Genomic DNA, 57175 nt, shown 5'->3' on the forward strand with positions numbered 1-57175 from the left:
GCGTCGATCGCCGCGCGCAGCGAGCCGAGCCGCTGCCGCGCTTCAGTCAGCAGCGCGAACACGTCGACCTCCATGCTGGAGAAGCGCAGCTGCATCTCCTCGGTGATGATCTGCCGCAGCGGCAGCACCTCGCGCTGGTAGTGGCTCGCGATGTCGTAGGTCGAGCGGTAGACGCGGTAGGCGTCGCGCGCCTCGGAGCGGACGTTGATCGCCTTCTCGGTCAGTCGGTTGATCGTCTGCCGGTAGGTCTCCGCCGCTTGCCGCACCCTCACCGCGCCGCCGTCGAAGATCGGAATCTGGAACTGGACGTCGAAGCCGCGCTCCTTGAAGGGCGGGCCTTCCGGATCGCGCGTCCGCCTGTCGATGCCGGCGACGTCGAGCAGCGTGACGAAGCGCGTGGCCTCGGTGAGATCGAGCGCCTTGGCAAGCGCTGTGATCTCCATCCGCGCAATCTGCAGATCGACGCGGTGGCCGACCGCGGCGACCTCGATCGACGGCTGTTCCAGCGGTCGCTTTGGCAGCAATGGCAATTTGCTGGGGAGTCGGAAGCCGAGATCGCCGTCCCACAATCCCAAGAGACGCGCCAGCCGCTCGCGCGAGCTCGCCGCGTTCTGCCGCGCGCTGGCGAGGTCGGCGGTGATCTCGGCGTAGAACACCTGCTCGCGGGCCTGATCGAGCTTGTTCATGCCGCCGGTCTCGCCGAGTTTCTTGGCGAGTTGGGCCGTCGATTCCGCGGTCGCCTTCGCGTCGGTCAGCAGCGCGACCATCTCGTTCGCGGCAACAGCCGCGACATGACTGCGACGCACCTCGGCGGCGAGCCGCAAGGTGGCGAGCGCGGCCCTGAGCTGCGCCTGACGAAAGCGCTCGCGCGCGATCTCGGAGCGCGCCGGCAAGGTCGCCAGCGCCAGGATGTCGCCGACCACCTGGCGTTCGACCTCGCTGGCACCGTTGCCGGTGATGCGGGAGACCGAGAAGGTCGGATTCGGCGGCAGACTATCGGCGACGAGATCGGTCTCCGCCAGCGCCAGCTCGTTATAGGCGGCCTGCAAGCCCTTGTTGTTCAATAGCGCGACCTGCACGGCGGCATCCGCGGTCAGGTTGCGCGCCAGCAGCCGCTTCACCGCGGCATCGACGGTCGCGGCTTCGTCCGCCGAGCGAACGAAGGCGACGTCCTTGCCAATCGCCTTTTCGGTCACGTCGGAGACGACGCCCATGCCGCTGTCGGGCGAGAACGAGGCGCATCCCGCGAGCGCGGACGTCAGCAGCAGGATCGGCGCAATGGCCAGATGTCGCATGGTGTGTTCCTACCGATCCGATTTGTGATCGGAATTGGTTTGCGGCGTCACGCCATCGTTGCGCTCGCGCCAGGGCAGCGGCGTCGCCGGACGCAGGCTGCTGTAGGGCGCGATCGTCGAGCGGTAGCCGACGCTGGCTGTGTGGGCCGACGGGTTGGCCGGGTCGCCTGCGGCAGCAAGCGGCCGGCCGTCGGCCATGCAGCCGGCGAGCGGCGCAGCCGCAAGGATGGCGGCGGCGATGCGCGATGCGAATGTCGATGGCGCGCGCCGGCCAAGCCGGTTGCCACGTCGTGTGGCAACGGCGGCGAGCCTCGCCCCGAAATGCGAAAACATGGGTCTGTCCCGATCATCAGATGAATGACAGGCATGCGCACGCGAGCGCGCGGCGCAGCCACGATGTCAGCTGAGGATCAGGCGATGGGGGGACGGTAAAGCCGTGCGGGCGCCTCGCTGTGCAGGCTCTGGAAGGCCTCGGAGAGACGGATTGCAATCGGATGCAAAGGAGCGGCAACCGACGGAAGGTCAGCGGGCAGCGCCGACACGCACATCATCGCGCAGCACGACCCCGACGAATTCTTGCCGTCGTGGCTGTGCTTGACCGGTGGTTCGGCGCCATCGGCCGCGTGATGCGCATGCATGCCGCCGTCATCGTGGCCGGCATGATCGTGCGCGGCGTTATCAGCATGCGCCATCGAGGCATCATGCACGTGCACCGCGACGGCCGGCTGGACCTCATCGGTCAGGCACGGAAACGGCGCCCCGAACGCGAGCGCGACGGACGGCGCGAGGACACAGAACAGATAGGCCAGGATGATGGAACATCCCGCCCGCACCCGTCCTGACCTCGTCAACCGCACCAGCACCTGCGTGATCGCCCCGAACTCACCTCGCCCGCACCCCGGCTGCAAATCAGCCGGCCACGAACCACCATCGTATATACCCCCGCAGGGTATCATTCAATCCGGTTTGAACCGGCCAACGGATTTCCCGCCCCTGCTACACGCTGTCGCACGACGGGCGCAACGACATCAGCTTCCGGCATCCTCGCGCGAAGCGCGAAGCCCTTCACGACGGCGAAGATCGCGGGAATCACGATCAGCGTCAGCAGGGTCGACGAGATCATACCACCGATCATCGGCACCGCGATGCGCTGCATGATCTCGGAACCGGTGCCGGTGCTCCACATGATCGGCAATAGCCCGGCCATGATGGCGACCACGGTCATCATCTTCGGCCGCACCCGCTCGACCGCGCCCTCGATGATCGCGTGGTTGAGATCGTCGCGACCGATCGCGCGGCCCTCAGCAGCGCGACGCGCGGTGACCTCGGCCAGCGCCTGGTTGAGATACATTAACATCACGACGCCGGTCTCAGCGGCGACGCCGGCGAGCGCGATGAAGCCGACAGCGACCGCAACCGACAGGTTGAAGCCGAGCGCCCACATCAGCCAGAGCCCGCCGACCAGTGCGAACGGCAGCGACAGCATCACGATCATGGTCTCGGCCACCGAGCGGAAGTTGAGATACAGCAGCAGGAAGATTGTCAGGAGCGTCACCGGCACCACGATCCTGAGCCGTGCCGCGGCGCGCTCCAGATATTCGTACTGCCCGCTCCAGACCACGTAGGTGCCGGCCGGAAACTGCACGGCGGCCTGCACCGCGCGCTGCGCATCCGCGACATAGCTGCCCAGATCGCGATCGCGGATATCGACATAGACGTAGGTCGCGAGCTGCCCGTTCTCGGTCCGGATCGTGGTCGGTCCGCGCGCCGGCGTGATATCGGCGACCTCGCCGAGCGGCACCGCCCCGCCCGCCGGCATCGCCACCAGGATGTCGCTGGCGATCGCGCCCGGATTGTCACGCAGGTCGCGCGGATAGCGCATGTTGACGGTGAAGCGCTGCCGCCCCTCCACAGTCGTGGTCACGGTCTGACCGCCGAGCGCAGTTGCGATCGTGTCCTGCACGTCCTGCACCGCGATGCCGTAGCGCGACAGCGCTTCGCGGTTCGGCGTGATCTCGAGATAGTAGCCGCCGAGACCGCGTTCGGCATAGGCCGACGAGGTGCCGGGCACGCCCTTCACGACCTGCTCGACCTGGCGCGCGAGCTTGTCGATCACGGCGAGATCGGGACCGATCACCTTGACGCCGACGGGCGTCCGGATCCCGGTCGACAGCATGTCGATGCGCGCCTTGATCGGCATGGTCCAGGCATTGGAGACGCCGGGGAATTGCAGCGCCTTGTCCATCTCGGCGATCAGGCCGTCGAGCGTGAGGCCCTTGCGCCATTGCTGCTTCGGCTTGAGGTTGACCACGGTCTCGAACATCTCCGATGGCGCCGGGTCGGTCGCGGTGGCGGCGCGGCCGGCCTTGCCGTAGACCGAGACGACCTCCGGAAAGCTGCGGATGATGCGGTCCTGCATCTGCAGCAGTTCGGCTGCCTTGGTCACCGAGATCCCCGGCAGCGTGGTCGGCATATAGAGCAGCGTGCCCTCGTTGAGGTCGGGCATGAACTCGGTGCCGAGCTGCCGCGCCGGCCAGACCGTGACGGCGATCGCTGCGAGCGCCAGCAGGATCACCAGCGTCTTGGCCCGCAGCACGCCGTTGATGACGGGACGGTAGATCCAGATCAGGAAGCGGTTGATCGGATTTTTGTGCTCGGGGACGATCCTGCCGCGGACGAAGATCACCATCAGCGCCGGAACCAGCGTCACCGACAAGAGCGCCGCCGCCGCCATCGCAAACGTCTTGGTGAAGGCGAGCGGCGAGAACAGCCGCCCCTCCTGCGACTCCAGCGTGAAGATCGGCATGAACGACACGGTGATGATGAGCAGGCTGAAGAACAGCGCCGGTCCGACTTCCGCCGCGGCCTCGATCAGGATCGCGACCCGCGATCGGCCGGGCTCGGCCCGCTCCAGATGCTTGTGCGCATTCTCGATCATCACGATCGCCGCATCGATCATGGCGCCGATCGCGATCGCGATGCCGCCGAGGCTCATGATGTTGGAGCCAATCCCGAGCAGCTTCATCGCACCGAATGCCATCAACACGCCGACCGGCAGCATCAGGATCGCGACCAGCGCGCTGCGGACATGCAGCAGGAACACGAAGCAGACCAGCGCGACCACGACGCTCTCCTCGAACAGCGTGCGCTTGAGCGTGTCGATCGCCGCATAGATCAGGTTGGACCGGTCATAGACCGGTACGATCTCGACCGACTTCGGCAGGCTGGTCGCGATCTCCTTGAAGCGCTTCTTGACGTTCTCGATCACGTCGAGGGCATTGACGCCGAAGCGTTGCAGCACGATGCCGCTCGCCACCTCGCCCTCGCCGTTCAGTTCTGCGATGCCGCGCCGCTCGTCGGGGCCGAGCTCGACGCGGGCAACGTCGCGCAGCAGCACCGGCGTGCCGTTGTCGGTCTTCAGCACGATGTTGCCGAGATCGTTGATATCCCTGAGATAGCCCTTGCCGCGAATGACATATTCGAACTCGGAGAGCTCGACGGTACGGCCGCCGACGTCGGCATTGCTGGCGCGGATCGCGTCGCGCATCCGTTGCATGGTGATGCCGCGGTCGCGCATCCGCTGCGGATCGAGGATCACATTGTACTGCTTGACGAAGCCGCCGACGCTCGCGACCTCGGCGACGCCTTCGGCCCGCGCCAGCGCGAATTTCAGGTTCCAGTCCTGGATGGTGCGGGTGTCGGCGAGGTTCAGCTGCTTCGACATCACGGCATACTGGTAGACCCAGCCGACCCCGGTCGCATCGGGACCGATCGTCGGCGATACACCCGCAGGCAATCGCGACGCCGCGCCGTTGAGGAATTCGAGCACGCGCGAGCGCGCCCAGTAGATGTCGGTGCCGTCCTCGAAGATGACGTAGACGAAGGAGACGCCGAAGAACGAGAAGCCGCGCACGACCTTCGACTTCGGCACCGTCAGCATCGCCGTGGTCAAGGGATAGGGTGACCTGGTCCTCGATCACCTGCGGCGCCTGACCGGGATACTCCGTGTAGACGATGACCTGGGTGTCGGAGAGATCGGGGATCGCATCGAGCGGGAGATGCAGCAACGCGTAGAGGCCCGCGGCGGCCGCAAAGCCGGTGCCAAACAGCACCAGCAGCAAATTGCGCGCCGACCAGGCGATGACACGGGCAATCATGGCCGGCCTCCGTCCGTCGTCTGGCCGTCAGCCGCGGTCGCTTGCGCAGCACCGGCCTCGGCAAAGCCCTTGATTGCGGCCTTCAGGTTGCTTTCGGCATCGATCAGGAAGGTCGCCGAGGTCACCACCGCATCGCCCTCGGCGATCCCGTCGCGGATTTCGACATAGCCGTCGCCGCGCCGCCCGAGCTTGACCTCGCGCGGCTCGAACCGCCCGTTGCCGCGGTCGATCAGCACGGTCTGGCGGCTCCCGGTGTCGAGGATCGCGTTATCAGCCACGGTCAGCACCGGCGCCGGGCTGCCGATGTCGATCTCGGCGTCGACATACATGTCCGGCAGCAGCGCGAGATCGGCATTCTGCAATTCGATCCGCACCCGCGCGGTGCGCGTGTCCTTGTTGACCTGCGGATAGATCACGCTGATCTGGCCCATGAACGCGCGGCCGGGATAGCTGCGGGCCCGCACCACGACCTTCTGCCCGACCACGATGTTGCCGAGATCGCGCTCGGCGACATCGACCAGTGCCCACACGACGGAGACGTCGGCGATCCGGAACAGCACGTCGCCGGGCTGCGCGCGCATGCCCTCGATCGCGGCACGTTGCAACACGATGCCGTCGCGCGGCGACAACCACTGGAACGCGAGCGGTACGGTGTGGCTCTTTTCCATCTCGGCGATAACCGTCTCGGGAACGTCGAGATTGGTCAGCCGCTGCTTGGAGCCTCGTCCGTAAGGCTCAATATTCGCGATCGCCTTCGAGGTCATGGTCGCGACATATTCGGCCGCCGCGGACGACACCGCCGGGCTGTAGATCTCCATCAGCGGCTGGCCTTTGGTCACCCGGCTGCCGGTCGTGATGTCGGCGACCTTCTGCACGTAGCTCTCGGCACGCATTGCAATCACCGACACCCGCCGCTCGTCGAGCTGAATCGTGCCGGGCGCGCGCACCAGTGTGCGGATGCGACGCATCTGTGCCGCTTCGGACTTGACGCCGGTGCGCTGGATTTTTCCCGGCGACAGCGTGATCGAGCCGTCGTCGCTGTCTTCGCCGGCATAGACCGCGATGTAATCCATCCCCATGGAATCCTTCTTCGGCACCGGTGAGGTGTCGGGAAGGCCCATCGGATTGCGATAATATTTGACCTTGCGCTCGCCCTTGGCGGCCATGGCATTGCTGTCCGCCGGCGTCGCCAACGGCGCGTCCGGCTCGTCGAAGCTGAGATCGGCGCCGGCGGCGACCGGCTGGTAGTCGCGGCCGTCAGGCGTCTTCTTCGGCGTCAGCGAGTAAGACGGCTTGCCGTCCGGATCGCGGAAATAGATCGGCGCGCCGGCTTCCGCCGCATGCGCGGCAGAGGCGGCAAGATTTGCGCCCGGCCACGGCGGCAGGCCGCGACCAAGATATGCGACGCCTGCCGCTGCAGCGATCGCAGCGGCAGCGCCTGCCAGAGCGAGCCGGTTCATTTTCCGGCCGTGACGACGAGCTTGCTTTCGACCGTGCCGGTCTCACCCTGCACCTTCGCACCCAGCGACAGCTGCCAGCGCCCGGCCATGCCGAAATTCGCCTTGAACCGATAGGTGCCGGGTTCGGTCCCCGGCATCGGCGTGACCTTGGTGGCCATCTCCTGCATGCCGTCCGGGGCCATGTCGAGCCGCGTCGTGAAGATCACGGCGTCAGGCACGGCCTTGCCGGTCTTCATGTTCATCAGCCGGACGGTGACGACCTTGTCCGGACCGGCCTGGACGGTCTGGTCGACGAGCTGGAATTCGTAGTCCTTGATGTCGGCGAGCGCGACAGTGGCAGTACCTACCAGCGCCATGCCGATGAGCGCGGCCGCTACGGCACGCGACGTATTGAACAACGTCATTGCGTTTCATTCCTCGATTGGATTTGGTCTGCCGCTTGCGCGGCATGCGACGTCCACGCGCCCGAAAGGTCGCGCAGCAGCAACCGGCGCTTGCGGCGCCAGTCAGACCAAATGTCGAGGAGGATGGTCGGGCGGCGGACGGACCAGCCCGTCGGCGACCAGATCGTCATGCGGATGCAATTGCAGCTGCGTCGACGGCCGCACCGCGAGACCGACGGTCGATGGTCCCGCGTGCAGGACCTTCAACATGCAGATCGCAACCAGCGGACAATCCCGGCAGTCATTGCTGTTCTGCTTGTCGGGGCAGCACGGCATATCGGCCGTCATGTCAGACATGTCCGCCATCTGGCTCATTCCGGTCGGCGCGGATCCGGCCGCCGCGGGCACGGCCAGCGGCGCAATTGTCAGGCCTGCCGTCACGAGGACGGCGAGCAGCAATCTGAACAATTGGCGAACATTCATGTTGCGACAGTCTCACAAAGGACGGGTGCTGAAAAGGCCACCCTGTTCACAACTGCACCAGCGGGAAAGTGGTTAATCGTTCATCCCGGCCTGGTGCCCTGCATCGAGCGGTTATTGATACGGAGACTTCGGGCCGCCGTGATAGCGCCACGGCGTCCGGGCAGCATCCGGAACACTCGCCGGCTGCACGCGCAACGCGCCCTGATCGTAGCCGAATGCAGACATCGGATCGCGTTGCACGGCAACCGTACCCGCTGCTGCGGCTTCTGCGGCCTCGTTGGGCAAATATCTCCTGTCGGAGGCCGTCAGGCCCGCCTGCGCGGTTGCCGATGCCACAACAAGCGGCGCGAGGATTGAGAAGGCAAGAAGGCATTTGTTGATCGACATCATCGGCTCCATGATTTTCCGAAGCGCATTGATTTGCGCTTCCGATCATGAGTTCGAAGCCAACGTTGCCCCGGTTACACGCTCACGCCGACGTGAGACGCTCGATCACTGCATTTCACCAGCGCAGCAACCGCGGTCCCAACGCCGCGCCGGCAAGTGTGCACAGCACGATCGTGCCGCCGTACCACAGCGCGACAAAGGGCAACGAGTCGTCGGTGCAGTGCAGTGCATAGCCGACGGCGCTCACACCACCTGCGACGAGGCCGGCGAATGCGCCCGCCTGCACCAGATTGGTCGGCGCCGCCTTTCTGACTGCCCAGATCACCACGGCAAACGGCACGATCGCGATGATCGGAACCGAGATCAGGCATTCGAGCCATTGGTCTCCCATGACCATCCTGTCCCAGTGAGAGCTGGGCGCCTGTCCGAGGCTGGTGGCGGCAAGCAGCATGATCGCCCCGAACGGGAGTGCGGCAAGTCCAAGCGAGATCTTTCGCTCGCCGCCCGGCCGGGCCAGCCGGGTCAGATAGATCGACGCTGCACCGACGGTGCCGAGCGCGAATGCGAGCTTCAGAGAGAGGAAGATCACGGCGCGCGGCGTGGCGAGGTCGGCGCGAACGCCAAGCCCGGCAAGCACGAGGCCAAGCGCGGCAACCAGCCCTAGGCCGAGCGCGATCGCAACGGTCCGGCCGACCAGCCGCCGATCGACCGGCTCGACATTGTTGCTGAGCGCCGCGATCAGCTCATCGGTCTTCATGGGTCCGTCCTCCCGGCGATCAACGCGGCCAGGGCCTTCAGCCCGCGATGAATGCTGACCTTCACACTGGATTCCGACATGTCGCAGCGCTGCGCCGCTTCTGCGACGCTCAATCCATCGAGCTTCACGGCCCCAATCGCGCACTGCATGTTATCAGGCAATTGCTTGAGCAATCGCCTGACGTCAAAGCTGCTCTCGGCACCGATATGATCGTCATGCGCCGTGATGCCGTCGGCCGCGTCGATCGGCACGTTGGCGCGCGAGGCCCGCGTGCGGCGCAGGAAATCGATCAGCTTGTAGCGCGCGACCGCGTGCACCCAAGGCGTCAGCGGTTGAGCCGGATCGTAGGTGTGCCGCTGCAAGTGAATAACCAACACGGCCTCCTGCACCAGATCCTCCGCCTCGGCCGCGCCGCGGCCGCTCCTCGCAAGCTTGCTCTTGTAGTAGGCACGCAAATGCCGGCTCAGGCGCTCCAGCAACGCCCGGTGGGCCGCCGCGTCGCCATCCTGGCTGGCAAGCATCAGTTGCTTGAGCTCGTTTTCCGCGGTCGTCATGCAGCGCTTCTATGGTCTGGTTCGCTCAAGCGACCGGTTTGGTTACACCCCGATCGGCCAGATCACGAATATTTTCGAGGCCGCGACGGGTTCACGCATCATCGGTGCCAGATTGCGGCTTCATCCCGGCTGGATAAGCCCGTCTTAGCGACCGCCGATCACAATCTTGCCACTTGACCTGTGCGATCGCCGAAATGACATGAGACACTGACCAACGGACCCGCGCTCATGCAACTCGTGTCGACCTTGACCTGTCCGGCTTGCGGATTTGCCGCGACCGAAACGATGCCGACCGATGCCTGCCAGTTCTTCTACGACTGCCGCGGCTGCGGCACCCGCCTCAAGCCACTTGCCGGCGATTGCTGTGTGTTCTGCTCTTACGGGACGGTGCCCTGCCCTCCGGTGCAGACGCGCGGCGAATGCTGTGGCGGGTCAGCGCCGGCCTGAACGCCTGCCATTGATTTGCCTGGGCCGGAGCAAGCCGGGCAACATTCGGCGCTGATCGCTGTCGACAATGGCGCTTGGCGTCCCGCCGTTGATTGTCACGTCAGCGGGAGGTAAAGCACTCATGCAATCCGACGCCGATCGCGCCGGCGTCTTTCGGTGCGACGATGTTTGCATTGTCAGGTGCTCATCATGGCTTCTTCCGACGCATTGGCTGCCGTCTTCACCCATATCGAAGCCAACCGCGACAGTTTCCTGCAACGCCTGATCGCCTATCTACGCCATCCGAGCATCAGCGCCGAGAACATCGGCATCGCCGAGGTCGGCGCCCTGCTGCTCGAGATGCTCACCGGGATCGGCCTCGAAGCCGGCCTTGTCGCCACGGAAGGTTATCCGATGGTGGTGGCACGCTGGGAGAAGGCACCGGGCAAGCCGACCGTCCTGCTCTACGGGCACTATGACGTGCAGCCGGCCGACCCGCTCGAGAAATGGCTATCGCCGCCCTTCGAGCCGACGCTCCGGGACGGCCGGCTCTATGCACGCGGCGTCGGTGACAACAAGGGCCAGCACTTCGCCCAGATCCTGGCGATCGAATCCCATCTCAATGTGCACGGCGAACTGCCCTGCAACGTCATCCTGCTGCTGGAGGGCGAGGAGGAGATCGGCAGCCCGCACATCGCCGGCTTCGTGCGCGCCAAGGCGCATCTCCTGAAGGCCGATCTCGCCGTCACCGCCGACGGCCCGCGCCATGCCAGCGGCGCACCGACGATCAAGTTCGGCTCGCGCGGCGTCGTCTCCTTCGAGCTGCGCTGCCGCCATGCCAGTCGCGACGTCCATTCCGGCAACTTCGGCGGCGTCGTGCCGAACCCGATCTGGACGCTGGTCCACCTTCTCGGCACGATGAAGAACGCGGCCGGGGAGATCACCATCGAGGGGCTGCATGATGCCGTCGAGCTGCCGGCACCCGAGGAACTGGCGGCGATCGAGCGCCTGCCGCTCGATATCGAGGCCGTCAAAGCGAGCCTTGCACTGAAGCGCCTCGACGCGCCTGCGGACCGCCCCTTCTACGACCGTCTCTGCTTCCAGCCGACGCTGACCATCAACGGTTTCCACGGCGGCTATGGCGGCCCTGGCACCAAGACCGTGCTGCCGAACGAAGCCTTCGTCAAATGCGACATCCGTCTCGTCGAGGCGCAGGACGCCGAGGACATCCTGCGCAAGGTTCGGGCTCACGTCGCCAAACACGCGCCCGAGGTCGAGTTCGTCGCTGCCGACATGGGCATGCAGCCCTCGAAGACGCCGATCGCCTCGCCCTACACCGCGCCGCTGCGCCGCGCCTTCGTTGCCGCCCATGGCCAGGAGCCGCTGCTGATACCGGCCGGCTTCGGCAGCCTGCCCAACTACGTCTTCACCAAGCTCCTGGGCATCCCCGCCTTCGTCACGCCCTATGCCAATCCGGACGAAGCCAACCATGCGCCGAACGAGAACATGACGCTGGACTGCTTCTACAGCGGCGTGCGGACCGGGGCTGCGTTGTTGCACGAGCTCGGCCAGTTCCGGCGCGACGGCTAGAGCGTTTTCGAGATCGCGCCACCTATTGTCGTCCTGGCGAAAGCCAGGACGACCACAATGTTTGCGACGAGCGGCGCAACAAACTCATTGTCGTCCCTGCGCTTTCGCAGGGACGACGGCTGCGGGGGTGGCGCTGGTGGCTTTACCAACCAGCGACCTTCACCTCACTTCACCAGGGCCTCGACCTCCTTGCGGAAGGCCTGGCGCGAGCCGTCGCGGGAGTAGAACATGTGGCCGCCGGGATAGACCACGAGCCTGGTGCGGCTCGGACCCGCGAAGGCCGGCAGCTGGTCGAGGATGATCTTCGAGGCGAAGTAAGGCGTCGCAAGGTCGAACAGGCCGTGACCGATCAGGAGCTTCAGCTTGGGGTCGAGCGCCAGCATCTGGCGCAGCTGTGTCACCGATTCCGGCGGGCTGATGCCGTGGCCGAACTCCCAGCCCTTGCTCACGCTTTCGCTGAGCAGATGATACGAACCGTCCGGCCGCCAGTTCAGTCTGCGCGTGGTGAGGTCGACGGCCGCGCTGGTCAAGGGCGCCATCAGGGGATCGCCGGACGGATCGTTGAAGTGGAAGTAGCTGGAGTCCGGATAGGGATCGAAGCCTTCGACCGAGGCATCGTAGCGGCCGGTCACCTTGCCGCTCTTGCGATCGAACTCGCGGCGGAATTCACCGATCTCGAAGCGGCCGGCGAGCCTGCGGCTCACCGCCGGGTCGATGCCGGTCAGGCTCGCGACCCTGTCGGCGAGCCGCGCGGTGGCCTCGGTATCGGCCTGCCCCTTGACGAGATCGAGCAGGAAGTCGCCGCGCGCGTAGCTCTCGACGTCGGCAAGGTCCTCGCGCGTCACCGGCCCCTTCGCCTGTCGCGCGACCGCCGTCATCGTCGGCAGGCTCGCGACGTATTGCAGGACGCTAGAGCCGGTATAGTCACGGAAATCGAGCACCGGCGAGATCAGGATCAGGCCGCGTACGCCGACACCCTGCTGCATCTGCAGATTGCGCACCACCTTGGGTCCGCGAATGCCGCCATAGCTTTCGCCGGCGACATACTTCGGTGAGGTCAGCCGGTCGTGTTTCTCCAGCCAGCGGCGGATTACCAGCGCAACCGAATTGGCATCACCATCGACTGTGAAGAAGCGCTTGCGGGCATCCTCCGAGGTGGTGACGAAACGGCTGTAGCCGGTGCCGACCGGATCGATGAAGACAAGATCGGTGAAATCGAGCCAAGTGTCGGCATTCGGCTGCAGCTCCGGCGAGGCCGACGCCACCGCGCCGTCGAACGGCAGTCGCCACGGCCCGACATTGCCGAATTGCAGCCAGGCCGACGCGGAGCCCGGCCCGCCGTTGAACAGGAACGTCACCGGGCGGCTCGCCTTCTCGGCGCCGTCGAGCTGATAGGAAGTATAGGCGATGTCGGCGAGCGGCTCGCCCTTGTCGTCGAACACGCGGATCGAGCCCGCGGTCGCGCTGAAGGCGAGCGTACGACCAGGCAGTGCGACCGATTGCTTGGTCGTGGAATCCGGCGGTAGGCGGTGCTGTTCGGCGGCAGGCGTGTTGCCCGCGGCGTTGGCGCCGGAGCCCGTCTCGCCGCGCCCTGCCCGTCCCTTCTGGCCGCCTGGGTTCTGGCCGCTTGGGGCCTGTGCGCTCGGCGACGGCGATGGCTGCGGGGCCTCGTCGTCGGCCCGCGCCGCGGTTGCGAGGCAGGCCACCAGCAACGCCGCGGTGAGCCGTGTCGCAAAACTGTTAGCCATGCCGTTCACTCCCTGGGCCGACATTTACGCATTTCATCCGCAAACTGCGCTAGCTTGGCTGCACCCGCAAGGCATGCGGTCCGTTCCCGGACCATCTCGACAAGGCCGCCCGGGATGTATAGACGAGCGCGGCGTGTTCCGTGCCAAACGAGTTCGTGAGCGATGGCTAGCTCCAAGCGGTATGACAAGATCGCCTTCGTCGCCAGCGCGAGCTCGGAAGCGCAGACGGCGCTTGAGCAGCTGACGGCGATGTACGGCAACCATTCAGCCGCCGATGCCGACGTCGTGGTTGCGCTCGGCGGCGACGGATTGATGCTGCAGACGCTGCACGCCAACATGCGCAGCGGCAAGCCGATCTACGGCATGCACCGCGGCACCGTCGGCTTCCTGATGAACGAATATTCGACGCACGACCTGCGCACGCGGCTTGCGGCCTCGCGGGAATCGCTGATCAATCCGCTCCTGATGCGCGCGACCGACATCCACGGCGCGGTGCATCTGCATCACGCCATCAACGAGGTCGCGCTGTTCCGGCAGACCTACCAGGTCGCCAAGCTGCGCATCCTGATCGACGAGCATGAGCGGATGCCCGAGCTGATGGCCGACGGCATCCTGGTGGCGACGCCGGCCGGGTCGACCGCCTACAACCTCTCCGCCCAGGGGCCGATCCTGCCGATCAACGCGGCGCTGCTGGCGTTGACCCCGATCAGCGCATTCCGGCCGCGACGCTGGCGCGGCGCGCTGCTGCCGAACTCCGCCTTCGTGGTGATCGAGGTGATCGAGGACGAGAAGCGCCCGGTGGCCGCGGTCGCCGACCATGACGAGGTCCGCGACGTCCGCCGGGTCGAGGTGCTCTCCGACAAGACGATCGCGATGCGGATGCTGTTCGATCCCGGCCACTCGCTGGAAGAACGCATCCTGCGCGAGCAGTTCGGCTACTGACGGCGCGCCGCATCCCGCGCCCCTTGCCCGGCAACCAATCATTAACTCCGGGCGGGATATGGTTAACGTCGGGTAATACCGCATTGGCCCGGTATGCCCGATCGGGACCGGACCATGTATCGCATCGACTTCAACAAGCTGCGATTTTTGATTTGCGACGACAATCCGCACATGCGCCGCATCCTGCGGACGCTGCTGCATTCGTTCGGCGCGCGCGAGGTGTATGAGGCCGAGGACGGCGCCACCGCGCTCGAAATGTACACCCATTACGTGCCCGACATCGTCATCACCGACTGGTCGATGCCGATCTTCGACGGGCTCGAGCTCGCGCAGATGATCCGGCAGCCGGAATCCAAGGGCAATCCCTACGCGCCGATCATCATGCTGACCGGCCATTCCGAGAAGCGCCGCGTCACCGTGGCGCGCGATGCCGGCGTCACCGAATTCCTGGCCAAGCCGATCTCGGCCAAGGGCCTCTACCAGCGCATCATGAACGTGGTCGCCAATCCGCGTCCGTTCATCAAGACAAAGACCTATTTCGGCCCCGACCGCCGCCGCAACACCACCAACACCTATATCGGCCCCGAACGCCGCGGCAGCGGCGAGGTCGAAATCCTGCAACAGCCGTCGCTGCTCGAGAAGGCGCGCTCGAGCATTTAGGATATCGCCATGGCGAAAGACAAACCCGGGACGATCGAGGTCAAGAGCTTCGGCACCCACCATGTCATCACGCAGCCGAACCCGCTGCGCAAGGTGCTGCTGCGCGTGCCCGAGAGCGATCTCGACGATCCGGTCGGCCGCGCCGAAAAGGCGCTCGCCGGGCTGTCGGGCGAGTTCAAGGAGTGGATGACGATCGAGGCCGACCGCCTCTCCGCCGCGCACGCCACGGTGCAACGCGAGGGCTTCAACGACAAGACGCGCGAGGAGCTGTTCCGCGCCGCGCACGACATCAAGGGCGATGCCGCAACATTCGGTTATCCCTCGGCGGCGGCGGCGGCCGAGAGCCTGTGCCGGATCATCGAGCACGCGCCTGATCTCGCCACGGTGCCGCAGCAGCTGATTGCGCACCACATCAATGCCGTGCAGGCGATCGTGCAGAACCGCACCAAGCTCGACACCGCGGTCGTGGCCGGCGTGCTCAGCAAGCAGCTCCGCGGCATCGCCGATGAGTTCCTGACCCACGCCAACCGCGACCGCCCCGAGCATCTCGAGGCCATCCTCGCGCCGAGCATCGCACCCAGCGAATAGCAGCGCGCCGCGGCGGCGGCGGCGGCCACGGTTTCAATCTTCGTCAATATGGGAAACGCGGCCTTCAGGCCGCGATCAGATCGTCATCGTAAGGCAGCACCGCGACCGCGTCTTCCGCGGCGAGATCCTCGCAGAACATGCGCGCATCCTCGCGGGCCGATTCGGTCGCAAAGCGGCGCAGCAGGATCAGCAGCGGCTCGGCGGCCGAATGGTCGGTCTCGCAATGGGTCAGCACACGCTCGACCATGCGGCGATGCAGCCGCGCCGCACCGTCGCCGCTGTCGACATAGCCGACCTCGTGGCTGGCCTCGAGCGCGACGCGGAACGCAGCGTAGGTGGATTCAGGCAGGCCGGCGCGCCGCAGCAGCGCCTGCAGGCCGTTGCCGCCACGGTCGTTCAACAGCGCGGAAACCCGGCCATAGGGCAGCCCGGACAACTCGGCGAGCGCGGCTCCGAACAAATCGAGATTGCCCGACAGCAGCGCCCGCAGGATCAGCCCGGCGGTGAGCTGGCCGGTGGCGCGCAGATGCGTGATCAGGTTCTGCATGTCGTCGCCGAAGGCACGCGCGGCGATGTTCACCGTGGAGCGCTCCTTCGCCTCGCCGGCGATGCGGTCGGCGCGATCGGCGCCGAGCCAGTTTCGCGCCACGACGAACTGCGCCAGCGTGTCGGAGAGCTTTGCGACCAGCGCGAGCCGCGTCGCGGACGGCAAATCTTCCAGCTGCAGCATCGATTCCCGGATCGCGGCGAGATGGCCGTGGCGCTCGACGATGCGGTCCCAGGAGAACGGCGCAAGCCCGGCGTAGGGATTCTCGATCAGCTCGAGCGCGGCCGCCGCCGAGCCGACCTCGGCAATCGCCGCGGCGACCGAGGCCGGCAGATTGGCGCGGCGCGCGATCGCGCACTGCATCTCGTCGGAGCCGGTCGCGACGATGTCGACCAGGTCGGCATCGATCAAGAGCGGTGAATGCTCCAGCACCGGCAGCGCGATCGACGGCTGATCGGCCGACAACGCCTGCACGATCGTAGCCGGCGCCTCCGCGCTGTATGCAAACACCTCGGTCATCGCCTGCCGCACCAGCGGCGACGGGTCGTCGAGCAGCATCAGCAGCGCGCCCTCGGCTGCGATGCGGTCGTCCTCGGTGAGATCCGAAATGAGCCAGGCGCGGGCCAACGCCCGTGTCGCCTCTGCCCGCTCGCCTGCTGGAGCGGTCCTAATCCAACTAATGAACTGCCGAACGATCATGGTCCTGCCGGCTTACGCAACGAGACGGCATCGACATACGACGCCACTACAAGAAAAAATAAACCATGACGCTTAACAAAGGGTTCACCATAAACGTTTGGGATTATTGACGTTTCGTTAATACGACCACGGCGCAGGGTTTCGCGCGTGCAGCAAGACGGCGCTAGCCGCTGCTGTAGGTGCCGTTCGGGTCGCTGAACAGATCAAGCCGCCCGGGCGCGCGGACCTTTGGCGTCGCGGATGCGGTGAGCGAGCCGGAATTGCCCCACAGCTCCTGCACCGCGGGCGAGATCGGCTCCGCACGGTCGCCGCCCTGGTAGAGCGAGCGGAAGGCCGGCGCCGGCTGTGCCGATGCGACGGCGGAGGTCGCACCGGCCGATGAGGCCGCGCGGACATTCGGGAAGGTCGAAAGATAGGACGCGGTGTCCATGGTCAGCGCCTGTGTCGGCGCAGCGCTTGCGATCGCATTGGGGCTCATGGTGCCGCCGCCCGCCGCGGCAAACGCCGTGCGCGTGTCGCTTGAATTCGCAGCCGCGGCGTAGCGTGTGGTCAACACCGAATAGACCTGGCTGACGCTGCGCGCGCTGCCCGACTTGTCATAGAAGATCGACTGGTTGGCGGCCGCCGCCTTCGGAAACATCGCAGCCGCATTGGCGCTCGGACTGTCCTCGGCGCTCGAAATCAGCTTGCCGGCGCCGCCGACGCCCATGAAATGCGCCATATAGAGCTCGGCATCGGTCGGACGACGGCCGAGCGTGCCGGTGAGCTTGAAGCTGTTGGATTGCGTCAGCACCGCCGCCATCGAGGATGCCGCATCGGGATCGTCGCGCAGCTTCATGACCGCGCTCCGCGCGGAGGGATCGCTGACCGAATAGCTGCCGTCGGAATTCTTGGTGATGGCGTCGGCATACTGGCCGTAGCCGAGCTGGCTTCCGGCCTCCTTGACGGTGCCGAGCCAAGTCTGGTCGATGAACTGATAGAGTCCATGCGCCGACGAGGTCGTGGCGCCGGCCCGCGGATTGAAATTGGACTCCATCTTCGCGGTCGTGAGCAGATATTCGAAGCTCGTGCCGGTGGTCGCGGCCGCCTGCTTGATCGAACCGGCGACCTTCAGGCGTGAAGCATCGACACCTGCCGAAGCCGTCGCATTGAAGAGGTCGACCGCCATCTATCGGGTGCCTTGCCGGGCGCCGGCAATCGGCACCCATGTCCATTCAACTTGCCGTAATTATGGTTAACGGCACGTTAAGACTTCCGGCTCAGGGCTGGGCCTCGTAGTAGTGCGCAACCTGGTCGATCTCCTCGGGCGTCATCCGTCGGGCGATGTTGCGCATCTGCTGGCTGATGTCGTTGCGGCGGGCCCCGGATGCAAAGGCCTCGAGCTGCGCCTTGATGTAGACCGCCGACTGGCCGCCGAGCCAGGGGCTTCCCGGCTTGTTGTCGATATCCCCGTGGCAGGAGCCGCAAGGCGGGATGTTGCGCATCGGGGCGCCCGTCACCACGACCGCCGGCGCGGCACGCCCGGTATCCAGATTGTCCGAAGGCACCCGCGGCAAATAGGCGTAATAGGCCGCAACATCCTTCATGTCCTGATCGCTCATCGCCGCCGCGAACGGGCTCATCACCACGCTGACCCGCGCGCCGGTCTTGAAGTCGTTGAGCTCCTTGTACGTCACCGCGACAAACTGCCCGGCGAGGTTGGGCGAATGGGCATCGCTGACGCCCTGCGGTCCGTGGCAGATCGCGCAACGCTGCGCCAGCGTCGCGCCCCGCCCGATCGAGACCTGATCGACCTTGGTCAGCATCTCCGACGTCATGACGACATTGGAGGTCTTGAAATCCGGCTTGACGCCGGCCTCCTGCACGGCGGCACGCGGCACGCCGGCTGCGCTGCAGATCGCGTCCCAGACGCCTGCAAGCTTGAGGTTGGGTTGCGCCAACGGCAACCAGATCAGGCCCGCGATGGCCGACAGCACGGCAATGGCGGCCGTGACGCCGACGCTGATGCCGAACCACGGATTGCGCGGGGAGAACAGCGGCTGATCACTCATCGGCCTGCTCCGACATAGACCGCAGGCACGCTGGTCTCCTTCAGCGCCATCAGTTGCGCAATCGGGAAGCCATAGTTCACCACGGTGAGACCGACCATCAATGCGAGCCAGAGACCGAACGAGTTGAGCGCGACCGGAATCCGCGTCGGCATGTGCAGTGGCACCGCGAAGCGATATGCACCCGCCTCGCCTCGCGCGCCGAATTGCCCGCGGATCAGCACCAGCAGGAACAGCAGGCCCGACAGCAGCAGGATGAAGCCGCCGATCGCCGACATCGCAACGGAGAAGGCCTGCGGCGAGATCGCCGGGTTGGCATAGTCATAATACGCCATGCGGCGCGGCATGCCGAGAATGCCGACATAGTGCCATGGGAAGGTGGTCACGATCATGCCGATGAACCACAGCCAAAGCTGCGTCCGCATCAGGCCGAAACTGTCCAGCGCCCGCCCGGTCAGATGCGGCCACAGATCATAAGCGATGGCAAAATACATGATCACGATGGCGCCACCGAAGATCAGGTGGAAATGGCCGGTGATCCACTGCGTGTTGTGCACGGCGGCATCGAGCTGATAGCTCATGTTGATCAGCCCGCCGGCGCCGCCGAAGCCGAGCATGACCAGCGACAGTGCCGTCGCCAGCATGATCGGATTGGACCATGGCAGCGCACCGATCCAGCCGAATGCACCACGGCCGCCGCGCAGGCGGCTGGCGATCTCCGCCGACGCGCAGATCGTGAACACCGTGAGCAGGGTCGGCAGCGCGACGAGGCCGGTGAACACCGAATGCATGAACTTGAATCCGGCGCCGACCTGCGGGTCGGCAAACAGATGGTGCACGCCGATCGGCATCGCCACCACGACGAACAGGATGAACGAAATCCGCGCCATCGCGTCGCTAAAGAGCCGGCCGCCGATCGCGCGCGGGAAGATCGTGTAGTAGGCGATGTAGGTCGGGATCAGCCAGAAATAGACGATGGCGTGCAGGGTCCACGAGAAGAAGACGCGCGCCAGCCCCGCATCGATCGTGGACTTGAGCCCGAGCGCCACAGGCAGGATCTGGAACAGGATTTCCAGCGCCGCACCGACCGCGGTCCAGCCCCAGAGCAACGAGCCTGCGACATTGGCGTACATCGCAAGCGGCACCGGCTTGCCCGGGTTCTCGCGCTTCCAGATCACGAAATTGGTCACCATCAGCGCGACCCAGATCCATGAGCCGACCACGACCATGACGACGCCGATGTAATAGAAGGGATTGCCGACCATCGGCGGATAGAAGGTGTAGAGCACCGAGGCGAGCCCGAGCGACACCGGGATCATCGCGACAACGGCGCCGACGGCGACCAGGAAGAAGCCGGCCCAGGCCCAACGCCGTCCAATCAGCGCCTTCTCCAGCGAGGCTTCGGTGATCGCGTAGCCGAAGCCCATCGCGATCAGCGTCGGGAATACATAGCCCATCGCCGAGCCGTGCGCGGTGACCGAGCGATAGTAGAACTCCGGGTTGAAATGCCAGGCATTCAACGGGCTGCGCACGAACATCTGCCAGGCGCCGAGCACCAGCGCGACGCCGAACACGATGAAGGCGAGCCAGAAATGCGCCGCTATCAGCCGTCTGTTAGTCAACACAGGTCAGCCTCCGCTTCGCTGCGGCCATGTCGCGGAACGCGGCCTTGTCGATCACCTTGACCTTGCCCCACATGCCCTGGTGGCCGATGCCGCAGAATTCCTGGCATGGCATCACGTGATCGCCCGGCGCCTTGAAGCGCACCGGCAGCGCCGTGACGTAGCCCGGCACCAGCATCGTGTTGATGTTGGTGCCCTCGATCAGGAATCCGTGGACGACATCGGCGCTGGTGACGCGGAACGTGATCGGGGTCTCCGCCGGCACCACAACGCATTGCGGCGTGAAGGAATATTGCTGGCCGATGGCGCGCACGGTGACCGAGCCGTCGGCCTCCATTTCGCTGCCGAGATTGCTCTCGATGAATTCGCCGGACAGATGCAACGTCTTGGGATCGGCGGTTTCGACCCGGCCCTGCGGCATCGTCGCCTGATGAATGCCGATATAGGCCGCCATGCCGACCAGTAGGCCGACAATCGCGATCGACAGCGTCGCCCAGCGCCGCTCGATCCGTGCGGCAACCGCTTCGCCGAGGCTATGGTCCGTCTCGGTCGCCATCAGGGAGCGCTCCGCGGCAGGAAGACGAGCAGATAGAACGCAAACCACAAGCCGACCACGATGGCCGTCGCAACGCCTGCGACCGCGACCGCGCCGCTCGGGCCCGCGCGAACGATGGTCTCGACGGCCTCGTCTTCCGAGACGGATGCAGGCGGTTGCGGCGAAGATGAGTTGATCATGACCGCGTTCCCCTAGAGCGCGATGGGATCAGGTTGAATCGTCATCACGCCCTGGCTCCTTGTTTGAGCATGATCTCTTCGGAAAACCGCTTCGCACTTTTCCGGATCATGCTTTAGTTCAGCGTTGCTGCACGCAATTCGTTGGCCTGCCGCGCCGACACCGGTTCGCCGCGGTTACCCCACGCCGTTCGAATGTAGGTCACAACCGCCGCGACCTCGTCGTCCGACAGCTTCTGCGCGAACGGCGGCATACCGTGGGGCATCGGATTGCCTGATGTGCCCGGCGGATAGCCGCCATTGAGCACCATGCGGATGGGGTTGACGGCGGAAACCATCTGGATCGACAGGTTGCCGGCGAGCGGCGGATAGTCCGGCGGCATGCCCTGCCCGGTCGTGCCATGGCAGCTCGCGCATTCACGGTCATAGATCGGCTTGCCGAAGGAGAGCAGCAGGCTGCTCTCGGCCGACGGCAGCGGCGTCGACGGCTTCTCAGGTGAACCGCGCTGCGCAAGGCCCTTCAGATAGACCGCCATCGCGCGCACGTCGTCGTCATTGAGATATTGCAGGCTGTTGTAGACGACCTCGGCCATCGGCCCGTACACGGCGCCCTTGGCGGAGACGCCCTTGCGCAGATAGTCGACGATCTCCTCGATCGTCCAATCGCCGAGGCCCGTCTCCTTGTTCGAGGTCAAGGAGGGCGCGTACCAGTTCTGCATCGGGATCAGGCCGCCCTCGAAGGCCTGCGATTGCGAGCTGCCGCCGAGCGCGTTGATCGGGGTATGGCACATGCCGCAATGGCCGAGCCCTTCGACCAGATAGGCGCCCCGGTTCCACTCGACGGACTTGCCCGGATCCGGCTTGAACTCGCCTTCCCTGAAGAACAGCGTGCGCCAGCCGAGAATCAGCGAGCGGTTGTTGAACGGGAATGTCAGCTCGTGCGGCTTGTTGAGCTGCCTGACCGGCGGCACGGTGCGCAAATAGGCGTAGATCGCGTCGCTGTCCTCGCGCGTCACCTGGGTGTAGGAGGCGAACGGCATCGCCGGATAGACCAGGCCGCCGTCGGGGAAGCGGCCATTGTGCATCATCCGGTAGAACTGATCCGACGTCCACGTGCCGATCCCGGTCTGCGAGTCGGGGGTGATGTTCGACGTGTAGAGCGTGCCGAACGGCGTCTTCATCGGAAGGCCGCCGGCGAAGGTCTTGCCTTCGCGCGCCGTGTGGCAGGCGATGCAATCGCCTGCGCGCGCAAGATACTCGCCCTTGGCGACGACCGCCGGATCGGCCGCCGTCTGCTGCGCGCGTGACGCGACAGGCGCGAATGCGAGCATCAATCCGACCAGCAGTCCTGTCGAGGTTCGCGACATCTGCACCATCCCTTCAGTGCGGTTCGCTGCCGCATTCCAGCGGCATCGGCAGGCTGCCTCGCGGCGCAAAGGACGGATCGGCCGGCGCTGGGCGCGACGACAAATAGGCAGCCACCGCCTTGACGTCGTCCTCCGTCAGCAGGCCCGCGACGACCTGCATGCAATCGGGGGCGAGCGCGGTCCGCGTGCCGTACCGCCAGCCGCCGAGTTGTCCGCTGATATAGGCCGCGCGCAGGCCAAGCAGGCCGGGAATGCCGGGCTCCATGCCACCCAGTGCCGGACCATGACAGGCCGAACAGGGCGGAATGCCGTGCTGCGGATCGCCGTTCTGCACGATCGCTTCGCCGCGCGCCAGGATCTCCTTGCTGTCGACCGGCGGGACCGGCGGCGGAAATGCCGGCCGGAGCGACGCGAAATACTCGGCGATCTTCTTCAGGTAATCGTCGGTCTGAAATTCCAGCAGGAAGTTCATCGGCGGATATTTCCGCCGGCCATCCCTGAACGCGATCAGCTGGTTGTAGAGGTAGCCGGCCGGCTTGCCGGCAAGGCGCGGAAAATAGACGTCGTTGGTGCCCTCGCCTTCGGCGCCGTGACAAGGCGCGCAGGCGAGGACGCGCGCGGCCATCGTATCGGGCGCACGCTCGGTCGTTTGCGATCGCGCTGCGCAGATCGGCCACACAGCGCAGGCAAGAAACCCAAGAAGCGGTATCAGGCGATGCGCCACAGTTCACCCCCGGTGACGACGATGCGCAACGGCTTGCGCATGGCGTAACAGGAGGCCACGAAGTACACGACTTCGACGCGTTGTACTTGATTCAGATCAATGATCTATTTGCGATAGACCTGTGCCGGATCGAACAGCCGCCCGGCGTCGACAAAGGCCAGGCTGACATTGCCGCCCTCGTCCTTCACGGCGCGATAGAAGCAGGAACGCCGCCCGGTGTGGCAGGCCGCGCCGATCTGCTCGACCTTGATCCACACCGCGTCCTGATCGCAATCCATCCGGATCTCGATCACGCGCTGGGTCTGGCCCGAGCTCTCGCCCTTGCGCCACAGCGCATTGCGCGAGCGGCTGAAGTACCAGCCTTCGCCGGTCGCGATCGTCTTGCGCAGGGCTTCGTCGTTCATATGCGCGACCATCAGCACGTCGCCGGTCGCGGCATCGGTCGCGACGCAGGTCACAAGACCTGCCGCATCGAATTTGGGCTGGAAGGCCAGCCCTTCTTCGCGGTCGTGATCGTGGGTCGATGCGGACACGGAAACCCTCGCTTAAAGAAAATGCGAGGTTACCGGCTCGGTCCTCGCACCAGGGACAGGAAGCGCTGCTGCTCCGCCGGATTGTCGCGGAACATGCCGGTGAAGCGGCTGGTGAAGGTCGAGGCGCCATGCTTGGCGACACCGCGCACCGACATACAGGTATGCTCCGCCTCGATCAGCACCGCAACGCCACGGGGCTTCAGCACCTCGTCGATCGCGGCCGCGACCTGCGCGGTGAGATGCTCCTGGGTCTGCAGGCGGCGGGCGAAGATATCGGTCAGCCGCGCCAGCTTGGAGAGACCCACGACGCGCTCGACCGGCGTGTAAGCGATATGCGCCTTGCCGTAGAACGGCATCATGTGATGCTCGCACTGCGACGTGAATTCGATATCGCGGACCAGGACGAAATCGTCGTAGCCGGCGGTCTCGCCGAAGGTGCGGTTCAGCACTTCGGCCGGGCACTGATGATAGCCCTGATAGAGTTCGTCATAGGCCTCGACGACGCGGCGCGGCGTGTCGAGCAGGCCCTCGCGGCCGGTGTTCTCGCCGATATAGGCAAGCAGCGTCTTGACGGCGTCCTCGGCCTCCGCCCGCGACGGGCGCGGCTGGTCGGCACGGACGGCTGCCGCCAGGAATTCTGAAGGGTCGAGCTCGCTGGCCTTAGCATCGGCCGGCTTGTTGGGGCGAATCGGCTTGATCAAGGCGTCCATGTCTTCTCCGTTCGACCGGCCAGGCATTTGCCTTTGGGCCGGATGTGTCACCGGGCAGACGGGGCGGATCGTCGAACCGCCGGGCGCCTGAGTCCCATCTTTGTAGCACCGCCGCAGCGCAAGTGGCCCGCGGTGGAAGCATAGCCGGGCTATGTTTCGGACGATGCCGTTCATATATAGGACGGTGAGACCCAGCCGCCAAGAGCGCCCGGCACCGCCGGAACCAGGCATCTGCCCCCATGCTGAACGACATTTATAACAAGCGGATCATTGAGTTGGCCGGAAATATTCCGCGCCTCGGACGGCTGGCCGAGCCGGACGCCAGTGCCACGGCCCACTCGAAATTGTGCGGTTCGACCGTGAAAGTCGACCTCAAGATGGACGGCCCGGTCGTGACGGACTTCGCCCATGACGTGAAGGCGTGCGCGCTCGGCCAGGCTTCCTCCTCGATCATGGCAAGCCATGTGGTGGGGTCGACCGCGGACGAACTGCGCGAATTGCGCGAGACCGTCCGCAAGATGCTGAAGGAAAACGGCCAGCCTCCGCAGGGCGGCAAATGGGCGGACATCGCGCTGCTCGAGCCGGTGCGCGACTACAAGGCCCGCCATGCCTCGACGCTACTGACCTTCGACGCCGTGGTCGATGCGATCGGCCAGATCGAGGCCAAGGCAAAGCAGCCGGCGTAAGATTCCATGTCAGGTCTTTCCGGGGCGATGCGCAGCATCGAACCCGGAATCTCGGGGTTCCGGGTCCGCTTGCGCGTCCCGGAACGACGCGGCAATTTGCGTTCTTACTGCGAAGGCTGGACCGGCGCCGGCGCTGCGGTGCCGCCGGTCGGCACCACGGCCTCGGCGGTCTTGGTCGCCTTCGCGGCTTGCGGCAGCGCCTCACCTTCCATCGCGCTGCTCGCGAAGCGATCGCCGTTCTTCGGCTTCGCCTCGGCGACTGGAATAGCGTTGTCCTGCCGCGGCAGCACGTCGGCGACTGCATCCGTCGTGACGAGATTGGTCAGCCGCAATTCGGCCGCCGACAATTCGTGCAAATCTTCCCACGGCGGCACGCTGAGTGCGAGCGACAACAGCTCACCCGCGCCACCCATATCGAAAGTGTATTTGGCGAGACGGCCGATATCGCGCTCGACGATCATCAGGTCCTGCGCGGTGTAGCTGGCCGCCTTGGCGTCATCGGCGCGGTCGCCCATCCAGATCTGATGCACCCGGATGTGCGCGGCCGGTGGCACATAACGCGCCTTGCCCGACAACAGCAGGAACACGCACATCGACTCGCAATAGGCATCCGGCAGCACGCTGGCGCGATCGCCCTGCGCGGCCTGATTGACGACGCTGGTGCCGACCGTGGTCAGTGCGCCGAGACCGCGGAAGCGGCGGCCGAGCGCGATCGCGTCGTTGACCGAGCCGCCGCTGGAGTCGAGCACGATGGTGGCGCCGTTGAGCTGGCGGCTGCGCGCGAACTCGTCGAATTCCTTGGGGCTGTCGGCCGTGATGATGCCGACCGCCGACACCCAGCCGCGGCAATTCGGCTGGCAGGCGATCCAGCTGAACTTCATCGGCAGCTTGCGTTCTTCGAGGGTCGAGCTGGTCTGCGTGGAGTTACCCGCCCATGCGGCGGTGCCGGAAACCGCGAAGCAAAGGGCAACGGCGCCGGTGAGCACCCAACTGCGCAACGAAAGCGAGTTCACGAGCCTCAATTTGGTTCCTTCCCCCAAGCCCTCGGTGGTGATGCGAGCGGTGGCAATGGCCCCATGGCGATGCGCCACGAATCTGTCATCGGCGCGTAATGGGAACGGTAGCGTTGCTGACCTGGACCGTCCATAGAGCCTGTGCTGCAGCGCCACCGGTGCTGTGCAATAGTGGCCAACTGTGGCGCAAATATCTGCAATTGAACAGTTCCTTCGCTTGGAACCCCCGCAAGATTACGTACATACTTGCGTATGTCGCCGACCGATCATTCAACGACACACCATCCGCGATGCACGGACTGTGCCAGCACCATGCGCCGCATGCCGCGCAATTTCGGGCGCGCCCTGATCTGGATCTACCGGCACACGCTGTCGCCGCTGGTCGGCTACAACTGCCGGCATTTGCCGACCTGCTCGGTCTACGGCGATGAGGCGATCGAGCGCTTCGGACTATGGGCCGGGGGATGGATGACGCTGGCAAGATTGCTGCGCTGCCAGCCCTGGGGAACCTCCGGCATCGATAATGTCCCGCAGACAAGGCCGCTTGGGGCACACTGGTATCTGCCCTGGCGCTACGGTCGCTGGCGCGGCGTCAACGAGGGTTGACGCGGCGTCAACGACGCCTGATCAATTGCTGCGGCGCTTCCAAGCGCGGCGTGCATAGCTGTTCCGGCGGAACTGTGGCGATGCTTGGCGTATTGTTTCGTTGCCCGCATGGGATCCCCTCGGGGAGGAAACAACAATGCGCTGGAAACTCAGCCACAACGGTCACGATCCCCGGCAGATCGATTTGCTGGCCGTGCTCGCCCTGCTCCTCGTGATCGTTGCCGCCTACGGTTACTTCACCCACAGTCCGAACAAGCCGAGCACGACGGCATTCATCGTGCCCAGCCAGAGCGTGAAGTGGTGACGGACCACACCCTAACGCCAAGAGCCACCGGGCGTTGACGGCGCGCGAGGCTTGCGCGGGCGCGTCCTCTCCGGCTGCGTCGCGGACGAGGGCCCCGCCTCTGCCGCCGCGGTACGTTCGCTGGGCAATCTCACCGACAACAGCACGTTCGATTCATTCGGCCGCCAGCGATAGCCGATGCCGAAATCGATCGGCCGGGCGCGCGCAAACAGCTCGGCATAAGACGGTTGATAGAGACCGGGAAATAGCCTTTCGATCGGACCAAGATAGCGACCGAACGGAACGAAGCGCCATTTCCGCGGGTCGTATTGCGCCAGCGGGATTCCGGAATCGTCCTGGACGATGGTCGCACTGTTGGCGAGGATGAAGTTGCGCACCGCCGAGAAATCGCGGAGGTGCATGAGATAGGATGCACTCTTGATCAGGCTGTCACCGGGCGCAAGCGTTGCGCAGAACTTCAGGAAGCCGCTGGTCTTCAGGCCGGAATTGGAGAGATCGGTCGAGAAATAGTACAGCATCTTCTCGACGCCGTCGGCGCCGGCAAACACGATGCGGATGCCGCGCGCATTGCTCCGCGCCAACACGTCAACACCGACGTAGAGCGCTCCATTGCCATCGAGCGTCACCGGCTTGACGTCGCGGATCGTCATGCCGGATCGCGCGAGAAACACATAGAGGATCGGTAACGTCCCGTTGACCTCGCTGACATCGAGATCCGCCTTCATCTGCCTGGTGTTGAAGAAAGAGAAGTTCAGCAGCGACCACAGCGAGCGCTCGATATTGTCAAGCGCGACCGCGACGGCCTCGGGCTGCAACGCGGTCAGATCGGACACCCCGCCGCTCGGTTCCAGCCCGCTGAGCACATAGGTCGTCGCCCTGGAATGGAATGCATTGGCATAGAGGAAGTCCGGGCCTGCGAACATGTAGAACATGGTCGACTTTGGCGCGGCGAGGTTGGCAGCGGACCAGTCGCGAACCTTCGACAATTGCTGCTGCTCGAGCTCGGCGAACGCAGCGTCAAAGAACTGGGCGTGGCGCCGCCAGGCAGGATCCGTCGTCAACGGCAGCAGCGGCGAACTGGCCGACGGCTGCAGTCCGGCGAGGAAACGCGCGGTGTCATCCGCCGTGACGTCGGCGGCGCGCGCCGCCGGCGCAAACAGCACAAGCGCCAGTGCCAGCATCGCAACGGACAACGATATTTTCATTTCGTCTCCATTGCAGCCCGGTCTCCGGAGCGCACGCTGGCAACGAGTGATTTGGTGTTGGCTTATACCGCAGGTTGCTCTAAAATCCAGATCGAGCCATCACCAATTCGTCTGTTTCTGCTCGCGGCCGGCCTCGGCCGCACGCAAGGCCTTCATTGCCCGGACATCGTTTTCGAACGCGCGACGCCATGTTCACGAAGAGCTTGATCGCGATTTGCCTGGTGACGTCCTGCATTCTGGTCGCCTCGCCAACGTTGCGCGCCGAAGACGGTGAGGTCTCGACGCGCACTCCGCAGGCGTGCTGGGCCGCCACGGAGCTGGCCGCCCGGGACGGCGAGGACAACATCGTGAAGGAGAAGCTCGAGCCTCCGCTTCCCCAGTCTGCCACGGTGGACGCCACGGCGGCCGGACCGCGCACGCCCGGCACCGTTCGCAGCGTCCGCCTGCCACCCGGCAAAAGGCTGATCGCACTGACCTTCGACCTGTGCGAGGGCCCCAATGAGGTCGCAGGCTATCAGGGCAAGATCGTCGACATCCTGCGCGCACATTCGGTCAAGGCGACCTTCTTCATGGGCGGCAAATGGATGATGACGCACAAGGTTCGTGCCCAGCAACTGATCGCGGATGCCCGTTTCGAGATCGGCAATCATACCTGGGAGCACCGCAATCTGCGCCTGCTGTCCGGCCCGGCTGCGGCGGACGAGATCAGGAAGGCCGATCAGGCCTACGACGAACTCCGTCGAGAGCTTGAGGAACGCAAATGCGCCGTTCCCGGGCGCGAAGCGATGACCGATCAGACCGCTCCGAAATCGATGCGCCTGTTCCGCTTTCCGTACGGGGCCTGCGATTCCGGAGCCCTTGCGACCGTCAGCCAGCTGGGCCTGGTGCCGATCCAGTGGGATCTGTCCTCAGACGATCCCGACTGGAGAGAGCGCCCGGATGCCATGGCGAAGAGAGTGCTGGATAACGTGCACCCGGGATCGATCGTGCTGTTTCATGCGAACGGACGGGGCTGGTACACCGACGACGCGCTTCCGGACATCATTTCAAGCCTGAGGAAGCAAGGTTACGACTTCGTCACCGTGACGGAGTTGCTCAAGGCGGGTGAACCGGTGATCAGCTCGTCCTGCTATGACCAGAGTGTCGGCGACACCGATCAATATGACGAGTTGGCACGCCAGATCGAGGCGCATTGAGCCTTCGGCGGCAGAAGACAAGCGAGCTATTGCGGCGAAACATCGCGCAGGACCGACTGCGCATATGCGCCGACGCCAGTTCCATCCTCGAAGAACCTTCCGACATTGACGTCGCCGGCCTCGGACCCAGTGACCATCACGGTCCCGCGTCCGGTCTTGACGATCGAGAGGTCGAACAGGCTGTTGCGGTAAGGCAGGATTACCAGCCGCTTTCCGGTTTCAGCCGAGCTCACGATAACCGAATTGTCGTTTGAGGTGCTGGCGATCCACGCGCCCGACGGCGAATATCGCGCCGCAGTGACAAAAGGCGACACGTGGTAGTTGATGTTCTTTGAGGCCCCGCTGGCAATGTCCCAGATCCTGACGTCGGCGGCTTGCGACGAGGCCAGCAGTGACGCCTCGTCCGGGGAGAAATCAAGCGTGTTCACGTCGCCATGATGGCCGCTGTAGGAGCGAGATTGATTCTGATTGCGAAGATTGAATATCTGGATCGGGCATTTGCCGACGCTGACGGCGAGCAATCGCTCGCTCCTGGAGAGCGCCGTGTGAATCTCCGAATCGCGCGAAGCGCAATCCTGATCGCTCGCGCTGGACGGCAGCTTTGCGCTGAGCGGAAGCACCGTGAGCTGCGAGTTGTCGGACGGCGAACAGCTCCATTGTTCGCCTCCGCGCAACGGACATAGCACGATGCTCGCGGTGTCCCCGTCCCTGACTTCGACCGCCAGCAGAGCGCCGTTCGCACTGATCGTCGCGCCCCGCCCCGACGGAACCGTGTCGCCCGGCAAGGCGACCGTCCGCACCGCCCATTCGCCGTTGTCCGGCCTTGTCCAGATCGTGAGCATCGGCTCCACATTGCTCGCGACGATTTCGTTTGGCGTCCGCATCAGGACCTGGCCGAAGGTTCGTTGCGGCTGATTGCTTCCCGAGGGCGATCCCGGAGCTGGCTTTCCGGTCGCCAGCGGAAGCGCCTTCGGCATCTGCCCGACGGACTGTATGTAGACCGCGGCCTGGTCGCTGAACGCGACCTCGTCGCCGGTCGAACTGACGGCCACCGAATAGATGCTGCGAAAACGTTTGTTCTCCGCGGGAGGTAGCCGGTAGCTCAGCTCACGAAAACCGGCTCGATCGGTGAGTGGCGTCCACACCCGCGCGGTGTGGTCGAGCGACGACGTCACGAGCATGGTGGACGTGGGATCGAAACGAACCGTGCGAAGTGCGAGTGCGTTGTCGACCGTATCTCCCGGCTGATGCCGGCGACTCGATACCACGGTGTCCGCCGCGACCGTGCTGAGCAGGCGCCAGGAGCCGGTCTGATAAACCCGGACGGAGCCGTCGAAGTCTGCAGTCGCGAGCAGACTGCCGTCACGGCTCAGATCGATGTCCCAGATCGCGTTGTTGTGCTCAAGCGTAAAGGGCAAGGGCTTGGCGATCCGCGCCGATCCGTCGATCTCCCATATCGAGACCTTGGCATCGTTGCCCGCAGATACCAGCATCGGCCTGTCCGGCAGGAACCTGACGGCTTTCACGGCGCCCTCACTGCGCACATCCGGACAAAACGGCCGGCTCAGGTCGTCGAGGCGCAACAGGCAAATGGCTCCGTCGCGGAGCCCGACCGCGATCATCTGTTTGGCACGATCGATATCGACCGCCCAGATGTCCGCGCGCGGCCGGCTTTTCCTCAGATTGATGTTGGCCTTCAATGTCCATTGCAGCGGATCGCGGCGCGCGCCGCCGGACGGCTCCGGCAAGGATCGCTCCCAGATCGCGATGTTTCCCGCACGCGAGGACGTCACCAGCAACGCGCCGTCGATGGAGAAAGCGACCTTGAACACACTGTCGCTGCCATGCGGATTGGCGCCATCGATCTGGAGCGCCTTGAACCGGCTCTCGGGGCGCGTCATGTCCAGCAGGATCACCGAGCCCTGGTTGAAGCCGATCGCCGCGACATCCCCGACAGGCGACACGATGAGCGAGCGACCTTCCGCGCGGTCGCCGTTCGGGTCCCGCAGACCGAAATCGACCTCCCGCACCACGTTGCGCGCCGCGGCGATGGCCCATTGGTGCAGTACCCCCGCCTTGTCGACCGCCAGCACCGATTTGCCGTTGGATGCGAAATCGGCGGCGTGAATCTCCTCCTTGGCATTGAAGCGATAGAGTTCATTCACCTGCTGCAGTTTGGCCCATACCGCGCCGAAATTGGCCAGCCCTTCATTCATCGCTTCCAGCGCGGATTCCACCTGGGATACGCGCGTCTGTTCGGCGTGGAGACCGGAGATGACTATCAAATCATCCAGCCGCCGCGCCTGGAGAGCCTTCGAATTCGCAAAATAGATCGACACCATCGAAACGGTTGCGATCAGGCCAACGGCAAGGACGATCGAGGCCACCACGAACAACCACTGCTGCTGTCTTGAGGCGTCCAGCAGCGCGACGATGGACCTGAAGATCGCATCGGCCGTCGCCCTCCGCGCGCCGCTATCGGGTTGAGCCGGCCAATCAACGTTGGAGAGATAGCGCGCTGCCCAATCCGAACTCGGGCGGGCCTTGTCGAACCACGACTGGTACTGGTCGCGAGCGACCCATTTCAGGGCTATACCGGCGAACAGCCGGTCGAAGATCGATCGCTTTTCCGACCCGCCCTTCCAATCCCGCGCCAGACGGGCGAGCGAAACAATGTTCTCGCCGGACCGCTTCTCGTCAGCCATCCATTCCGCCTGCAATGGCTGCCAAAGGCGCAGGATGCACTCATGCGTGACGTCGACGGTGTCGTCCCTGGCCAAATGAGGATCATAGCGAAGATAGGCTTCCTCGCGGGTGACGAACGCACGAACGACGGCGCGGGTATCCTCCTCCGACGCACCGATGATCTTTGCGAGCGTGCCAAGCTTTTGCGGCTGGCGGATATCGCGATTCCGGCTGTCGACCGCCGTCAGGGCACAGAACGTCAGCCTTGCCGCCGGCTTCAGGTGGCTCGACAGCTTGGCGTAACGCTGCGTCAGCCGATCCGATAATGTCTGCCGCAACGCGAGCCGTCCCTCCCCCGAGGTCAGGTCGAGCTTCTCGGGAAGCCCGAAGACGCGGGTGAAGTCCGCAAGTCCGATGGTGACGTCCTTGCGGCCGTCAGCCGACGTCTTCGCTGCGTAGAGCAACCGCAACGCGTGCTGCATCAGCGGAAGCTTGTCGAGTTCATCCTCCAGGCAATTCAGCAGCCAGGTGGAGAGGTCCGGCAGGATCTGCCCGCCCCACAGCGTGATCGGGCCTTCGATCGCCTGCTGAATCTGGTAGCGGTCGAGCACCGGCGTAAGAAACTGGCTGTCGTTGATCAGGTGCGCCAGTCCGGGATAGCGCGAACACTTCTCCAGCTCGTCCGTGCGGATGGTGACGACGATGTAGATCTTGCCGTTTGCCGCGGCGGTCTTCAGCAATATCTCCACCAGGTTGACCGCCGCTTCGGAGTCCGATTGCGCATAGCGGAACAGCTCCTCGAACTGATCGACCAGGATCATGATCGGCCGGGTGCCGATCCCGGCCACGAGGTCCAGCACCGTGTTCAGGTCGCTGGTGCGACGCTGGGTGATGACATAGTCCTTGAGAAACTCCCGGATCTGCGCCGAGCGTTCCTCCGCCCTGCCCTCGGCATCCTTCTGCACTTCGCTGACGATCGCGTCGGCGATGCCGCGAAACAGATTGTCGACCGGGTGGTCGCCGGGATGCAGATCGCAGAAGATCCAGTCCGATCCCTGTCCGGGCAGGAAGCCGGCCTCCAGATGATTCATCAGCCCGGTGCGCGCCAACGACGACTTGCCGCAACCGGAGGACCCCGTGATGCAAAGGAAATGGCTTTTCGAAAGCTTGACGATCATTTCGCTGATGTGATCGTCGCGACCGAAGAAGATATCGCTCTCGTCCTTCCGGAACGGCCGCAATCCCGGATAAGGCTCGAGACTGCTGGTGTCGCCCGGTTCCACGTTATCGCGCCTCGCGCTTTTCGACGACGACGCCGAGCTTCGCCAGGAAGTTCGAAATCTCGGCCGGGTCGACTTCGTCGGTCACCGTGATCACATGGACGTTCGGACCGCGCGGAAACGGCAGTGCGGTCGGCGGCGCGCCATTTCCCACCGCAAGTTCGAGCTGGCTGACGTTGAGCTCTCCGGTCGGACGCCGAATGAGCCTGAAATGCGCCTGCGTCCGCTTCTGTCCCTCGGTGCTCTTGCCGTAGGCGAAGATCAGGGCATTGTTGTCGGCGACCGCGTTCGTCAGCATCTGTCCGGTCAGATCGTAGTCGAGATGATCGACATTGACGTGGTCCGCCAGAGCGTCCGCGATCTTCTGCGCGAGCTCGCTGTCGGCCCGCGCCGCGTCGATCACGACAAATGGCAGCGCCGTGTTCCTTCCCTGCGATTTTGCCGCCCGTCGCTCGCCGGAGCGCCGCAGCGCGGCCAGGTCGTCGAGCTTCTTCATCAGATAGTCCTCGAACTCGACGAAGTTGCCGATCTGGCAATCCGTGATGCCCTTGAGAAAGGCGCAGTAAGGTGCCTCCAGATCGTCGACGTCAAAGCCGGCTGCCCGCCAGACGAACATGGGCTTGCCGGCCTGCCTCGCCAGGTCGTACTGGGCGCGCACCAGCCGCAGCTCTGATCCGGTTACGGGTTTTCCCGGACTGGCCCCGAGCAGTTGCACGTAAGCGTCGCATTGGGCGAGCGCACGCGAGAACGCGCTGGAGAACGTATCGTCGGCGCGAACGTCCAGTTCCGGATCGAATGCGCGAACGACGAGTTTCTTGCCCTCCATCGTGGTCGCGAGCCGCTGTGCTTCCGGTTTGACGTCGGCTGCCGGGGACGCAACGAACACCGCCACGCGGTTCTGGGCCGGCTGGTCGTTGGGTCGGACCTCCTGGCCATTGCCGGCCTGCGGCAGGGTCAGGACCCGCGCCTTGAGGCCTGCCACGACCTGCCCCAGCGCTTCGTCGTATTTGTCCCTGGTGGCGATATTGTCCGGGAACGGATAGCCGTATCGGACCGATTTCTGATTGTTGTCCGGCCCCCAAAACCTGACGAAGATGATGTCCTTGACCGCCTTTCGATGTTTCTTGATGCGGTCTTCCTCGTCGCTGAGCAGGATCGGCTCGATTTCCACCAGAAACAGCGGCTTTCCCAGATCGATCAGTCGGGCGAATTCGGCCTCGCACTCCTCGGAGCGGCTGAATTCCTCCGAGATAAACAGGATCGCGACGTCACAGGCGGTGATGGCCCTCTCGATCTCCACCCGGAAATTGTCCGACACATGGGTCATCTCGACATCGCGCAAGACCTCGAACCGCGAGCGCTCGGAGTGGCAGCCCAGGTCGTATTTGAGCTCTTCCATGATCCGGCCGAGCCGGCTGATGTTGAATCCGGGACGCGCCCTGGCATCGGCGTGAGAGTAGCTCACGAAGATCCTCAGCTTGCGCATTCCAACCTCCGCCGGCCGGCACGCTGCCGCATTTTTCGGTTCCTGGAAACGATCGTCCCCTTCATCATATCGCGTTCACTGCTCTCGCGGATCAGCCGCGCCGGTTCAAATCGACTTCTCGACGGAGACAACGCCCGCCGGTCCGCTCCGACAAATTTCAGAGCGGCCTGGCCACCCGGAATCCGTAATAGATGTTCGGCAATCGGTCGGCGTGACGGTAGGCCGAGCGGGCCTTGCTCGTGTTGGACGCCCACGAACCGCCGCGCAAGACTCGCTGCTCACAACCGCCATCGCGCTTGTCCGTCTTCACCGCCCTGCCGTCGGCCAGCGCGTTGCCGTAGCCCGCGATGTAGCAATCCTCGACCCACTGCCAGACGTTCCCGAGCATGTCGTAGAGACCGAACGCATTCGGCGGGTACGAGCCGGAGGGCGCTGTAAAGACGTGACCGTCCGAGCATCCGACGAATTCCTCGTCGTAATCCCCTTGCCCCTTGAATTGCTTTGCCGCGCTCCGGTCCAGGACATTGGCGTGACCACAGACGTCAGCCGGTTTACCGGCCCAATAGCGTGGGGCCTTGGTGCCGGCCCGGGCTGCATATTCCCATTCGGCCTCGGTCGGCAGCCGGTACGGCTTGCCCGTCTTCGTGCTCAGCCATGCGGCATATTTCTTTGCGTCACCGTAGGACACGCATACCGCCGGATCGCGATCAGTCTGTGCGAACCCCGGGGTGCGCCAGTTAATGCCGGACACGTTGATCTTGCGTACATCCTCGCTGCTGAAACTGGCGCATTCTGCAGGGTGGTAGCCGGTTTCATTGACAAAGGCGCCGAACTCGCCGCGCGTCACCGCGTATTGTCCGATCGCGAACGGCCTCTTGAACTCCACCTTGTGCTGAGGCTGCTCATCATCCCCGCCGTGTTCGTCGGGCAACTCGTCGTTCTTGTCCTGGCGATTGGCCGCGTCACTGCCTACCGACGTTTTGCTCTCCGGTTCCTTCGTTCCCATCAGGAAACTGCCACGGGGCAGCACGACCATGGTGGGACAGACCCAACACTCCTTCAGGGTCTCGGCCGCCTTTGCGGTGCCCGCCGAACCGTCAAAAGCAATGAAAAAAACAGTCAATATGATGCAAAGAACAACATGCACGATCGTAACCCCTGACCGAGCAAACATCTTCGCCAGCAGTTTCGCATAGGGGTCAGTGCCCGTCAATCAAAGGTAGCAAATTGCGATCGTAATCATCGCAGCGCCCGTGACCCGGCCTGCCAACTCCGCCCAGCCGGCGATCGCGCGCGAACTTCCCGCCCGGTTCCGCAGGCATTGCGGTGTTGACGACCGGGCGATCGGCGGCACTCGCCATTGTCTGCCTTCCGCTTGCACCTTAGGCTGCAGCCATTGGGACAAAGATTTTTTGGGGATGGGCATTGCAGGAAGGCTTGTACAAGCTCGAATTTCACACCGTTCACGGCACCGGCACCGGCGTGCTCTACGCGATCGGCGGCAAGCTGCGCGGCGGCAACTCGGCCTTTGCCTTCGTCGGCAACTACACCGACCGCGGTGACGGCATTCACGTCAAGGTCTCGACCCAGCGGCATAATCCCGATCCCGCCTTCCGGCCGCTGTTCGGGACCGACATGATCACGCTGATGCTGAAGGGCCACGAACGGCGACATGGTCGATTTCGAGGGTGAGGCACTGCAGCTGCCGGGCGTGAGCTTCAAGGCGTTCCTGACCCGGATCGCCGATTGAGTCACTCGGCGGCAGCGCGCGCGGCCGGCCGCGGCCGCGTCATGACCACGACCGCAAGGGCCGCCGCGACGAAGGCGGTGGCGACGTAGCCCGCGCTAAGCAGCCATTCGCGCGCGAACAGCAACCCGCCGATCGCAGAGCCGATGGCCTGGCCGATATACAGCACCGAGGTATTGAGCGAGACCGACGCCGACGCGAGCGTCGGCGCCGCGCCGACCAAGCGCACCTGCTGCATCGAATTGGTCGACGCAAAGCCGAGGCCCCACACCGCAACCGAGGCCGCCATCAATGAATAGGCGCCGGCGCTCAGGGCCCAGCCGGCAACGCCTGCGAGCAGCAACACGGTGAACAGCACCGACGTCTTCCAGGCGCCCCAGGAATCCACGATGCGGGTCGCGATCGCAATGCCGACGAACCCGAAGATGCCGTAGAGCGCGAACACGATGCCGACGGCGTCCGCGTTGGCGCCGGTCAACTTGCCGAGCAGCGGCCCCATGAAGGTGAACACCACGAACTGGCCGGACATCTGCAACGTCGTGATCGACAGCAGCAGGATGACGGTCGGATTGCGGCCGAGATCGGCCCACGTCCTCAAGTCCACCGGCGCGCCATGCAATCCGCCGGGCAGCCGCCACCACAGCAGCAGAGAGCTCACGAGCCCGGTCAGCGCGATCGCGCCATAGGTCGCGCGAAAGCCGTAGCGGCTTGCGATGAAGGTGATCAACGGCAGCCCGATCGCAGCGGCGAGCGACCAGCCGAGGAAGATATAGGCGATCGTGCTGCCGCGCTTCTCCACCGGCACGATCAGCGCCGCGGTACCGGCCGCCTGCGGCGTGTAGAGGACACCGACCGCGAGCATCACCAGGCGGATGATCAACAGACTGTCGTAGTCCGGCGCGAAGGCCGATGCCGCGTTGGTCAGCGTCAGCACCAGCAGCGTCGCCGTCAGCAGCGCGCGCCGTTCGAACCGGCTGGTCAGCCACGCCGTCACCGGCGAGCCGACGCACAGCACGATGGCGCCGAAGGTGATCAACAGACCCGCGGCGTGGATCGTGACGCCGAGCCCGTTGGACAATTCCGCCAGCATGCCGGCCGGCGCCAGTACCGAGCAGCCGGTGACGATATTGCCGAGCATCAATGCGGTGGGAGCGAAGCGTTTCACGCCGCGTTGATAGCAGACTCCGAAGTCAATGCAACTGCATCTAAATGCATGGCACGTGATCGGATGGCGCCGCTTGCGCTCACGGCGATGGCGATGCGGCCGGCGCCGCGTTGACGCTCGGCGACGCAGCGGCCGGCAGCGGGCTCGCCGGCTTCGGGCCGGCGCTTGTTGCCGGGCACGACGCCGATAGCTGGGTCCAGCCCTGCTCCAGCCCGGTCGTGTCGATATCGAATGTCGCGAGGTCAGGTTTGAGATCGGCATTGGGATCGGACTTGCCGTCCGATGACGGCGTGCTTTCGCCGATCTGCAGATGCGGGACCGCCAGCATCGCCTTGACGATGTCCGAGGTCACCGGGTCGCTCCAGACCTCGTATTTGCCGAAACGCGCCGGCAACCTGCCGAACGCGATCGCTCGGGTGGCGCCGGCCATCATCACCACCGTGCTCTTGCCGGCGGCGCCCTCGTCGAACTCGCGCACGAACATCAGCCGCCCGCGATCCCTGTTCTCGCAGAACAGGCGCCACTCCATCATGCGGAACGAGCTGCCGTCACCCTTCTTCTGCTGCGCGATCTTGCGGACATAGGGCCGGGTTTCCTTCTCCACCGCCCACAGCGTCTCCAGCAACGGCCGCGTATCGATTCCAAATCGATAGAGCTCCGGCCGCGTCAGCACGTGCAGGCTCTCGAACTTCACGGTCCGGATCAGCTCGCTGAGCTCATGGCTGATTCCCATCGCCGCGAGGAACAGGTTGCGGTCGCGATCGGCGCTGACCATCTCGCGCCGCCTGAAGTCGGCGATGACCTGCGGCGGCGGGTGGCCGTGGACCACGAACATCAGCTTGGAGTTATGCACCGCGAGCACCGAGTCGGGCGCCACTTCGCGGTTGGTCGCGCCCAGGAACAGATAAGCGCAGGCCGAAACGCACATCGCGTTACGCGTGGTGAGATCGGCCCCGACCTCTCCCTTCGCAGCCTTGATCTTCAGGCAGGCGGCGTCGATCTGTGTGCCCGTGGAACAGGCGCCCACGCTGGTGCGGCCGACCCGGGCAGTCGCCTTGTGTGCACGCAGGAACCGCGCGATCGCATAGGACTGTTCGACGTTTCCGCCCGGCGAATGAAGGTAGATCGGAAGCTGCGGGTCCTTGACGGCAAGCAGGAAGCTGCGAATCCGCGCCGCGGCATCCCGGTCGATCTCGCCTTCGATCGCGATCCAGCGATCGCAACCGGCGCCGCAGGCATTCGCCGGTCCCTTGGCGAGGTAGATGGTCAGCCTTTTCGCAAACCCGGCCTTCTCGACCGGTGCTTCTTCCGCCCGCAAGATGACCGGGATCACAAGCAACGCCACGAAAAGCAGGAGACGGGAAAACATGAACCTTGCGGAGCGCGATGGCGGGAAAGTAGACATTCGACGTTAAACGATGATCGGCAGCGTCGCAACGCTTGGTGCCGCCGGGCGCAGGGGAGCTTCTCTCGAATCGGTGCGGCCGAAGGGTCCATTTTCTTGATATTGCCGGATTGCAGGCGTCAAATCCCCTGCTATACCGCTGCTTCCGCTTACCTGCGCTCGTTCGCAGGAGTGAGCTACAGGAGACATCGATGGCAGAAACGCCTAAATCCGAATCCGGATTCCAGTACAGCCTCTCTAACCTCAAACCCGCAGAACCCGTGAACAAGATCGCCCTCACCTTCCCTGATGGAGCGAGGCGCGATTTCCCGAGAGGGACCACCGGCCTCGACATCGCCAAAGGCATTTCGCCCTCGCTCGCCAAGCGCACCGTCGCCATGGCACTCGACGGCACGCTCGCCGACCTCAACGATCCGATCGAAGCCGACGCTAAGATCGAGTTGATCAACCGCGACGATCCCCGCGCGCTGGAACTGATCCGGCACGATGCCGCGCATGTGCTCGCCGAAGCCGTGCAGTCGCTGTGGCCGGGCACCCAGGTCACGATCGGCCCGGTGATCGAGAACGGCTTCTATTACGACTTCTTCCGCAATGAGCCGTTCACCCCGGAAGATTTTGCCGCCATCGAGAAGCGGATGCGCGAGATCGTCGCCCGCGACAAGCCGTTCACCAAGGAGGTCTGGGATCGCGAGAAGACCAAGCAGGTGTTCCGCGACAAGGGCGAGGCCTTCAAGGTCGAGCTGGTCGACGCGATTCCCGGCAACGAGCCGATCAAGATCTATTTCCAGGGCGACTGGTTCGATCTCTGCCGCGGCCCGCACATGACCTCGACCGGCAAGATCGGCAACGCCTTCAAGCTGATGAAGGTGGCCGGCGCCTATTGGCGCGGCGATTCCAACAATCCGATGCTGACCCGCATCTACGGCACGGCATTCGCCAAGCAGGAAGACCTCGACGCTTACCTCAAGCAGATCGAGGAAGCCGAGAAGCGCGACCACCGCAAGCTCGGTCGCGAGCTCGACCTGTTCCACTTCCAGGAAGAAGGCCCCGGCGTGGTGTTCTGGCACCCGAAGGGCTGGACCATTTTCCAGCAGCTGATCGCCTATATGCGGCGTCGGCTGCTCGGCGACTACAGCGAGGTCAACGCGCCGCAGATCCTCGACAAGGTGCTGTGGGAGACCTCGGGCCACTGGGACTGGTACCGCGAGAACATGTTCGCGGCGCAGTCCGCCGGCGACGAGGCCGAGGACAAGCGCTGGTTCGCGCTGAAGCCGATGAACTGCCCGGGCCATGTGCAGATCTTCAAGCACGGGCTGAAGAGCTACCGCGACCTGCCGCTGCGGCTCGCCGAGTTCGGCGTCGTGCACCGCTACGAGCCGTCGGGCGCGATGCACGGCCTGATGCGGGTGCGCGGCTTCACCCAGGACGACGCCCATGTGTTCTGCACCGAACAGCAGCTCGCCGATGAGTGTCTCAAGATCAACGAGCTGATCCTGTCGACCTACGCCGATTTCGGCTTCGACGGCGAGCTCACGGTGAAACTCTCGACGCGGCCCGAGAAGCGGGTCGGCACCGACGAGATGTGGGATCACGCCGAGCGCGTGATGGCGACCGTGCTGTCGGAGATCAAGGCCAACGGCAGCAACCGGATCCGGACCGAGATCAACCCGGGCGAAGGCGCATTCTACGGGCCGAAGTTCGAGTACGTGCTGCGCGACGCCATCGGCCGCGACTGGCAGTGCGGCACGACCCAGGTCGACTTCAACCTGCCGGAACGCTTCGGCGCGTTCTACATCGACCACGACGGCTCGAAGAAGGCGCCGGTCATGGTGCACCGTGCGATCTGCGGTTCGATGGAGCGCTTCATCGGCATCCTGATCGAGCACTATGCCGGCAACTTCCCGCTCTGGCTGGCGCCGACCCAGCTCGTGGTCACGACCATCACCTCCGAGGGCGACGAGTACGCCAAGGTGGTGGCGGCGGCGGCGCGCCGCGCCGGCCTCCGCGTCGAGATCGACCTGCGCAACGAGAAGATCAACTACAAGGTCCGCGAGCACTCGCTGGCCAAGATCCCGGCGCTGCTCGTCGTCGGCAAGAAGGAAGCCGAGACGCATTCGGTCTCGGTCCGCCGCCTCGGCAGCGAGCGCCAGACCGTGATGCCGACCGATGAGGCGATCGCCGCGCTGGTCGATGAGGCCACGCCGCCGGACGTGAAGCGGGCGCGATCGGACGCCTGATCTTCACAATCGGTCTAAACTGGCTTTCGCAGGCTTGGTCGTGCCCCCATCTTGGGGGCACGACTCCACTTGAAGGACATTTCCGTGCCCGATGCCATTGAACTCCTGAAGACACGCCGCTCGATGAAACCGCGCGAGATGACCGGCCCCGGCCCGTCCGCGGCCGAGCTCGAGACCATCCTGACCATCGGCGCGCGCGTACCCGACCACGGCAAACTGGCGCCCTGGCGCTTCATCGTGTTCGAGGGTGAGGCCCGCGCCCGCGCCGGCGACGTGATCGCAAAGGTGTTTGCCCGCAAGAATCCCGGCGCGCCGGCCTCCGATATCGAGGTCGAGAAGAAGCGCCTGACCGATGCGCCGCTGGTGATCGGCGTGGTCTCTTTTACCAAGCCGCACCCGAAGGTGCCGCCGTGGGAGCAGGAATTGTCGGCCGGCGCGAGCGCGATGAACATCGTCACCGCCGCAACCGCGCTCGGCTACGGCGCCTGCTGGCTGACCGGCTGGTTCGCCTTCGACCGCGACGTGCTCGACGGTCTCGGCCTGAAACCGGATGAGAAGCTCGCCGGGCTCATTCATATCGGAACGCCGACCAAGCCGAGCGAGGATCGCCCGCGTCCGGCGCTGTCGGATATCGTGACGCGGTTCTGAAACCGTAGACCTTGTCATTGCCGGGCTTGACCCGGCAATCCATCAAGAAAAAATCATTTCTTTCGAAAGAGGATGGATGGCCGGGTCAAGCCCGGCCACGACGAGCAGGCAAAGCTCACGCCGCCTTCGACGCGCGCGCCGCAAAACCAGTCAGCAACGCCGCTATCTCGTGCCCGGGCCGCGCCGCGCTGAACAGGAAGCCCTGCACCTCGTTGCAGCCTTCGGCGCGAAGCCAGTCGAGCTGGTCCGTCGTCTCGACCCCTTCCGCGGTCGTGGTGATCTTGAGGCTGCGGCCAAGGCCCGAGATCGCGCGCACGATCGCCAGGCAGTCGGAGCGCCGCGCCAGGTCCTTCACGAAGGAGCGGTCGATCTTGATCTTGTCGAACGGGAAGCTGCGCAGATAGCTCAGGCTGGAATAGCCGGTGCCGAAATCGTCCATCGAGATGCTGACGCCGAGTTCGCGCAGCTGATGCAGGATCGCGAGATTGGCCTCGGTCTCCGCCAAAAACACCGACTCGGTGATCTCGAGCTCGAGCCGGCGCGCCGACAGGCCGGAATGCGCCAGCGCCGAGATCACGGCCTGGACCAGATTGCGGCTGCGGAACTGCACCGGTGACAGATTGACCGCGACCTTCACGTCGGCAGGCCACTTCATCGCCTCGGCGCAGGCTTCGCGCAGCAACCCATTCGCCGAGCGCGACGATCAGACCGATGTCTTCCGCAACCGGGATGAACTCCGCGGGCGAGATCATGCCCTTCTGCGGATGTTGCCACCGCAGCAGCGACTCGAAGCCACTGATGCGGTCGGCGGAAATATCGACCAGCGGCTGGTAGTGCAGCTCGAACTCGCCGTTGCTGAAGGCCGCGCGCAGATCGCGCTCCATGTCGCGGCGCTTCTGCGCCTGCTGATCCATCTCAGGCTCGAAGAAATGATGCACACCGCCGCCCTCGGACTTGGCGCGATACAACGCCATGTCGGCGTTGCGCATCAATTCTTCCGACGTCGTGCCGTCGCCCGGCGACAGCGCGATCCCGACGCTGGCGCCGACCACGACTTCGAGCCCGTCGATCTTGTAGGGCGCGCTCAGGGCGTCGATCAGCCGTTCGGCGAATGCGCTCGCCTCGTTCGGCGAGACGTCCGCGGCAAGCACGATCGCGAACTCGTCGCCACCGAGACGGGCCGCGACATTGTCGTCGCGGACCACCTCGCGCAGACGCTCCGCCACCAGCTTGAGCAGCCGGTCGCCCATCGGATGCCCGAAGGAGTCGTTGACGTTCTTGAACAGATCGAGATCGATGCACATCACCGCGACGCGCTTGTTGCCGGAGCGGCTGCGCTCCAGCGCCTCGCGCAGACGCTCCTGGTAGAAGTCGCGGTTCGGCAGATTGGTGAGACCGTCATGATGCGCCATGTGCGCGATCCGCGCTTCGGCGGCACGGCGTTCGGTGATGTCGACCACCGCGACCAGATAGCCGTCGCGGCCCTCGAACGCCACCCTGCGTCCGAAGGTCAGCACATGAATTTCGGTGCCGTCCGCCTTGATGTGCCGCCAGTCGCGGCTCGATTGATAGACGTCGCCGACCTCGCGCAAGGCGGCGCTGTGCATCGCCCACTCATCCTGTGGCCAGATCTCGCGCAGCGTCATGCCGAGGAATCGCTCCCGGCTGTACCCATAGTGCTGAACGGCAGCGTCGTTGACGCTGAGGAATTCCATCGTGCCGGCGTCGAATACCCACATCGGCATCGGGTTGTTCTCGAACAGCAGGCGGAACGACAGTTCGCGCTGCTTCAGCGCGGTGACGTCGGAGACGGTCAGCGACAGCATGTCGCCGAACGCCGTGACGCCGAGCCGCAGGCAGCGATCGCCGCTGTCGATCTCGAATTGGCCGACAGGACCGCTTCCGACGAATTCACGCAGGCGGTTCATCACCGCCGGCGCCGCGAGCGGATTGCCGCCGGCGCTGAGCCGACGCCACAGCAATTCGGTCGCGGGCTGCATCAGGAGCCTTGCGGCGCCCTGGTTGAGATGCACGATCTGGAAATCGGCCGCCTCGCCCCGTGCGTCGCGGATCGCGGCGAGCGACAGCACGCCCTCGTCGGTGGCCGAGAAGATCGTATCGAGAAGATTGTACTGCGCATTGCGCTCGTTGACATAGACGCCCACCAGGATGCCGCCCCAGCGCGATCGCGTCGGCAGAGCCAGCACATCGAAGGTCCGCACCAGACCGTCGCGCACGCAATGCGCCGACGCGAGATAGGGCCGGCAATTCTCGCGCGCATTCGCGGCAGCTTCGGTCAATGCCGTCGCGCAGTCCGGCGGCAGCGCACCGAGCGGAATGTCCCAGCGCTCGTCGTTCAGCCAGGTCTGAACGTAGCGGCCGGTGTGCGAGATGCTGAGCACGCCGTCGACGTTGCGCAGCAGCACGATGTGATCGGCGAGCCGGCCGAGGCTGCCGAGCATCACGTCTTCATAATGCGGCAGCTTTTCACCGGGACGGACTGCCGCCTGCCACTTGCGTTGCAGAACCGGAACGTCGGCGAACATCTCGGAATTGAACTTGGCCGATGTCTTTGCTGATTTGTTGTTGGCCATGATCATGGCACGCCCCGTTCACGCAAACGCCAGAGCACGATCCGGAAAAGTGCGAAGCCGCTTTCCGAAAGATCATGCTCAGGCAAAAAGCCAAGGCGCGATGACGACACGACGTGAACTCAGCGCGCTTTAGTCCCCGTGGCATCCAAGTCATGCCGCGGCTTAACGCCATGTAAAAATAGCGATGCCGCGCGTCGCCGCCAGCGATTATGACAGCTCAAATTCGCGCGATGGTTAGTTCACGTTAGAGACTATGACAGCTGCGTGAAATGCAGCGCGGTCCGACGTCAGCGCGCCACGACCTCGACTTCGCCATCGACGCCGTTGACGACGTTGAAGGGACGCTCGAACACCTTGCCCTCGTTCTTGGCGATCGCACGATACTCGCCTTCGGAGAGCACGACGCGCGGGAACGCGCCGATCGATTCCTTGATGACGTCGCCGCCCGGCGTGATCACCGACCATGCGGTGTTGGCGAGTGCCTCGCCGCCCTTCTCGCTGACCAGCTTGAGGGTGATGACGGCCGCGCGATGCGTGACGGTGACGTCGGTCAGCTTGCCCGCCCCGACGCGAATGTCGGAGCGCACCACCGAGTTGGCGTCACCATAGTTGGAGACGATGTAATAGGTGCCCTCCGGCAGCAGCGCGACGTCTCCGGCGGACACGTTGGGCACCAGCGGGCCACGGTCCGAGCCGTCGAACTGGCTGCCCTTGTAGATCGCGAACGAAATCTGGTTGGCCGGGATCTTGCTGGTGCCGACCCGGCCTTCGATCCGCAGGCCCCCGGCCGGCAGCACGAAGGACTCGCGATCGGTCTCCGACTTCAGGCTGACGGCGCGGACCGCGCTGACGAGGCCGAGCGCGACATGGACGACATAGTTGCCGGGCGGCAGCACGACGTTGGGCGTCGCCCCGCGCTCCTCGCGGATCAGCTTGTAGGTGCCGTTGTCATCCGGCTTGTCGGCGAACACCCGCCACACCAGCCCGGCATTGATCACCGGCAGGTCCTTGCCGTATCGCGCCGTCAGCGACAGCACCGCCTGCCCGGCGGTCGGCGAACCGGCCGGTGGCGTCACCGGAGGCACGGTCGCGATCGACGGCGGGACGATGGTCGGCTGGACGATCGTCGGCTGGGTCAGCGGACCGGGCAGAACGGGCCCCGAACCGGGCCCGGATGGCGGCGCCAAATTGAGCGCCGGGCCGGACGGTACGTCCGGCACCGAGGCAGGCGGGATTGGCGGTGGCCGGTCGCTGAAGAACTGCGCAGAAACGGAAGTGGGGACCAGGGCGAGCAAAAATGCCGCAAGCGCCAATAGCGGAAGGAGCCGCATGCCCCGTCCGCATCCGCCGATGCCGTTGCCCCTCGAAGTCATCATCATGCTTTTCAACGAAAACGCGGCAAATTCAAGCCTTCTTCCAAGGCTTTGTCACAGTCCCGGAGGCGTCATCCCGGTTTGGAACCGCTCGATCAAGCCGATGTTAGTCCTGTCGTCGCGGTCCAGTCACATTCCCTGCCTACCGCGGTCCACCCGGGGCATGAATCATGCCTTGAGGGGAATAACCATGAAACCGGACGACGCTGGCGCAGCCGTGCCGCGCGGCCTAGTCTCGTGCTGGCAGGAGATTTGTCGTGTTGGATAGCTGGATGGGCCGAGGCCAAAAGAGCTCCGACGGCCCCGACAAGGTAGGACTGGGACCGGTACGCCGTCCGGTGATCGGACTTGCGCTTGGCGGCGGCGCCGCACGCGGCTTTGCCCATATCGGCATCATCAAGACCCTGCTCGCCCATGGCATCGTCCCCAATGTGGTGGTCGGCACCTCGATCGGCTCCGTGGTCGGCGGCGCCTATGCGGCCGGCCATATCGACAAGCTGGAGCAGTGGGCCCGCAGCCTGCAGCCGCGCAGCGTGCTCGGCTACCTCGACATCCGCCTCAACGGCTCCGGCCTGATCGGCGGCGCCAAGCTAGCCGCCGAGATCGAGGCCGCGCTGGGCCAGGTCATGATCGAGGACCTCGCGGTCAAATTCGCCAGCGTCGCAACCGAAGTCCGCACCGGCCACGAAATCTGGCTGACCCAGGGCCGCGTGGTCGACGCGATGCGCGCCTCCTACGCCCTGCCCGGCATCTTCGCGCCGGTGCTGATCGGCGACCGCTGGCTGGTCGACGGCGCGCTGGTCAATCCGGTGCCGGTTTCGGCCGCGCGCGCCCTCGGCGCCGAGATCGTCATTGCGGCGAACCTGTCCAGCGACGTGTTCGCGCATTCGACCACGATCTACAATCACGGGCCGTCGGCCGCGCCCGAGGTGACGGTCGCGGTGACCGCCGAGGCAGAGATCGAGCCGGAAGCTCCGAAGCGGCGGTTCGGCCGCTTCTTCTCCGCCGAACGGACCGTGAAGCGAGAGTTTTTCGGCAGCGCCAGCCGGCCCGGGATCTCGAGCGTCATGGTCGACGCCTTCAACATCATGCAGGACCGCATCACCCGCGCGCGCCTCGCCGGCGATCCGCCTGACATGCTGATCTCGCCGCGCGTCGGTCAGATCGGCTGGTTCGACTTCCACCGCGCCGACGACCTGATCGCACACGGCATCCGCGCGGCCGAACGCGCCATCGGCGCGATCGAGGAAGCGATCGAGATCCTGGCGCCGCCGTCCAACGGCGCGGGCACCACCGGGAAGTAGCGCTCAGGCGGTCTTGCTCAGGCGGTCTTGATGTAGTCGCGCAGCGCTTCCTGCTCGTGCTCATATTCCTGCACGCGGCGCTTGACGACGTCGCCGATCGAGATCAGTCCGACCACCTTGCCGTCCTCGACGACAGGGAGATGGCGGAACTTGCCGGTGGTCATCATCTCCATGAGGCCGCTAACGGTATCGGACTCGCGGCAACTCACCACCTTCCTGGTCATCACCGCGCTCACCGGCTCGTCCAGCGCGCCCGCGCCGCGCTCTGAGAGCACGCGCACGATGTCGCGCTCCGACAGGATGCCTTCCATCCGGCCCTGCTCCATCACCAGCACGGCGCCAATCTTGCGCTCGCCGAGCAGTTTGACCGCGGCCGAGAGCTTCGCGCCGGGCGCGACGCTCATGACCTGATGGCCTTTTGCATCGAGAATGGAACGTACCGTCATTGCCGCCTCCCTGAATCCGCTCGCGCCCGCTTCAGCGGAGTCGAGCCTGTTCGCCAGAGTCTTCAATCAACAGTTCCGCGCCGATTTCGGTTCCGGGGCGCGGTCGGTAGCTGGGCTCGATGTGTCGGCCCGCTTTGTTCTGTGTCGCAAAGATGATGGAGGAATTCGAACCGAGCCGCAAGCGGCGATCAGACGCGGCCGGACTGGTCCACCGACGACGCATCCGCAGCATCGTCTCGCGCGCGCGGGATAGGATCGAACAGCGAGAACAGCAACAGCCCGGCGAGGAAGCCGCCGATATGCGCCTGCCAGGCGACGCTCGCATCCTCAGCACCAAGCGTCAGCGAGGTGGCGCCGAACAGGATATTGACGCCGAACCAGATCGCCAGGAAGGCGAGCACCCGTCCATTGCGCAGCGCCCGCCACAGCGACAGCGCGGGCACCTTGGCGGCCGCATCGGCATCGCCCCGGCTGAACGACAGGAAGCTGCCCTTCACGAAGGCGAAGCGGATCGCCGCCGCCATGGTCCCCGACACCGAGGCCGACGCGCCGATCATCGGCGCGATGGCGTGCTCATGGGTCAGCAGATGCGCGAGCGCGCCGGCGGCCGCCGTCACCGCCATGAAGACAAAGAAGCGCACCGCGCCGAAGCGTCGCGCCAGCGCGCTGCCGAACGGCAGCAGCCACAGCACGTTGAAGCCGATATGGGTGAGGTTGGCGTGCAGCAGCGAATAGGTGACGAAGGTCCAGACCTTGGCGCCGTCTCCGCCCGGGAAGGTGATGTCGAGCAGCGTCGAATCGTAGCGCTTCGGGATGAAGCCGAAGACGTCGATGGTCCAGTTTTCCATCTCCGGCGGCAACAGCACCCGCAGATGGATCACCGCGATCAGGATGATGTAGGCGGTGAGCGCCGCCGGCAAGGTCAGGATCGGCTCGCGCGGTGCCTCCGGCGGCGGCTCGAGCGGGGATTCGGAATGGGGGTCCAAGGGGTCGACGACCTCGAATGCGGCTGTGAAGCAGAGATAGGCGGCTTTCACACCGCTGTGCAAGTGCACAATCCCGAAATCAGACACAGGGTGTCGCGGCGCGGGATCAAGACAAAAGCGATCGGGACAAAAGAATAGGGAGGGCGCTGAGAACGCCCTCCCTGCTCGGCTGGTCTTCTCGTGCCCCAGAGGGATCGGGAGAACATCCCCACCCCTCCCCGCACGGTGACCAAACTGTTTGACGCCACCACGTGTACCAACCACGCCGGCGCTTGGGGCAGCCGGCGAACGGGAACGCGCGGACCCTACGCACAGGTTCCATGGCCGCCAAGGACATAGTTAAATTTACGTTAACAACACAAAGCTGCCGATAAGCCGCCCAAACCGCGGCCACGGCATGGACGCTGCACAGCCTTCCCTGCACAACAGAGAAGGGAAGGCGCCTGAGCAAAACCGGGACAGATGTGTCCCGCCGAGCCGGGTGCCGGGCAAGGTTCTTTAGATGAAACACAGCTCGAGCCGCGATTTCTTCGCCTATTGGAATGCGAAGCGCGGCACTGCGCGTGCACCTGACCGGAGTGAATTCGAACCGTCCGCGGTGCGCGAGCTGCTGTCCGACATCTTCGTGCTGTCCTATGACGGCGAGACCCGCTTTCCGTTCCGCGTCGCCGGCACCCGCACCTCCGCCCTGCTCGGCTGCGACCTCAAGAACCGCAGTTTTTCCGCCCTTTTCACCGACGAGAGCCGCGGCGAGATCGAGGACATCATCACCTGTGTCGTCGAAGAGACCCTGCCGGCCATCGCCGGCGTCACCGCCACGACCGAAACCGGCTCCAAGGCGCACCTTGAACTGCTGCTGCTGCCCTTCACCGCCCGAGTCCATATGCCGGCGAGCCTGACCGGCCTGCTCGCCCCGTTCGAGGATGACGTCACCCGGCTGCACGACCTCGTCCTGACCTCGTGGCGCTACCTGCATCCCCAGGAGCGGCTGGTGCCGCGGACCCTGCGCAAGCTCGCCATCGCGCGCGGCCTGATGGTCTACGAAGGGCTGCGCTAGCCCCCGACGCCCGCCCCGGTCCGGCGGCAACCACGCCGGTCGCTTGCACCGCGGGCCGCGGAACTCTATTAGCTGTTTCGCCGCCATGGCGGAGGTGATCCGCTTATTGCAGCTGCGGCCGGGCTGGGCATGTTTCGCAATTCGATCAGGCAGAAGATCGTCGGCATTGCCGCGGGACTCATCGTCCTCGCGGTGATCACCTCGCTGCTGTCGATGGTAATGGCGGGCCAGGTCGGCCATCTCCTGGATGAACTCACCAACCGCTACATCCCCGCCTATGGTCATCTCGCACGCGTCAACATCCGCTCGCTGGAGCGGTCGCTGGCGATGCGCCGGATGATGATGGCGAAGATGCAGGCGCCGGGGGAAGCCAGCGGCTACGACGCGGCGCGCAAGACGTTCGACGAGATCGAGCCGACGATCAAGCGCGAGGCCGACGCGGCGCGCGTGCTGATCGATTCGATCATCGCCGATCCCTCGACCCCGTCCGACAATGCCGCCCTCGGGCGCCTCGATGACCGCATCGACAATGCCGTCAACGACCTCCTGATGCGCCTGAACGCCGAGAACAAGACGCTGCTCGACCAACTCGACGCCCAGGACTTTGCAGCCGCGAAAGCGACCACGCTCCGCGCCGACGTCCTGCGCGACGACTTCACCAACAAGATCGAAGGCATTCGTACCGACATGCTGGCGCAGGTCGCTTCAGCCGCGGCGAAGGTGATGAGTGCCCAGCAACGGGCGATCATCATCTCCGGTGTCGTGACTGCGATTGCCGCGATCCTCGGCTTCGTGTTCGCGATGCTGGTCGGCAGCGGCATCACGCGCCCGGTGATGCGCCTCTTGGAGGGCACCCGCGAGGTCGAGGCCGGCCGCCTCGACGGCACCATCGCGATCACGACCCAGGACGAGATCGGCCAGCTCTCCGCCGCCTTCAACCGCATGATCGAGACGCTGCGTCACAACCAGCGCATCCGCGAGACCTTCGGCCGCTACATCAACCCGCGGATCGCCGAGGGCCTGCTCGATCAGCCGGCGATCGCCGCCACCGAAGGCCAGCGCCGCATCATGACGGTGATGTTCTGCGACATGAAAGGCTTCACCAGCCTGAGCGAAGGCGTGACGCCGCGCGGCCTCGTCAAGATCATGAACCTGTATCTGTCGACGATGTCCGCGCCGGTCCATGCGCATCGCGGCATCATCGACAAATATATCGGCGACGCCATCATGGCCTATTGGGGCGCCCCCTTCGTCGAGGAAGGCGAGCAGACCCATCTGGCCGCGCTTGCCGCCATCGACATGATCGGCCAAGTCAACCAGCTGCGCAAGGATCTGCCCGAGCTGCTCGGCGTGCGCGCCATCCCGGCCGATTGCGACATCCGGATCGGGATCGCCACCGGCGAAGCGCTGGTCGGCAGCATCGGCTCCGAATTCATGATGAGCTACACCGTGCTCGGCGACACCGTGAACCTTGCCTCACGGCTGGAAGGCGCCAACAAGTTCTACGGTAGCCGCAGCCTGATCTCGGAAGCCACCGCGAGCGCCTGCGCCGACGCCATCGAACTGCGCGAGATCGACCGCCTCGTCGCCGTCGGCCAGACCCAGCCGGTCGCCGTGTTCGAGATCCTCGGCAAGAAGGACGAGCTGACGCCGGCGCAGACCGAGTTGCGGCAGCATTACGCGGATGGTCTCGCCGCCTATCGCGACCTCCGCTGGGACGACGCCGAGCAAGCTTTCACTGCGGCGTTGACTGTAGCGCCAGGCGACGGACCGTCGATCGTCATGAAGGCACGCGCCGCAGCGTTCAGGCAAAATCCGCCGGCGGCGGATTGGGACGGCGCCTGGCACCTGGAGCAGAAGTAGCGACACTTGTAACCCGGATGAGCCAATGGGTCGCGCGAATGCGCGCCCCGATGACGGGCTCCGCGATATGCGGAAAGAAAAATCCTGGATATCGCTTTGCTCATCCGGGCTACACGCATTGACGCCGGCCTGCCCTTCACACTGCCCTTGTGCGACCGGCGCAATTCTAACACCGATGTTAGTTTCCACTCCGCCGTCCGATGGTGCGATCAAAACATTCGGCCAGCGCACACATGCGAGCGCGACGTCCGGAAGCGACAGTGCGATTGCCGCATCGGCAAACAATTTTTCAAAGCGCGCGGAATGCTCTCCTCGATCGGGAGTTAGTGCTTCAGAGCAATGACTGTTCACGTCTTTTCGGGAGGTGCGCATGATCAAGTCACCGATGAAGCTCACAACGCTTGCGGCAATTCTGACAGCGCCTATCGTCCTGTTCCCACCGCACACCGCCATCGCCGCCGGCGGAGGTGGTGGCGGCGGTGGGGGCGCAGGCGGCGGAGAGCTCTACGGGTCGAGCTACAGCACTCCCACGCCGGCCTATCCTCAGGACAAGGGCAGGAAGACCACGCACAAGATCAAGAAGCCGATCAAGCAATCCGGATTCGACGATCCCGCCTTCCGCGACGGCTATCGCGCGGCCTATGCGACGATCTACGAACGCAACGACTACACCGCGGCGATCGATCAGTTGCATGCGCTCGGCCGTGACGATCATCCGAACGTCGCGAACCTCATCGGCTACTCCTATCGCAAGCTCGGCGACTACAAGCAGTCGCAGGTCTGGTACGAGCGCGCGCTGAAGGCCGATCCGAACCACGTGCTGACGTGGAACTACTACGGCCTGTGGCAGATCGAACAGGGCAATCGTGACCAGGCCCAGTATCATCTGCAGCGGATCGCCGAGATCTGCGGCACCGACTGCGAGGAGTATCGGACGCTGGCGGCGGCGCTGGAGAAGCCGCCGGGTACGAACCTCGTCTACTGAGCGCGCTTCGCGCGTCCGGGCGATACGCGCCGTTGGCTTCCTTCGGCGCCGTCCGCTATCGTGGGCTCGCAAACCATTTGCGAGTCCGTCATGCCCGACCTGATCGATTTCGGCACGTTGCAGCTCAAATTCCTGCAGAGCAAGGAGACCACCGGCGGCAGCGTCGATCTGTTCGAGATGACGCTGCAACCGAACGCCCGGATGCCGATTCCGCACTATCACGAGAGCTGGGACGAGACGATCTACGGGCTTTCCGGCGTCTCGACCTGGCGGGTCGACGGCAAAGAGATCGACATCGGGCCCGGCGAATCGGTGTTCATCAAGCGCGGCATCGTGCACGGCTTCACCAACCCCTCGAACGGTCCGGCAACCTGCCTCTGCCTGCTGAGCCCCGGCGCGCTCGGACCGCAATATTTCAAGGACATGGCGGCGCTGATGGCGGGGGGTGCCCCCGATCCAGCCAGGATGAAAGAGACGATGCTGCGCTACGGCCTGGTGCCGGTCGCCTCCTGACCGCTCGGCGAGAGGCTTGCACCGCCGACGGCCCTGCTCAAAACCGGGTCGTGCCGAGCGGCAGACCGAGCTTTACGCGGCCCACCAGCCCGTAGCTGATCGGGGTCATCGCGACATGCTTGATCGCAGCCTGGACGTCGCGGATCGATCGTTCGAGCGTACCGGTCTCGAAGATCGCGGCCGTGCCGGCGGCCGCCGCGATCATCTCGACGACGCGCGCGGCGGTTTCGCCGGCATTGGCGCAGGCGATCCGGTGCAGCAGCCGCGCTTCAATCAGCCGCTCGCCTCCGGCCTCGCTCGCCGCCATCAGCTCCGTCATGTCCTCGACCAGCAGCGCCCGCGCCGACCGCAGCGCCGCTTCGGCACGGCCGACCATCGCCTGCACCAGCTCGCCGTCGCGGAGCTGGCCGCCGCCACCGAGCCGCGGCTTCTTGCCCGCGAGCGCGATGAAGGCGTCGAGCGCGCCGCGGGCGATCCCGAGCGGCACCACCGAGACCGTCCAGGAGAACGCCGCCAGACCCGGCAGTCGGTATGGGATACCCGGCTGGGTCGGCTTGAAGTCGACCAGCGGATGGGTGTGGCTGGCAGGCACGAAGCAATCCTGCATCTCGAAGTCGCAGCTTCCGGTGGCGCGCAATCCGGACACGAACCAGGTGTCGTGGAGGCGGACGTCAGCGCGATCGACGTAGCAGCAGATCGGCGGGCTCTCCTTGCCGTCGGGACCCCTTACGCTCGCGAGCCCCATGAACCTGGTGGCGTGCGGCGCGCCGCTGCCGAACGGCCAACGCCCGCTGATCCGATAGCCGCCCTCGACTTCCACTGCCGTCCCGATCGCCCCGGTGGCGCTCGCGATGAACGCCAGCGGATCGGCGAACCAGCCCCGAACGACCTCCTCCGGCAGATAGCCGCCGGCCCGGCTCATGCCGCCGCCATTGCCGACCAACCAGCCCACCGAGCCGTCGAGCGCGGCGGCGGCCTCGACGATTGTCATGAAGTCGAGCGGCGAGAATTCCGGCCCGCCCAGCGCCTTCGGCAAATACAGCCGAAACATTCCGGCCTCGGCCAAGGCGCGGACCACGGCGTCGGGAAGCCGGCGCTCACGGTCGAAATCCGCCCGTTGCTCGGCAATCAGCGGGGCCAGCCGCTCGAGCGCGGCCAAATGGCCGGCAACAATGGGCAAGTCAGGATCTTGGGCAGGCTGGGGCATGACGCCTTCCTTTTGCGAAAGCTGGCAATTTCGGGAGTTTCACCGCGGAGACGCGGATTTGGCCATGGCGCCTGGCGTCGCAGCGGGATTGTCATCTCTTTGTCATGAATTGTGCAGACAGGTTCAGCGGACCAGTTTCGGGGACATGCATGGACTATTTCAAACGCTTCAACTTCCTGTTCGCCGCGCCGGTTTTCGAGGCTGACGACCTCGAGGGCATCCGTTTCAACCAGATCATCACCGAGATCGAACGTTCCGGCTTCGAAGTGGTCCGCGCCCGCAAGCTCGAAGATGCCGAAATCGCGGTGCAGACCGATGCGGCGATCGGCTGCATGGTGGTCGACTGGGGCAAGAAGGGTCTCGAGGGCAAGACCGCGGCGCTGATCAACTTGATGCGCCGGCGCGGCCTCGACTTCCCGATCCTCCTGCTGATCCGCCGCAAGCGGTTCGAGGACCTGCCGGTCGAGGTGCTCGATTTCATCGACGGCTATGTGTTCCTGTCCGAGGAAACCCCCTCCTTCATCGCCAAGAACCTGATCTCCAGGCTGAAGCAATATGCCGAGAACCTGAAGACCCCGTTCTTCGGCGCGCTGGTCGACTATGCCGAGGAAGGCAACCAGCTCTGGACCTGCCCGGGCCACAATGGCGGCGTGTTCTACAGCCGCAGCCCGATCGGCCGGGTGTTCGTCGAGCATCTCGGCGAGGCGGTGTTCCGCGACGACCTCGACAATTCCGTGCTCGACCTCGGCGACCTCCTCACCCATGAGGGGCCGGCGCTGCGGGCGCAAAAGGAAGCCGCCAAGATCTTCGGCGCCGAGAAGACCTATTTCGTGCTCAACGGCACCTCGACCTCCAACAAGGTCGCGCTCGGCTCGCTGGTCACCGACGGCGACCTCGTGCTGTTCGACCGCAACAACCACAAGGCCGCCCATCACGGCGCGCTCCTGATCGGCGGCGGCATCCCGGTCTATGTGCCGACGGTGCGCAACGCCTGGGGCCTGATCGGCCCGATGCGCTGGGACCTGCTCGACGAGGGCACGCTGCGCGACCAGATCCGCAAGCACCCGCTGGTCAAGGACGAGAACGCCTGGAAGAAGGAGCGTCCGTTCCGCGTCGCCGTGGTCGAGCAATGCACCTATGACGGCACCATCCACTCCGCCGAGATGATCCTGAAGCGGATCGGCCATCTCTGCGACTACATCCTGTTCGACGAGGCTTGGGCCGGCTTCATGAAATTCCACCCGATCTATTCCGGCCGCTTCGCGATGGGACTTGCCAATCTCGGCCCCGAGGCGCCTGGCATCATCGCCACCCAATCGACCCACAAGCAGCTCGCGAGCTTCTCGCAGGCGTCCCAGATTCACATCCGCGACCGCCACATCAAGGGCCAGAAGCGCCGGGTCGAGCATCGCCGCTTCAACGAAAGCTTCATGCAGCACGCCTCGACCTCGCCGTTCTATCCGATCTTCGCCTCGCTCGACGTCGGCGCGCAGATGATGAAGGGCCGCTCCGGCGAAGTGTTGTGGGACGATACGATCCGGCTCGGCATCGAGCTGCGCAAGAAAATCCGCGCGGTGAAGCGCGAGTTCGAGGAGAAGGAGACGCGGGCGGAGCGGCGCTGGTTCTTCGAGCCGTTCGTGCCGGACCGCGTGATGATCCCCGACGCTGCGCGCGAAGGCGGCGTGCACAATGTCGCCTGGGAAACGATCTCGACCGATCAGCTCGCGACCAATCCGTCCTACTGGCAGCTCAGTCCCGGCCAAACCTGGCACGGCTTCCCCGAGCTGACGGAAGGCTTTGCGATGACCGACCCGAACAAGCTCACCTTGCTGACGCCGGGCTTCGATCACGCCACCGGCGCCTATGCCGACCACGGCATCCCCGCGCCGGTTGTGGCGCAATATCTGCGCGAGAACCAGATCGTCGCCGAGAAGAACGACCTCAACTCCCTGCTGTTCCTGCTGACACCCGGCGTCGAGGCCAGCAAGGCCGGCACGCTGGTGTCCGGGCTCGTCGCCTTCAAGAAGCTGCACGACGACAACGCGCTGGTCGAGGACGTCATCCCCGAATTCTTCCGCCGCCGCCCGCAACGCTACACCGGCGTGCGGCTGCGCGACCTTTGCGGCGACATGCACCGCTTCTTCCGCGACGGCGGCGTCAGCACGCTGCAGGCTAAGCAATTCCTGCCCGAGCACCTCCCCAAGATCGCGATGTCGCCGCGCCAGGCGGCGCAATATCTGATCCGCAACGACGTCGACTATCTGCCGATCGACCAGATCTTCGGCCGCATCGCCGCGACGCCGTTCGTGGTCTATCCACCCGGCATCGCCACCATCGTGCCCGGCGAGCGGCTGTCGGAACGCAGCAAGCCGATGATCGATTACCTCAAGATGTTCGAGGCGAGCTTCAATGCGTTCCCGGGCTTCGAGGTCGAGGTCCAGGGCATCTACAAGGAGATCGACGAGGCGGGCCGGGTCCGCTTCTACACCTATGTCGTGTCCGAATAGGCCAGCGGACGCAACACAATGGAGAATGATCACAAGATCACCGTCCGCCCCTCGCGTGACAGCGACGTCGATGCGATGCTGTCGATCTACCGCTATCACATCCGCCACGGCATCGAGGAAAGCGTCGACGATTCCGGCACGCCGGAGCCCGACGACCTGCGCGACCGCCGCAAGAATTTGCGCAACACCCGCCTGCCGCATCTGGTCGCGCTGTGCGACGGCGAAGTGGTCGGCTACGCCTATGTGGTCCAGTTCCGCAAGCGGC

The 57175-nt window shown here is 64.9% G+C and carries 51 protein-coding genes and 2 pseudogenes (2 of these 53 only partly in view); 20 read left to right on the forward strand and 33 right to left on the reverse strand.

Annotated elements, in window-relative coordinates:
- The 10 genes and pseudogenes from ACVIGA_RS04615 to ACVIGA_RS04660 form a co-directional block, all read right to left on the reverse strand.
- A protein-coding gene (locus tag ACVIGA_RS04615) for a TolC family protein (protein ID WP_456665462.1) crosses the window boundary here: on the reverse strand, positions 1–1295 show its 5' portion. 124 nt of this gene lie to the left of the window's left edge; only the first 1295 of its 1419 coding nucleotides appear in the window; its start codon is at positions 1293–1295; its stop codon lies beyond the left edge, outside the window.
- Positions 1296–1304: 9 nt separating this feature from the next.
- Entirely contained in the window at positions 1305–1628 is a 324-nt protein-coding gene (locus ACVIGA_RS04620) for a hypothetical protein (RefSeq protein WP_456665463.1), read from the reverse strand.
- A 77-nt stretch (positions 1629–1705) separates the two neighbouring features.
- The gene (locus ACVIGA_RS04625) at positions 1706–2158 is read right to left on the reverse strand and encodes a hypothetical protein (protein ID WP_456665464.1); all 453 of its coding nucleotides are present in this window, start codon (positions 2156–2158) and stop codon (positions 1706–1708) included.
- A gap of 89 nt (positions 2159–2247) precedes the next feature.
- A pseudogene (locus ACVIGA_RS04630) lies at positions 2248–5452 on the reverse strand (efflux RND transporter permease subunit).
- Positions 5449–6912: an efflux RND transporter periplasmic adaptor subunit gene (locus ACVIGA_RS04635; protein ID WP_456665465.1), complete on the reverse strand. Its 1464-nt coding sequence runs from the start codon at positions 6910–6912 to the stop codon at positions 5449–5451. Before ACVIGA_RS04635 ends, ACVIGA_RS04630 begins: the two are co-directional and overlap by 4 nt.
- On the reverse strand, positions 6909–7316 hold the full coding sequence (locus ACVIGA_RS04640; RefSeq protein WP_456665466.1) for a FixH family protein: 408 nt from the start codon (positions 7314–7316) through the stop codon (positions 6909–6911). The genes ACVIGA_RS04635 and ACVIGA_RS04640 overlap by 4 nt, the downstream gene beginning before the upstream one ends.
- A 102-nt stretch (positions 7317–7418) precedes the next feature.
- Positions 7419–7778, reverse strand: a complete 360-nt coding sequence (locus ACVIGA_RS04645) for a hypothetical protein (protein ID WP_456665467.1) — start codon at positions 7776–7778, stop codon at positions 7419–7421.
- A gap of 111 nt (positions 7779–7889) precedes the next feature.
- The gene (locus tag ACVIGA_RS04650) at positions 7890–8177 is read right to left on the reverse strand and encodes a hypothetical protein (RefSeq protein ID WP_456665468.1); all 288 of its coding nucleotides are present in this window, start codon (positions 8175–8177) and stop codon (positions 7890–7892) included.
- Positions 8178–8280: 103 nt separating this feature from the next.
- Complete coding sequence (locus tag ACVIGA_RS04655) at positions 8281–8922, reverse strand: NrsF family protein (RefSeq protein ID WP_456665469.1); 642 nt, start codon at positions 8920–8922, stop codon at positions 8281–8283.
- A complete protein-coding gene (locus tag ACVIGA_RS04660; protein ID WP_456665470.1) occupies positions 8919–9476 on the reverse strand; it encodes a sigma-70 family RNA polymerase sigma factor in 558 nt (185 codons plus the stop codon). The genes ACVIGA_RS04655 and ACVIGA_RS04660 overlap by 4 nt, the downstream gene beginning before the upstream one ends.
- Between ACVIGA_RS04660 and ACVIGA_RS04665 the strand changes: the two genes are divergently transcribed.
- The 3 genes from ACVIGA_RS04665 to ACVIGA_RS04675 all read left to right on the forward strand — a co-directional run bounded on the left by ACVIGA_RS04665 (position 9475) and on the right by ACVIGA_RS04675 (position 11492).
- Positions 9475–9624, forward strand: a complete 150-nt coding sequence (locus tag ACVIGA_RS04665) for a hypothetical protein (protein ID WP_456665471.1) — start codon at positions 9475–9477, stop codon at positions 9622–9624. The genes ACVIGA_RS04660 and ACVIGA_RS04665 overlap by 2 nt on opposite strands.
- Before the next feature lie 80 nt (positions 9625–9704).
- Positions 9705–9923: a GDCCVxC domain-containing (seleno)protein gene (locus ACVIGA_RS04670; RefSeq protein ID WP_456665472.1), complete on the forward strand. Its 219-nt coding sequence runs from the start codon at positions 9705–9707 to the stop codon at positions 9921–9923.
- Between the two features lie 189 nt (positions 9924–10112).
- On the forward strand, positions 10113–11492 hold the full coding sequence (locus ACVIGA_RS04675) for a M20/M25/M40 family metallo-hydrolase (protein ID WP_456665473.1): 1380 nt from the start codon (positions 10113–10115) through the stop codon (positions 11490–11492).
- Between the two features lie 164 nt (positions 11493–11656).
- On the opposite strand, the gene ACVIGA_RS04680 is transcribed toward ACVIGA_RS04675, so the two are convergent.
- Complete coding sequence (locus ACVIGA_RS04680) at positions 11657–13240, reverse strand: S10 family peptidase (RefSeq protein ID WP_456665474.1); 1584 nt, start codon at positions 13238–13240, stop codon at positions 11657–11659.
- Positions 13241–13402: 162 nt separating this feature from the next.
- On the opposite strand from ACVIGA_RS04680, the gene ACVIGA_RS04685 reads away from it, so the two are divergent.
- The 3 genes from ACVIGA_RS04685 (at position 13403) to ACVIGA_RS04695 (ending at position 15430) form a co-directional block, all read left to right on the forward strand.
- Positions 13403–14182, forward strand: a complete 780-nt coding sequence (locus tag ACVIGA_RS04685) for an NAD kinase (RefSeq protein ID WP_420964692.1) — start codon at positions 13403–13405, stop codon at positions 14180–14182.
- Positions 14183–14296: 114 nt separating this feature from the next.
- Positions 14297–14842 (forward strand): response regulator, encoded by a 546-nt coding sequence (locus ACVIGA_RS04690; RefSeq protein ID WP_194460645.1) that lies wholly within the window; start codon positions 14297–14299, stop codon positions 14840–14842.
- A gap of 9 nt (positions 14843–14851) precedes the next feature.
- Positions 14852–15430 carry an Hpt domain-containing protein gene (locus ACVIGA_RS04695; RefSeq protein ID WP_456665475.1) on the forward strand — a complete coding sequence of 193 codons (579 nt, stop codon included), beginning with the start codon at positions 14852–14854 and terminating at the stop codon, positions 15428–15430.
- A 64-nt stretch (positions 15431–15494) separates the two neighbouring features.
- On the opposite strand, the gene ACVIGA_RS04700 is transcribed toward ACVIGA_RS04695, so the two are convergent.
- From ACVIGA_RS04700 to folE, 10 genes are all read right to left on the reverse strand, one after another.
- Positions 15495–16676 carry a DUF2336 domain-containing protein gene (locus tag ACVIGA_RS04700; RefSeq protein WP_456665476.1) on the reverse strand — a complete coding sequence of 394 codons (1182 nt, stop codon included), beginning with the start codon at positions 16674–16676 and terminating at the stop codon, positions 15495–15497.
- A gap of 163 nt (positions 16677–16839) precedes the next feature.
- Positions 16840–17844 (reverse strand): transglycosylase SLT domain-containing protein, encoded by a 1005-nt coding sequence (locus tag ACVIGA_RS04705; protein ID WP_456665477.1) that lies wholly within the window; start codon positions 17842–17844, stop codon positions 16840–16842.
- 91 nt (positions 17845–17935) lie between these two features.
- On the reverse strand, positions 17936–18727 hold the full coding sequence (locus ACVIGA_RS04710; RefSeq protein WP_456665478.1) for a c-type cytochrome: 792 nt from the start codon (positions 18725–18727) through the stop codon (positions 17936–17938).
- Positions 18724–20349, reverse strand: a complete 1626-nt coding sequence (locus tag ACVIGA_RS04715; protein WP_456665479.1) for a b(o/a)3-type cytochrome-c oxidase subunit 1 — start codon at positions 20347–20349, stop codon at positions 18724–18726. The genes ACVIGA_RS04710 and ACVIGA_RS04715 overlap by 4 nt, the downstream gene beginning before the upstream one ends.
- Entirely contained in the window at positions 20339–20902 is a 564-nt protein-coding gene (locus ACVIGA_RS04720) for a cytochrome C oxidase subunit II (protein WP_456665480.1), read from the reverse strand. Before ACVIGA_RS04720 ends, ACVIGA_RS04715 begins: the two co-directional genes overlap by 11 nt.
- The gene (locus tag ACVIGA_RS04725) at positions 20902–21081 is read right to left on the reverse strand and encodes a hypothetical protein (protein WP_212309828.1); all 180 of its coding nucleotides are present in this window, start codon (positions 21079–21081) and stop codon (positions 20902–20904) included. Before ACVIGA_RS04725 ends, ACVIGA_RS04720 begins: the two co-directional genes overlap by 1 nt.
- Before the next feature lie 113 nt (positions 21082–21194).
- Positions 21195–22445, reverse strand: coding sequence for a c-type cytochrome (locus ACVIGA_RS04730; protein WP_456665481.1), 1251 nt, complete (start codon positions 22443–22445; stop codon positions 21195–21197).
- 13 nt (positions 22446–22458) lie between these two features.
- On the reverse strand, positions 22459–23070 hold the full coding sequence (locus ACVIGA_RS04735) for a c-type cytochrome (protein WP_456665482.1): 612 nt from the start codon (positions 23068–23070) through the stop codon (positions 22459–22461).
- Positions 23071–23273: 203 nt separating this feature from the next.
- Complete coding sequence (gene hisI / locus ACVIGA_RS04740; RefSeq protein ID WP_456665483.1) at positions 23274–23702, reverse strand: phosphoribosyl-AMP cyclohydrolase; 429 nt, start codon at positions 23700–23702, stop codon at positions 23274–23276.
- 29 nt (positions 23703–23731) lie between these two features.
- Positions 23732–24412 (reverse strand): GTP cyclohydrolase I FolE, encoded by a 681-nt coding sequence (folE, locus tag ACVIGA_RS04745; protein ID WP_456665484.1) that lies wholly within the window; start codon positions 24410–24412, stop codon positions 23732–23734.
- A 239-nt stretch (positions 24413–24651) separates the two neighbouring features.
- On the opposite strand from folE, the gene ACVIGA_RS04750 reads away from it, so the two are divergent.
- Positions 24652–25098, forward strand: coding sequence for an iron-sulfur cluster assembly scaffold protein (locus ACVIGA_RS04750; RefSeq protein ID WP_029080129.1), 447 nt, complete (start codon positions 24652–24654; stop codon positions 25096–25098).
- Between the two features lie 104 nt (positions 25099–25202).
- Here ACVIGA_RS04750 and ACVIGA_RS04755 read toward each other — a convergent pair whose 3' ends face one another.
- Complete coding sequence (locus tag ACVIGA_RS04755; protein WP_456665485.1) at positions 25203–26120, reverse strand: hypothetical protein; 918 nt, start codon at positions 26118–26120, stop codon at positions 25203–25205.
- Between the two features lie 303 nt (positions 26121–26423).
- Between ACVIGA_RS04755 and yidD the strand changes: the two genes are divergently transcribed.
- Positions 26424–26717 carry a membrane protein insertion efficiency factor YidD gene (gene yidD, locus ACVIGA_RS04760; RefSeq protein WP_223976499.1) on the forward strand — a complete coding sequence of 98 codons (294 nt, stop codon included), beginning with the start codon at positions 26424–26426 and terminating at the stop codon, positions 26715–26717.
- 136 nt (positions 26718–26853) lie between these two features.
- On the forward strand, positions 26854–27021 hold the full coding sequence (locus tag ACVIGA_RS04765) for a hypothetical protein (RefSeq protein ID WP_456665486.1): 168 nt from the start codon (positions 26854–26856) through the stop codon (positions 27019–27021).
- A gap of 11 nt (positions 27022–27032) precedes the next feature.
- On the opposite strand, the gene ACVIGA_RS04770 is transcribed toward ACVIGA_RS04765, so the two are convergent.
- Positions 27033–28226, reverse strand: coding sequence for a hypothetical protein (locus tag ACVIGA_RS04770; protein ID WP_456665487.1), 1194 nt, complete (start codon positions 28224–28226; stop codon positions 27033–27035).
- A 254-nt stretch (positions 28227–28480) separates the two neighbouring features.
- Here ACVIGA_RS04770 and ACVIGA_RS04775 point away from each other — a divergent pair, with 254 nt between their 5' ends.
- Positions 28481–29422, forward strand: coding sequence for a polysaccharide deacetylase family protein (locus ACVIGA_RS04775; RefSeq protein WP_456665488.1), 942 nt, complete (start codon positions 28481–28483; stop codon positions 29420–29422).
- Positions 29423–29448: 26 nt separating this feature from the next.
- Here the strand turns inward: ACVIGA_RS04775 and ACVIGA_RS04780 are convergent, their stop codons facing one another.
- The 3 genes from ACVIGA_RS04780 to ACVIGA_RS04790 form a co-directional block, all read right to left on the reverse strand.
- Positions 29449–33390 carry an nSTAND1 domain-containing NTPase gene (locus tag ACVIGA_RS04780; RefSeq protein ID WP_456665489.1) on the reverse strand — a complete coding sequence of 1314 codons (3942 nt, stop codon included), beginning with the start codon at positions 33388–33390 and terminating at the stop codon, positions 29449–29451.
- 1 nt (position 33391) lies between these two features.
- Positions 33392–34873: a toll/interleukin-1 receptor domain-containing protein gene (locus ACVIGA_RS04785; RefSeq protein WP_456665490.1), complete on the reverse strand. Its 1482-nt coding sequence runs from the start codon at positions 34871–34873 to the stop codon at positions 33392–33394.
- Positions 34874–35030: 157 nt separating this feature from the next.
- On the reverse strand, positions 35031–36086 hold the full coding sequence (locus ACVIGA_RS04790; RefSeq protein WP_456665491.1) for a formylglycine-generating enzyme family protein: 1056 nt from the start codon (positions 36084–36086) through the stop codon (positions 35031–35033).
- Positions 36087–36298: 212 nt separating this feature from the next.
- Here ACVIGA_RS04790 and ACVIGA_RS04795 point away from each other — a divergent pair, with 212 nt between their 5' ends.
- A complete protein-coding gene (locus tag ACVIGA_RS04795; protein WP_456665492.1) occupies positions 36299–36565 on the forward strand; it encodes a hypothetical protein in 267 nt (88 codons plus the stop codon).
- Between the two features lie 59 nt (positions 36566–36624).
- Here ACVIGA_RS04795 and ACVIGA_RS04800 read toward each other — a convergent pair whose 3' ends face one another.
- Entirely contained in the window at positions 36625–37758 is a 1134-nt protein-coding gene (locus tag ACVIGA_RS04800; RefSeq protein ID WP_456670735.1) for an MFS transporter, read from the reverse strand.
- A gap of 106 nt (positions 37759–37864) precedes the next feature.
- Entirely contained in the window at positions 37865–39154 is a 1290-nt protein-coding gene (locus ACVIGA_RS04805; protein WP_456665493.1) for an ATP-dependent Clp protease proteolytic subunit, read from the reverse strand.
- 227 nt (positions 39155–39381) lie between these two features.
- Here ACVIGA_RS04805 and thrS point away from each other — a divergent pair, with 227 nt between their 5' ends.
- Both thrS and ACVIGA_RS04815 read left to right on the forward strand, forming a co-directional pair.
- Entirely contained in the window at positions 39382–41427 is a 2046-nt protein-coding gene (thrS, locus tag ACVIGA_RS04810; RefSeq protein WP_456665494.1) for a threonine--tRNA ligase, read from the forward strand.
- Positions 41428–41511: 84 nt separating this feature from the next.
- Positions 41512–42075, forward strand: coding sequence for a nitroreductase family protein (locus ACVIGA_RS04815; protein WP_223976480.1), 564 nt, complete (start codon positions 41512–41514; stop codon positions 42073–42075).
- 115 nt (positions 42076–42190) lie between these two features.
- Here the strand turns inward: ACVIGA_RS04815 and ACVIGA_RS04820 are convergent.
- Both ACVIGA_RS04820 and ACVIGA_RS04825 read right to left on the reverse strand, forming a co-directional pair.
- A pseudogene (locus ACVIGA_RS04820) lies at positions 42191–44675 on the reverse strand (putative bifunctional diguanylate cyclase/phosphodiesterase).
- Between the two features lie 281 nt (positions 44676–44956).
- Complete coding sequence (locus ACVIGA_RS04825) at positions 44957–46042, reverse strand: hypothetical protein (RefSeq protein WP_456670736.1); 1086 nt, start codon at positions 46040–46042, stop codon at positions 44957–44959.
- 272 nt (positions 46043–46314) lie between these two features.
- Between ACVIGA_RS04825 and ACVIGA_RS04830 the strand changes: the two genes are divergently transcribed.
- Positions 46315–47346: a patatin-like phospholipase family protein gene (locus ACVIGA_RS04830; RefSeq protein ID WP_456665495.1), complete on the forward strand. Its 1032-nt coding sequence runs from the start codon at positions 46315–46317 to the stop codon at positions 47344–47346.
- A 17-nt stretch (positions 47347–47363) separates the two neighbouring features.
- Here ACVIGA_RS04830 and ACVIGA_RS04835 read toward each other — a convergent pair whose 3' ends face one another.
- Positions 47364–47792, reverse strand: a complete 429-nt coding sequence (locus ACVIGA_RS04835) for a CBS domain-containing protein (RefSeq protein ID WP_223976474.1) — start codon at positions 47790–47792, stop codon at positions 47364–47366.
- Positions 47793–47980: 188 nt separating this feature from the next.
- On the reverse strand, positions 47981–48778 hold the full coding sequence (locus ACVIGA_RS04840) for a rhomboid family intramembrane serine protease (RefSeq protein WP_456670737.1): 798 nt from the start codon (positions 48776–48778) through the stop codon (positions 47981–47983).
- A 502-nt stretch (positions 48779–49280) separates the two neighbouring features.
- Here ACVIGA_RS04840 and ACVIGA_RS04845 point away from each other — a divergent pair.
- From ACVIGA_RS04845 to ACVIGA_RS04860, 4 genes are all read left to right on the forward strand, one after another.
- Positions 49281–49835, forward strand: a complete 555-nt coding sequence (locus ACVIGA_RS04845; RefSeq protein ID WP_375775406.1) for a PAS domain-containing protein — start codon at positions 49281–49283, stop codon at positions 49833–49835.
- 129 nt (positions 49836–49964) lie between these two features.
- Positions 49965–51698 carry an adenylate/guanylate cyclase domain-containing protein gene (locus tag ACVIGA_RS04850; RefSeq protein ID WP_456665496.1) on the forward strand — a complete coding sequence of 578 codons (1734 nt, stop codon included), beginning with the start codon at positions 49965–49967 and terminating at the stop codon, positions 51696–51698.
- Positions 51699–52068: 370 nt separating this feature from the next.
- On the forward strand, positions 52069–52683 hold the full coding sequence (locus ACVIGA_RS04855; protein ID WP_456665497.1) for a tetratricopeptide repeat protein: 615 nt from the start codon (positions 52069–52071) through the stop codon (positions 52681–52683).
- Between the two features lie 90 nt (positions 52684–52773).
- Entirely contained in the window at positions 52774–53196 is a 423-nt protein-coding gene (locus ACVIGA_RS04860) for a cupin domain-containing protein (protein WP_456665498.1), read from the forward strand.
- 37 nt (positions 53197–53233) lie between these two features.
- Here ACVIGA_RS04860 and ACVIGA_RS04865 read toward each other — a convergent pair whose 3' ends face one another.
- Positions 53234–54403 carry an acyl-CoA dehydrogenase family protein gene (locus ACVIGA_RS04865; protein WP_456665499.1) on the reverse strand — a complete coding sequence of 390 codons (1170 nt, stop codon included), beginning with the start codon at positions 54401–54403 and terminating at the stop codon, positions 53234–53236.
- A 149-nt stretch (positions 54404–54552) separates the two neighbouring features.
- Here ACVIGA_RS04865 and ACVIGA_RS04870 point away from each other — a divergent pair, with 149 nt between their 5' ends.
- Together ACVIGA_RS04870 and ACVIGA_RS04875 are read left to right on the forward strand one after the other, a co-directional pair.
- Positions 54553–56910, forward strand: a complete 2358-nt coding sequence (locus ACVIGA_RS04870; protein ID WP_456665500.1) for an Orn/Lys/Arg family decarboxylase — start codon at positions 54553–54555, stop codon at positions 56908–56910.
- Positions 56911–56928: 18 nt separating this feature from the next.
- Positions 56929–57175, forward strand: partial view of an N-acetyltransferase family protein gene (locus ACVIGA_RS04875; protein WP_456665501.1) — the beginning only. 314 nt of this gene lie beyond the right edge of the window; 247 of the gene's 561 nt are visible here — the first part of the coding sequence; it begins with the start codon at positions 56929–56931; the stop codon falls past the right edge of the window.

The organism is Bradyrhizobium sp. USDA 3240 (assembly GCF_054063295.1).

What these genes read in the sequence shown, in the direction of transcription:
- ACVIGA_RS04620 (WP_456665463.1), bottom strand. Translation starts at nt 1,628, where the DNA reads ATGTTTTCGCATTTCGGGGCGAGGCTCGCCGCCGTTGCCACACGACGT.
- ACVIGA_RS04635 (WP_456665465.1), bottom strand. Translation starts at nt 6,912, where the DNA reads ATGAACCGGCTCGCTCTGGCAGGCGCTGCCGCTGCGATCGCTGCAGCG.
- ACVIGA_RS04640 (WP_456665466.1), bottom strand. Translation starts at nt 7,316, where the DNA reads ATGACGTTGTTCAATACGTCGCGTGCCGTAGCGGCCGCGCTCATCGGC.
- ACVIGA_RS04645 (WP_456665467.1), bottom strand. Translation starts at nt 7,778, where the DNA reads ATGAATGTTCGCCAATTGTTCAGATTGCTGCTCGCCGTCCTCGTGACG.
- ACVIGA_RS04650 (WP_456665468.1), bottom strand. Translation starts at nt 8,177, where the DNA reads ATGGAGCCGATGATGTCGATCAACAAATGCCTTCTTGCCTTCTCAATC.
- ACVIGA_RS04655 (WP_456665469.1), bottom strand. Translation starts at nt 8,922, where the DNA reads ATGAAGACCGATGAGCTGATCGCGGCGCTCAGCAACAATGTCGAGCCG.
- ACVIGA_RS04665 (WP_456665471.1), top strand. Translation starts at nt 9,475, where the DNA reads ATGCAGCGCTTCTATGGTCTGGTTCGCTCAAGCGACCGGTTTGGTTAC.
- ACVIGA_RS04660 (WP_456665470.1), bottom strand. Translation starts at nt 9,476, where the DNA reads ATGACGACCGCGGAAAACGAGCTCAAGCAACTGATGCTTGCCAGCCAG.
- ACVIGA_RS04670 (WP_456665472.1), top strand. Translation starts at nt 9,705, where the DNA reads ATGCAACTCGTGTCGACCTTGACCTGTCCGGCTTGCGGATTTGCCGCG.
- ACVIGA_RS04675 (WP_456665473.1), top strand. Translation starts at nt 10,113, where the DNA reads ATGGCTTCTTCCGACGCATTGGCTGCCGTCTTCACCCATATCGAAGCC.
- ACVIGA_RS04680 (WP_456665474.1), bottom strand. Translation starts at nt 13,240, where the DNA reads ATGGCTAACAGTTTTGCGACACGGCTCACCGCGGCGTTGCTGGTGGCC.
- ACVIGA_RS04685 (WP_420964692.1), top strand. Translation starts at nt 13,403, where the DNA reads ATGGCTAGCTCCAAGCGGTATGACAAGATCGCCTTCGTCGCCAGCGCG.
- ACVIGA_RS04690 (WP_194460645.1), top strand. Translation starts at nt 14,297, where the DNA reads ATGTATCGCATCGACTTCAACAAGCTGCGATTTTTGATTTGCGACGAC.
- ACVIGA_RS04695 (WP_456665475.1), top strand. Translation starts at nt 14,852, where the DNA reads ATGGCGAAAGACAAACCCGGGACGATCGAGGTCAAGAGCTTCGGCACC.
- ACVIGA_RS04700 (WP_456665476.1), bottom strand. Translation starts at nt 16,676, where the DNA reads ATGATCGTTCGGCAGTTCATTAGTTGGATTAGGACCGCTCCAGCAGGC.
- ACVIGA_RS04705 (WP_456665477.1), bottom strand. Translation starts at nt 17,844, where the DNA reads ATGGCGGTCGACCTCTTCAATGCGACGGCTTCGGCAGGTGTCGATGCT.
- ACVIGA_RS04710 (WP_456665478.1), bottom strand. Translation starts at nt 18,727, where the DNA reads ATGAGTGATCAGCCGCTGTTCTCCCCGCGCAATCCGTGGTTCGGCATC.
- ACVIGA_RS04720 (WP_456665480.1), bottom strand. Translation starts at nt 20,902, where the DNA reads ATGGCGACCGAGACGGACCATAGCCTCGGCGAAGCGGTTGCCGCACGG.
- ACVIGA_RS04725 (WP_212309828.1), bottom strand. Translation starts at nt 21,081, where the DNA reads ATGATCAACTCATCTTCGCCGCAACCGCCTGCATCCGTCTCGGAAGAC.
- ACVIGA_RS04730 (WP_456665481.1), bottom strand. Translation starts at nt 22,445, where the DNA reads ATGTCGCGAACCTCGACAGGACTGCTGGTCGGATTGATGCTCGCATTC.
- ACVIGA_RS04735 (WP_456665482.1), bottom strand. Translation starts at nt 23,070, where the DNA reads ATGGCCGCGCGCGTCCTCGCCTGCGCGCCTTGTCACGGCGCCGAAGGC.
- folE (WP_456665484.1), bottom strand. Translation starts at nt 24,412, where the DNA reads ATGGACGCCTTGATCAAGCCGATTCGCCCCAACAAGCCGGCCGATGCT.
- ACVIGA_RS04750 (WP_029080129.1), top strand. Translation starts at nt 24,652, where the DNA reads ATGCTGAACGACATTTATAACAAGCGGATCATTGAGTTGGCCGGAAAT.
- yidD (WP_223976499.1), top strand. Translation starts at nt 26,424, where the DNA reads ATGCGCCGCATGCCGCGCAATTTCGGGCGCGCCCTGATCTGGATCTAC.
- ACVIGA_RS04765 (WP_456665486.1), top strand. Translation starts at nt 26,854, where the DNA reads ATGCGCTGGAAACTCAGCCACAACGGTCACGATCCCCGGCAGATCGAT.
- ACVIGA_RS04770 (WP_456665487.1), bottom strand. Translation starts at nt 28,226, where the DNA reads ATGAAAATATCGTTGTCCGTTGCGATGCTGGCACTGGCGCTTGTGCTG.
- ACVIGA_RS04785 (WP_456665490.1), bottom strand. Translation starts at nt 34,873, where the DNA reads ATGCGCAAGCTGAGGATCTTCGTGAGCTACTCTCACGCCGATGCCAGG.
- ACVIGA_RS04800 (WP_456670735.1), bottom strand. Translation starts at nt 37,758, where the DNA reads ATGCTCGGCAATATCGTCACCGGCTGCTCGGTACTGGCGCCGGCCGGC.
- ACVIGA_RS04805 (WP_456665493.1), bottom strand. Translation starts at nt 39,154, where the DNA reads ATGTTTTCCCGTCTCCTGCTTTTCGTGGCGTTGCTTGTGATCCCGGTC.
- thrS (WP_456665494.1), top strand. Translation starts at nt 39,382, where the DNA reads ATGGCAGAAACGCCTAAATCCGAATCCGGATTCCAGTACAGCCTCTCT.
- ACVIGA_RS04825 (WP_456670736.1), bottom strand. Translation starts at nt 46,042, where the DNA reads ATGACTTCGAGGGGCAACGGCATCGGCGGATGCGGACGGGGCATGCGG.
- ACVIGA_RS04830 (WP_456665495.1), top strand. Translation starts at nt 46,315, where the DNA reads ATGGGCCGAGGCCAAAAGAGCTCCGACGGCCCCGACAAGGTAGGACTG.
- ACVIGA_RS04835 (WP_223976474.1), bottom strand. Translation starts at nt 47,792, where the DNA reads ATGACGGTACGTTCCATTCTCGATGCAAAAGGCCATCAGGTCATGAGC.
- ACVIGA_RS04845 (WP_375775406.1), top strand. Translation starts at nt 49,281, where the DNA reads ATGAAACACAGCTCGAGCCGCGATTTCTTCGCCTATTGGAATGCGAAG.
- ACVIGA_RS04850 (WP_456665496.1), top strand. Translation starts at nt 49,965, where the DNA reads ATGTTTCGCAATTCGATCAGGCAGAAGATCGTCGGCATTGCCGCGGGA.
- ACVIGA_RS04855 (WP_456665497.1), top strand. Translation starts at nt 52,069, where the DNA reads ATGATCAAGTCACCGATGAAGCTCACAACGCTTGCGGCAATTCTGACA.
- ACVIGA_RS04860 (WP_456665498.1), top strand. Translation starts at nt 52,774, where the DNA reads ATGCCCGACCTGATCGATTTCGGCACGTTGCAGCTCAAATTCCTGCAG.
- ACVIGA_RS04865 (WP_456665499.1), bottom strand. Translation starts at nt 54,403, where the DNA reads ATGCCCCAGCCTGCCCAAGATCCTGACTTGCCCATTGTTGCCGGCCAT.
- ACVIGA_RS04870 (WP_456665500.1), top strand. Translation starts at nt 54,553, where the DNA reads ATGGACTATTTCAAACGCTTCAACTTCCTGTTCGCCGCGCCGGTTTTC.